Raw genomic sequence first — 56,343 nt, forward strand, 5'->3', positions numbered from 1 at the left:
CGAAATCGTCGACGATCCTGCGAATTCGTCCGACTTGTCGTCCGGTAAGCAACGCCGCATCGCTGGCGCAAACCCCCAGCAGTGCAAACAACTTCCCTGCCCGATCCCTTGAGCTTTCAGCTGCACCTGAAGCGCTGGGGCAAGCAGCATCGAACTGCCGCTTCAGAATATTCGCCTGCTCAAACCAGCCCTCAGGGTATCGGCGACAAGGCCAATCATCCTGGTACGTTAAAAGGAAAAGCGACACCGCCGCGTCGTAGAGCGGTAAACGAGTTTCAACGACATGCTTCTGCACTGCCACGCGCGCCTGTACCGGGCGATTTGAAAGCATGGCTCTGACATCACCGACAGTAAAAACCTGCACTTGAGCTGTTGAAAGCGGCAAACCGTCAGAAGCCATCGGAAAGAATCGTAGCTGTTGAAAGAAAGGGGCTATCGCTTCAACCAGATCCCATGCGTTCTCTGTACGTTGCTGCCCCAGCAACCAGGCCACCGTCAGCAGTGCAGCTTCTTCTGGCACCTCGATTCGATAATCCCCGCTCGCCAGCTTCGTTTGCAGCACCTCGATCCCCTCCTCCGTAAGGTGCCAAGTGTTGAGATCGAGTCGCTCGAAGCCAGGACGGATACCTGGAATCGAAGCAGCCAGCTGTCGCTCGTACTCGGTCAGTGCACCGCCGGCCATGAACTGCCCAGTGGCGATACCTCCAGTGACGACTTCCAGCGTGACCCACTCAGGCACATCCGCGAATGGCGTTCGTGAGCCATACGACGCGGACCCCTGCAATATGTGCTCGATTACATTACGCCAGCGCTCGATGCGCTTGCTCGTCTGTCCGTTATTGTCGAGGCCCGGTGCAGCGAGTGCTCGAGACAGTTGAAAAGCTGCATAGCCGGCACCTATGCCGGCATTAGCATTCGATTCCCTATCGTCCTTGGGCATGAGTCCTTCCGCGCCTGCGATGTTGTGGGTCCGGGGGCTGGATTCGAACCAGCGCCCACCCGGTTAAGAGCCGAGTGTTCTACCGCTGAACTACCCCGGAACAGAGCGCGGATTGTCCATCAGCGCTGAACGATTGTGAAGATCAAAAACGTTGCCGCTTGTGAACCTGAACGTAATCACTGGAACTCGTGTGCTCAGTCGTCAAATGCCGCGATATTTGCTCAAGTACTCGCCGCTCAGCGTCGCGGACCGATGCTGTGAGCGCGTAGACGGCTCACCACCCGATTAATCTCCCCTACCACCCGCCCCGTCGCCTCCTCGATCACTCCCTCATTCCGACACAAAAACCAACCCTGATCGGCAGCGGCCAGCTCAAACGCCTCGGTACAAGCAACATGCTCCTCAAGCCCACGTAGCACAGTACTGCTCAAGCCACGCCGGCGTGCCCCCGCCCTCGCCCACGAAATCTCCGCCGTCGTCACCACGCCAACATGCAGGTCTGGCACCTGTACGTTGCGGTCAATGTTCAACTGCAGGATTTCAGCGAAAGGCACTATCCGGCGAAACGCCGCATCGGACGGGTACCAGCGATCGATCAGGATGATGCTGTCGGCAGGCTGTTTGGTCAGCACGTGCTGGGAAATCCAGCGGCGGCTGTCAGCCAGGCGTTGGCAAACGTCCAGTTCCAGATTCCTGTCAGGATGGCGGACGAGCCGGTTCACCAAGTGCATTGTCTCGCCCCTGAACGGGTCGCTTTTTTTCTCGCAGAGTCGGATGACTTTTTGCTTGTCCGCCCTCAGGACTTCAGTGATGGCCTCCAACAGCGAGGTTTTGCCGACGCCTTTGGGTCCATCCAGAGCGACAAACAGCGGACGAGTCATTTTTCTCACAGGCTTTAACGGGGAGTAGCGAGCACTCTAACGGATTTTCAGGTTGAACCTCTGTTGCTCGGACGGACTCCCAACCTCAAATCCAGGAGAAACCTATGACCCAGACAGCTCTAGTCGTGGGCGCCAGCGGCATTGTCGGCAGCGCCATCACCCAGTTACTCATCGACAACCAGTGGCAAGTCGCCGCGCTGTCGAGGCATCCGTCGCAAGCGCAAGGCGTGATCCCCGTAGCGGCAGACCTTCAGGACCCTGCTTCACTGGAACATGCGCTGAGGGATGTGAAACCCACGCATGTGTTCATTACCACATGGTCGCGGCAAGCCACGGAGGCCGAGAACATTCGCGTCAATGCCGCCATGGTACGCAACGTCCTCGCCGCCATTCGCCCAGCCAAAAGCGTCAACCACGTAGCGCTGGTTACTGGCCTGAAGCACTACCTCGGCCCGTTCGAAGCCTATGGTAAAGGCAGCCTGCCGCAGACACCGTTTCGCGAAGAACAGGGTCGTCTTGATGTCGAGAATTTCTATTACGCTCAGGAAGACGAACTCTTCGCCGCTGCTGAACAGGACGGTTTCAACTGGAGCGTGCATCGCCCGCATACCGTTACTGGGGTAGCCGTGGGCAATGCGATGAACATGGCGACCACCCTCGCCGTCTATGCCTCGATTTGCAAACACACCAATCGCCCATTTGTGTTTCCCGGATCCAGGGTGCAGTGGGACAGCCTCACTGACATGACCGATGCGCGGCAATTGGCGAAACAACAACTGTGGGCGGCCACCACGCCGGCTGCGGCAAATCAGGCATTCAATATCACCAATGGCGATGTATTCCGCTGGAAATGGATGTGGAGCCGAATTGCCGAATACTTCGACCTGCCTGCTGCTGACTACCCTGCGTCACCCTCGCCTCTAGAGAAGCAGATGGCGGACGATCAAGCCGTTTGGACGGAAATAGTCGCCGAGCACGGTTTGAAAGAGTCCGATATTGGACGTCTGATTTCCCCATGGCATACCGATGCCGACCTTGGCCGCCCAATCGAAGTGGTCACGGACATGTCGAAAAGCCGCCTGATGGGCTTCACTGCCTACCAAGCGAGCGATCAGGCATTTTTCGACGTGTTCGACAGGCTGCGGGAGATGCGCTTGATACCTTAGGCGGTTCCAGACAGACAAGGTGGGCACCTGGCGTGCCCCCCCCCCCTCATTCAACAGTACTTTACACGCCCTCGCCCTCCCCTCATCTGCGACGTTCATTCGCCCTGCGAAATCCTCCCGCCATTCACCGGCAGAACGCAGCCGATCGTTTATCCCAACTCCAAGATAGCGCCTTCGACAGGTATCGCTCTGTATCCAAGTGTGTACGGACGCAAACACGTTACACAACATTGATCTTCCCGCCCCCTCAGACACAAGCGAGATACACCAGCACGATGAACTGCGCTCACGGCCAGCGCAGTGCTCCTGTGCCTGACACCTGTCATTGGGAGCACCTGAACGGCTTCCACTTTCTTGACGACAAGTCGGAGGATTAACCCCATGCAAACAAACGCGTTATCGGTCTTGAATCGGCTGCAACTTAATCTCGATCGCGCTGGGGACTGGATCGCCCCTTTAAGCCTGCGCGTTTTTCTGGCCTGGGAGTTTTTTGAAGCGGGATGGGAAAAGTGGAACGGTGAGAACTGGTTCCCCAGCATTCAAGGGGCCTTTCCTTTTCCCTTCAATCAACTGCCGGCTACGTTCAATTGGCAATTATCCATGTGGGCAGAACTGCTCTGTTCCATCGCTTTGCTTGTAGGCCTGGGAACACGTCTTTCGGCACTGATCCTCATAGTGGTCACCGTCGTGGCAACTGCCGCAGTTCACTGGCCAGCAGAGTGGTCGACGTTGAGTGAACTGGCTATGGGGTACTCCATCAGCAACAAAGGCTACGGCAATTTCAAGCTGCCGTTGATCTATCTCGTCGCACTTCTGCCACTGGTATTCACAGGCGCCGGCAAGCTGAGCCTGGATGCATGCATCGGTCGGTATCTCAAGCGTTTGAATGCACGCTGAGTGTTATCGCTTCACCAAGGTTATCGCTCTCAACCCCACTAGTAATCAGGAGTTTCATCATGACCCATATTGATAAAGTGCTGTACACCGGCAAAGTCCATACCTCCTCGGGTGGTCGCAATGGCACCGCCCTCAGTGACGACGGCCGACTGGATATAAAACTGTCATCGCCTGGCACTTCTGGCGCCGGTACCAACCCAGAGCAGTTGTTCGCCGCTGGTTGGTCGGCCTGTTTTATCGGCGCGATGGGGCTTGCGGCGAGCAAGCTGAAAGTCACCCTCCCGGTTGACCTTGCCGTCGACGCCGAAGTGGATCTAGGCACAACCGATGGCGCTTATTTCCTCCAGGCTCGCCTCAACGTCTCCCTTCCCGGCCTGGATCGCAACGTCGCTCAAGAGCTGATCGATACCGCACACCAGACATGCCCGTACTCCAAAGCGACGCGGAACAACATCAACGTGGTGATCAACCTCGTTTGAGCAGAACTGTGGCGGGTTTCAATCACCCGATTCACACCCCCGGCTGCCAGCGGTAACCGTGGGGTGCTGTGGATCGGGGGTTCCAGACGTCGAATCGGAGTATTGAGCTCATGCAAACGAACACTTCATCATCAACGCATTTAGATCCACAGCTCCCCTTTGGGGCGACCGTCGGGCTCGGGTTGCGCCGTGCGCTGCTCAACACGCTTCGCGACGCTCCAGTCGGGGATTTCGATTTTCTAGAGGTTGCTCCAGAGAACTGGATCGGCATCGGCGGCGCTCATGGTGAGGCCTTGCAGTTGCTGGCTGAACGCTATCCGCTGTCATGCCATGGCCTGTCACTGTCGCTGGGTGGCAGTGCGCCGCTGGACGAACCTTTTCTTGAGCAAGTCCGCGGGTTTCTTGATCGCTTTAACGTGCCGTTCTATAGCGAACACCTGAGTTATTGCAGTGACGATGGCCATCTATATGACCTGCTGCCATTGCCATTCACTGAGGAGGCCGTTCATCACGTTGCTGCACGCATCCGTCGTGCACAGGACATTCTCGGTCGTCGTCTTGCTGTAGAAAACGTCTCCTACTACGCCGGTGCTCATCAGGACATGGACGAACTCACTTTTACCAATGCAGTGCTCCGCGAGGCCGATTGCGACCTGTTGCTCGACGTTAACAATGTGTACGTCAACTCGGTGAACCACCGCTTCGATCCAGCGGTTTTCCTCGCCGGCCTGGAACCCGAACGCGTAGTCGCCATGCATGTGGCTGGCCATTATGACGAAGCTGATGACCTGATCATCGACACCCATGGTGCGTCGGTCAAACCGGTAGTCTGGTCATTGCTGGGCCAGGCTTATGACCTTTTCGGCGTGAAGCCAACCCTGCTGGAGCGCGATTTCAACTTTCCGTCCTACGACGAACTGGTGGCTGAGCTGAACACCATCAGGCGCTTGCAACGCGACGCCAATGCTTTGGTGCGGGTGACCGTCGATGGCTGACTCCCCTTCAAGTTTGCACAGTCAGCAGCTCGCGCTGACCCGGTACCTGCGTGACCCGGACAGTTATGCGCCGCCAGCGCAGATGAATCCTGCAAGAGCGCAGGTCTATCTCAACCTGGTGTTGAACAATCTGTTGGGGTTGCTGGGTGGGACGTTTCCGGTGCTGGTTGCCGTGCTGGGTGATGACGGTTGGCGTGCACTGGTACGACGTTTTTTGCGTGATTACCGCGCGCAAACGCCACGCTTCGGAGAAATTGCTCGTGAGTTTGTAGACTTCGTAGCGAGCCTGGAGGACTCGCCTGATCACGAACACCCCTGGTACCCGTTCTTGCCCGAATTGGCTCATTACGAGTGGGTGGAAATGGCGCTGCAACAGTTGGACGCTGCGCCGTTAAAGGCCAGTGATGCGGCGCATATACTCGACCGTCCCCTCAGGCTCTCCCCGCTCGTCTGGCCGCTGGCTTACACCTGGGCCGTACATCGTCTCGGGCCCGGTCATTTGCCTTCTGAACCGCCAGAAAAACCAACGTTGCTGCTGATCAGCCGTGCCCCGAGTGGCCAAGTGCAATTCTCGCAGGTCAGCCCTCTCGCGTTCCGTTTGTTGCAGCGGATCGAGCAGTTCCCTGACATGGATGGTCGAGCGCAGTTGCAAGCTTTGGCTGCGCAGGCTGGTGCAACAGACGTGACCGGCTTCGTTGCTGACGCACTGGTGCTGCTGCGCCAGCTGCATGCGCAAGCTGCCGTCGGCGTAGCCGCGACACCCGTTTTAAAGCTGTTGTCCTGACTGACGAGCAAAGGCTGAGGTCGGTTTTTGTATCTCTATGTACCCAAACGCTAAGTCTTGGGATTGGCTTACAAATGCTCCGCTCGCCGATACATCGCCGATACATGACTCCCGCTCAATAGGCCTACCCGAACAAGGACGCTGTATCGAAGTGGAAGACGCTTGTGCCTTTCGCCTCGAACTTCCTTGAGGGTCTATCCGCCCTGTGGCATGAACCGCGGCCTCGCCGCGCAAAGCATCTGGAGAAGCACTATGTACCGTAAACCAATGTCGAACAAAACCAGTCTTGGCCTGGCCGCAATTGCTTTAGCCGGTGGCATGAGCCTGGCATCGTCCGCCGCTTTTGCTGTTGAGCCATTGCCCCAAGGCTACCAACTGGCATCGGCCGATAAAACCGGCGAAGGCAAGTGTGGCGAAGGCAAATGCGGGGCCAGCGAAGCCAGCGACAAGTCCGCTACTGCCGAAGGCAAGTGCGGTGAAGGCAAATGTGGCGACGACTCTTTCGCTCGCACAGACACCGACCATGATGGCCTCGTCTCTCTTAAAGAACTGCTGGCTGTAGCACCTCAGGGCGGTGAAGAATTCAAAGCGATGGACACCAACCATGATGGTTTTCTTTCAGAAGGTGAGGTCTACAAGTTCAGAACCAACCAGTACATTTCCAACGGCAAGAAAGTACCCACCGAGCTATTTACCCGCATGAGCAAAGCGCAGAACTGATTCCTCCCGCCGTAGCATTCGCCCTCCCCGCGCCTGCAGCCAGGGAGGGCGATTTACCTTCTGCAAAGCCCCCAGTTGTATTGATTACATCGCGTTATAAGTGATGTTCTCCGCCCCTGATTTATCCCCTGAACGCAACACTCTAAAGTCCATCCCACTGCTCCCCTCATCATGTCGATGGGGCGCCTACTGGAGACTTATCCCATGCCTTTCATCAGCGTTCGTATCACTCGCGACGGCGTTACCAAAGAACAGAAATCTCAAGTCATCGCCGAGATCACCAAAACCATGCAAACCGTCCTCAACAAGGACCCGCACCTCACCCACATCGTTATTGAAGAGGTCGACACCGACAACTGGGGCTATGCCGGAATTACCACCACCGAGTACCGCCAACAACTGACGGAGTCGAAGAAATGACTTTCCCCGTCAGTATCGACTTTGTGTCGGATGTCGTGTGCCCCTGGTGCGCACTCGGCGCCACAGCGCTGGAACAAGCCATCGCCAATGTTGCCGGCGAGGTTGCCGTGGAGCTGACCTTCAAGCCGTTCGAACTGAACCCGGACATGCCGGCCGAGGGCGAGCACGCCATCAAGCACATGATGCGCAAATACGGGCGCAGCGCCGAAGAAGTCGCCTCGCGCAATGAAATGATCGTCGCGCGTGGCAAAGCCATCGGTTTTCAGTTCGACTTGGACAAGCGCAGCCATTTCTACAACACCTTCGATGCCCATCGCCTTCTGCTCTGGGCCGTGCAGGAAGGCCGCCAGGTCGCGCTGAAGAAAATCCTGATCGAGGCTTATTTCACCAATGGCGAGAACCCCAGCGACCACGAAACACTGGTGCGTCTAGCCGGTGAGGCGGGACTTTCTACCACCCGCGCCCGCGAGATTTTGGCCAGCGAGGCGTTCGCTCTCGAAGTCCGTGAACTTGAGAGCTTTTACCTTGAACGCGGGATCAACTCGGTCCCGGCCATGGTACTGAACGGTCGCCAGTTGGTGTCCGGATCGCTATCCGTCAAGGAGTACGAACAAATTCTCAGGCAAGTGGCACGAGAGTCCGCCCCGGCTTGACAAAGCGACTTAACTGCAATGCCAGTGATTAACCATTTGGCCGGGGCCTTGGTGAAGTGACCGCCCCACTTCCTTTCATCAACGTCAAGTGAACCGTCATGCCTCACGACTTGAATCAACTGGAAACTGCGCTGGCTGCTTACCCCCGAGTGGCGCTGCTGGAAGGCCCGACACCGATTCAGAAGCTGTCCCGCCTGAGCCGGGCAGCCGAGCTGCATGGCTGCAACCTGTACGTCAAACGCGATGACTTGATGGGCCTTGGCGGTGGTGGTAACAAACTGCGCAAACTTGAATTCCTGCTTGGCGAAGCATTGGCCGAAGGCGCCGACACACTGGTTACCTGGGGCGGTTTTCAATCCAATCACGCCAGGCTGACCGCCGCCGTCGCGGCCCGCCAAGGTTTGGCCTGCGAGCTAATCCTGACCCCGTCTGCGGTGCGCAGCGATGATGATTTTTGTCATAACGGCAACGTATTGCTCGATGACCTGTTTGGCGCAAAGGTTCATCGACTGCCGCGGGGTCTGACGCCGGACAGCTACGCCGGCGAATTGCTCAGCGCGCTCAAAAGCCAAGGCAAAAAAACCTTCCTCATACCATTGGGCGGCTCCAGCCCCAGGGGCAGTCTGGGCTACGTCGCTTGTGCAGGAGAGATCCTCCGCCAGGCAGACGCGCTCGGTGTGCAATTCGAGCGGATCATCATCCCTAATGGCAGCGCCGGAACCCATTCAGGACTGCAAGCAGGTCTGGCACTCGCTCGATCATCAACCGAAGTTATCGGCTACTCGGTGTTGGCCACAGAGGAGCAGGCCACGGCGACGACCTTGGGCAAAACTCGGGAAACCTTGCAGCTCCTGGACCCGTCCGCAACCCTTGCGGAAAGCGCAATCACTGTGGATGGCAGTCAACGTGGCGACGCCTATGGCGCCCCCACCGAATCGATGCTCGAAGCGGTCCGGCTGCTGGCCGGCGTTGAGGGCTTGCTGACGGATCCGGTCTACGGTGGCAAGGCCTTCGCCGGGTTGCTCGCTGCCGTGCGCCAAGGCGACTACCCGGCAGGAAGCAATCTACTGTTTGTGATGACCGGCGGCTTGCCTGGCCTCTTCGCCTACCGCAGCGCCTTCAACTGACTTGAGCTTTTTCGTCGTCATAAAAAACTGATGCCCGGGCGAGCCCACGGCATCGGTCACTCAACTTGCGTGGAGTACATCGTCATGTCGAACGCCCCTTATCCGCTGAACCGCACCGCTTATCTGCTGGTCGATCCGTACAACGATTTTCTCTCGGAAAACGGCAAGGTCTTTCCCTTGATCAAGCCGATTGCCGAACAGGTCGGGCTGCTCGACAACCTGAGAGCCCTCGATCGCGCCGTACGAGCGCAGAACATTCCGGTGGTCATCGTGCCGCACCACCGTTGGGAACATGGCGACTACGAAGGCTGGGATCATCCAACACCGACCCAGTGCAAAATCATGCACATGCACCACTTCGCACGTGGTGAATGGGGCGGCGAATGGCATCCCGATTTCGCGCCGAAGGACGGCGACATTGTCGTGCAGGAACATTGGGGCTCAAGCGGCTTTGCCAATACCGACCTTGATTTTCGCCTGAAGCAGAAAGGCATCACCCACGTGATCATCGTCGGTCTGCTCGCCAACACCTGCATCGAAGCGACCGCCCGCTACGCCTCGGAATTGGGCTACCACGTCACGCTGGTGCGCGATGCGACCGCCGCATTCCGGGCGGAAATGATGCACGCCGCCCACGAGTTGAACGGGCCGACTTTCGCTCACTCAATTGTCACCACCCAGGAACTGATTGGGGCGCTGGCAGCGGAGGAGTAGCGGCGATGAACACCGATTTCGCCAGTTTGCCGAGGTGGTGCGTCAAGGCCGCTTTTTGCAATTGGCGATCGGCCCCCGTCAAAAATGCATCTTGAGCAAGAGACTCAGCGCATTCTGGTCGGTAGAGAATCCGCTCGTGTCTTCAATCCCGTATTTATTCGACCAGTAATCCCACTCAAGTCCCGCATAAAAACGTTTTTGCTGTTGCCCCAGCGCCTTGCCCACGTCGTATTTGACTTGTGGGTTGAAGTGAAAGCTCCTCGCCACATAGTTGGAGGTGCCTTTGTTGCCGACGTCGTTGACGTACCACTCCAGATAACCGTCGAAAAGAATGTCGGAGCGACCCACCGGGAGGGTCATGGACCAGGTCGGGTTGATCTGCCATTGACCTGAGGCCTTACCGGTGATGCCGTCGGGTTTGCGGTAGTAGGTATTCAGGGAAAAGCGATCGAAGCCTGGAAGCGCGAGGTCGACAGCGGGACCCAGCAGGTATTTGCGATTGCGGTTTTCACCGCGCTCGTAGGTGGCGGCGATGAGGACGTCCTTGACGATGCCATAGCTCAGGGAGCGGTCACTGATTTTGCCCAGCGACAGCCGTGGGGAGAATTCACCGTAGTAGGAATGGCCGTCGGCACCCGAGAGTCCGTTGGACCATTTGTTGTCGACGAACATGAAAATATCGCCCCACGTCCAGCCGCTGGCGTGTTCGAAGCTCAGCGTTTGCTGAGTATCGTCGCCAGTGCCGTCGACTTTGAAATGCTCGCCGTAGAGGTAGCTCAAGCTGTTGTCGTTCCACAACAGAGGGCCAGCTTCGGCGCCGGCGCTGGCCAGAGCTAACAGCGGCGCCAGGCTGCGACGCAGCTGTGAAGGTGCAAGTAATGGAGTACGCGATGCGTTCATGGGCTGCCCTTGTCAGGTGATTGGCGGATATCACCGGCAAGGCATGCCCGAGCTGCGGATCAAGCAGCTGCTCTGGCCCTCAAATTAACGAGGGGCGACCCTTGCCGGGTGCGCGGCGTAATGCCGCCAGAGCAATGCCCTGCACCTCGGGTCCTGTTGAGAGCCCTCTGTGCTGACCGCTTCTACTCGATTCCGGACTAAGCAGGGGTTGTGCCAACTGAGCGAATACAATCCTAAACCCTCATTCAGCACAATCGATGCGTAAAACTGAATACTTTGCAGCCATCGGTTGCGCACCAGATTGAGGCGCGCTCATTTGAATTCGCACCGTTGCGAATCGCCTGCCCACCTCCTGCTGATTGCCTCGCCCGCCGGATCCCGTGAGGGCGGGCCTGCGACGGCTTGGCACACTTTTGGCTATTACCACTTTCGAGTAGAAGCGGTCAGTGCCAGCAATGGCACCGGGCATTGCTCTTGCGCCCCTCCCTGTGGGCGTACGTCCGATTGGATGCTTGAACGCGGCGCCAGCGCCCCGGGCAAGAGAGAAGTGTCAGCCGTGTAACTACGCATATACGCCCTCTCTCCTCCCCTTGTTCTCTCCAATCGGTCCCTCGCTGGCGTGCCGATTGGTGCGCGGCGGTTTTCGAATCGTTGTGGAGAACACATCATGAAAATTCGCTTTGCCTTGGGTCAACCGCTTCGCTCGCTACTGGCCATGGCGCTTGTGCCCGCCGCCCTGATCGCGTCTCCACTGGCTTTGGCCAATGACAAGGTGGTGCTGCTTACTTCCTGGTATGCCCAAGCCGAACAGGGTGGTTTCTACCAGGCCCTGGCGGATGGACTGTATGAAAAAGAAGGCCTGGACGTGACCATCCGCATGGGTGGGCCGCAGGTCAATGGCATGCAGCTGCTGCTCAACAAGCAGGCCGATTTCATCGTCAACTACGACTTGCAGATTCTCAAGAGTGTGGAGCAAGGCCTGCCGGTGGTGGCCGTGGCCGCGCCCTTTCAAGGTGATCCTCAGGGTCTGCTGACCCATGCCGATGTGAGCGGCCTGGATGCGTTGCAGAACAAACAGGTGCTGGTGTCCACCTCCGGCCAGCAAACGTGGTGGCCGTGGCTCAAGGAAAAATACCAGCTCAAGGACAGCCAGGCCCGCCCCTACACCTTCAACCTGCAACCCTTCCTCGCGAACGCCAACACCACGCAGCAGGCCTATGCCAGCTCCGAGTTGTTCCAGGCGTTGAAGGCCGGGGAGAAAGCCAACTTCTTCCTGTTTGCCGACGCCGGTTACCCGCCCTACGGCTCGACCCTGGCCACTCGCCAGGACGTGATCGATCAGCATCCGGATCGAGTCCAGCGCTTTGTTCGCGCCTCGATGGAGGGCTGGAAGCGCTACCTCGACAACCCGAGCGCCAACCACCTGATCAAGGCCGACAACCCGAACATGAGCGATGAATTGCTCGCCTGGGGCTTGTCGACGCTTAAGCAATATCGCCTGGTCACCGGCGGCGATGCCGCCACCCAAGGCATCGGCGTGATGAGCGATGCGCGCTGGCAGGCCACCCGAAACTTCATGGTCGACGCCGGCCTGCTCGGTGCCGATGCGCCTTGGCAGAAGGCCTACACCACGCGCTTCGTGCAGGACTTGAAGGTACTGCCTGGCGCCGAACAGTCCGCCAGCCGCTGAGCCTGATTGCAAGACTGCTGAACCCAGAGCCCGAGCCCAAGAGCCGGCTGAACGAATACCGTGAGGACACTTGTTATGTTGGTCACCAAACAACCTGTATTGCGCCGTTTCTGGTACGCCCTGCTGCCCATGACCGCGCTGGATGCCGGCCCGCAGCCCTTCACTTTACTCGGTGAGGCGCTGGTGCTGTGGAAGCGCCCCGACGGCACCCCGGTGGCCATGCGCGACCGTTGCTGCCACCGCACCGCCAAGCTCTCGAAAGGTTTTGTCAGCGAGGACGGCAACATCGCCTGCGGCTATCACGGCTGGGAATACGACTGCACCGGCACCTGCGTGAAGATCCCGCAAAACCCCGCTGGCATGATTCCGCCGGGCGCCTCGGTCCAGGCCTTTCACTGCCAGGAAAAATACGGCTACGCCTGGGTTGCCCTCGACGATCCTCTGCAACCAATCCCTGAGTTTCCCGAGGATGGCGCCCCGGGCTACCGGCGCATCTTCCAGTTTTATGAAGAGTGGAAAACCAGCCCGCTGCGGGTCATGGAAAACTCCTTTGACAACTCGCATTTTTCCTTCGTCCACAAAGCCAACTTCGGCCTTTTCGACCAGCCCGCGCCGGCCGGCTACGAGTTTCGCGAAACCGACTACGGCTTCGAGGCGGAGACCCGGGTACCGATCCGCAATCCTGAGGAAAGCTATCGCATCACCGGCACTCGCGAGCCGATTACCCAGCGCCACCTGATCAACCGCTATTACCTGCCGTTCTCCCGGCGCTTTGGCTGCATGTATCCGGACAGCGGCATCCACCACATCATCTACAACTGCGCGACGCCCATGGAAGACGGGCGACTGATGCTGGTCCAGTGGCTGTACCGCAATGACAGCGAAGAGCAATGCTCGACCCAGGAACTGATCGACTGGGACGCAGCGATCACCGCCGAAGACCGCGACATCCTCGAAGCCACCGATTACGACGCCTGTGTCGATACTCGCCGGCGAGTGGAACTGCACATGCCGTCGGACAAGCCTGGCCTGGTGATTCGCCGGCAACTGCTGGGCCTGCTCGAAGCCCATGGTGAAAGTGAAGTGTTCCTCAGCCATTGAAGTCAGCGCCCCGGTGTGCCGGGGCTTTACCGGACGCTCATGACCCAAGGGGAGAGCGCTATGTTGATGCAAACCATAACTGGGGCCAACGCCCTGCCACAGGCGTTGCCACGGGGCGACAGCGTCGGCGTGCAAACACCGCTGTTCGCCAATCAGGTGGAAAAAACCTACAGCAACGGCACCCAAGCCTTGAGCCGGGTGAAGCTGGCCATTCAGCGCGGCGAGTTCGTTTCATTGCTCGGCCCTTCGGGCTGCGGCAAGAGCACCCTGCTGAAAATGTTCGCCGGCCTCGAAAAGCCCTCCGCCGGCCATGTGCGCTGGTGGGGCAAGGACAGCCCGGCCAGCCCGACCCAAGGGCAAAGCCTGGCGATGGTGTTCCAGGAGGCGACCCTGATGCCTTGGGCGAAGGTCAGCGACAACGTGCGCCTGCCGCTGGACCTGGCCAATGTGCCCAAAACCCAGAGCCAGCCAAAGGTCGACGCCGCCCTTGCCCTTGTCGGCTTGGACCGTTTCAGCCAGGTGTACCCGCGGGAACTGTCCGGCGGCATGCAAATGCGTGCGTCCATCGCCCGGGCCTTGGCCACCGAGCCCAATCTGCTGCTGATGGACGAGCCCTTCGGCGCCCTGGATGAGTTCACCCGCAACAAGCTCGACAGCGACCTGCGTCAGCTGTGGGCTAGCCGCGACCTGACCGTGGTGTTCGTCACTCACAGCATTTTCGAGGCCGTCTACCTGTCATCGCGGGTGGTGGTGATGGGTGCGCGCCCGGGCCGAGTAATCGCCGACATCGAAATCGACGGCCCGTTGGAACGAGACGAGGCCTACCGCACCTCCCCGGCCTTTATCGCGCAGTGCGCACGCCTGTCCCGGCTGCTGGCCGAGGCCAATGGCGATTCTTGCTGACTTTATTGAGAGCCCGCTCATGAACCCGTCCTTTACTCCCTGGTTACGTCACCCCACGGCGTTGCGCATCGTCTCGCCGCTGCTGCTCGGCGCGGTATTGCTGGGTCTGTGGCAATTGGCATGTGTGGCCTGGAAGGTGCCGGTGTATCTGGTGCCCTCCCCGGTCGATATCGGCCGTACGCTGATCAGCGATGGCCCGATGCTGTTCGGTGCATTGTGGATGACCTTGAAGATCACTTTTTTCTCGTTTGCCCTGGCGGTGCTTATCGGCACCCTGGCGGCGTTTGTGTTTGTGCAGAGCCGCGTGCTGGAAGCCAGCCTGTTTCCCTACGCCATCCTGTTGCAGGTGACCCCGGTGGTGGCCGTGGCACCGCTGATCATCATCTGGTGCAGCAACACCACGCTGGCGTTGATTATTTGCGCGACCCTGGTGGCGATTTTCCCGATCATCGCCAACACCGTACTCGGCTTGCGCAGCGTCAACCCCGGCCTGCTCAATCTGTTCCGCCTGAACCGCGCCAGCCGCTGGCAGGTGCTGTTGCGCCTGCGCATTCCCAGCGCCCTGCCGTGTTTTTTTGCCGGGCTGCGCATTGCCAGCGGGCTGGCGTTGATCGGCGCGGTGGTGGCGGAGTTCGTTGCCGGCACCGGGGGCACCGGTGCAGGGCTGGCGTATCAGATCCTCCAGGCCGGCTTTCAACTGAATATTCCAAGGCTGTTCGCTGCTCTGCTGCTGATCGCCTTGACCGGTGTCGCGTTATTCAGCCTGATGGCCGTGCTGGCTCGGTTGAGCCTGCGCAACTGGCATGAAAGCGAACTCGGCTGACCCTTTGAATCCGCCGCAGATGCGGCGTATGGAGCCTCACATGAAGATTCAAAATAGCTGGCTGGTACGTAACGCCAGCGCCATCCTCACCGGTTTGTCCGGCGCGGCGGCGCGCCACGCCGGGCCTGATATCCGTATCGTCGACGGCCACATCAGCGCCATCGGCGCCCTGCAACCCCAGCCCGGCGAGCGAGTGCTGGATGCCACCGATTGCGTGGTCTACCCGGCGTGGGTCAATACCCACCATCACCTGTTTCAGTCGCTGCTCAAAGGCATTCCCGCAGGTATCGACCAGAGTCTGGGAGCCTGGCTGGGTGCCGTGCCCTATCGCTATCGCGGCGCGTTTGACGAGCAAAGCTTTCGCCTCGCCGCGCGCATTGGCCTGGTCGAATTGGCACGATCCGGCTGCGCCACCGTCGCAGACCATCATTACCTGTACTTGCCGGGCATGGACTTTGACAGTGCCGAGGTGCTGTTCGAGGAAGCCGAACGGCTGGGGCTGCGGTTTGTCCTCTGCCGTGGCGGCGCCACGCAAGCACGACAAGCCGAAGGCAAGTCCGTGGCTGGGCCGGAGACCCTGGAGCAATACCTGGACGACGTCGAGCGTCTGGTGCGGCGCTACCACGACCCGGCCGCCGATGCCTGGCGGCGGGTGGTGATGGCGCCCACCAGCCCGCCCTACTCCATGCCTGCCGAACACCTGCGCGAAACCGCCCAAGTCGCCCGCCGACTGGGCATTCGCCTGCACAGCCATCTGAGCGAAACCGTCGAATATCAAAATGAGGTGCAGCAACGCCACGGCATGTCGCCAGTGGCGTTCTGTGCCGAGCACGAGTGGCTGGGGCCGGACGTGTGGTTCGCGCATTTGGTGAAACTCGACGCCGAGGAAATCCGCATGCTCGGGGCCAGCGGTACGGGCATTGCGCATTGCCCGCAAAGCAATGGCCGCCTGGGCAGTGGCATTGCCGATGTGGTGGCCATGGAGGCTGCGGGAATGCCGGTGTCGATTGGCGTGGATGGCGCCGCCTCCAACGAGGCCTGCGACATGATCAGCGAAACCCACGCCGCCTGGCTGATGCAACGGGCCAGACTTGGCGAACGGGCCCGCCCGCGTTATGCCGGCGGTGACGAGGAAGGCGGTGCCAGCGCGGCCACGGTGGAAGACGTGGTGCGCTGGGGTACGTCTGGCGGGGCTCGGGTGCTGGGGCTGGACGCCGTGGGCAGCGTGCAAGTGGGCATGGCGGCCGACCTGGCGATCTACCGGCTGGACCAGCCGCGATACTTCGGCCTGCATGACCCGGCGATCGGGCCGGTGGTGGGCGGAGGACGCCCGACCTTGCGCGCCTTGCTGGTCGGTGGCCGGTTGACCGTACACGACGACCAATTGCCTGACTTCGACCTGGCCGAACTCGGCGCCCAGGCCCGGGACGCGGTGCGGCGGTTGCAGCAGGCCGCAGGCGTACGCTCATGAGCTGATCTCCCCGGCACGTGCTGCCGTGCCAATACTCGGCCGCATCAAATGTCTGGTAGATGGAAAACTACGGCAGTCATCGACTTGGGACTGTCATCAGACGGTTTTAGGGTCCCGGAGAAGAACGCAGCGGACGGCGTATCACAAGGCGCTTCTACAACAATTGCTCGCGTAAAAAATCGATGAACGCCATCGTCCGCGCTGAACGTCGTCGCTCGCGGCTGAGTACGGCGCTGACAGGCAGCGCGCTGGTCTGATAGTTGTCGAGTACGGTACTCACCCTGCCCTGCTCGACGTCAGCTGTGAACAGCCATTGCGGTGAGAGGGAAATACCCAGGCCGGAGAGCACCATTTCGCGGATGGCCTCGCTGCTGTTGCTGGTGACGTTGCCCTGGATACCTACATGGAACGCCTGGCCGAGGTGCGTAAAGGTCCAACGGTCGTAATGCTCCAGCAACGTGAAGCCGATGCAGTTGTGACCTGACAGTTCGCTGGGCTCACGTGGCACGCCGTGCAGAGCCAGATAACCGGGCGCGGCATAGACACGCCGTGGGCTATCGCCCAGTGGCAGTGCCACCAATCCCTCGCTCTTCACCGCGCCAATTCGAATAGCCAGATCGATGTTTTCCTTGAGCAGGTCTTCATTGTGGTCACTCAGCCGCAGGTCAATCCGCACATCAGGATGGCGTTGCAGGAAAGTCCCTATGAGCGGTGCGATGCATAACCTTCCATAACTGACCGGGGCGGCGACTCGTAAAGGGCCGGCGATCTGCTCCTGGCCACTGGTGAAGCTTCGCGTGGCAGTTTCGACGTGGCCAAGAATTTCCTGGCAGTGGTCGTAGAAGCGTTGACCTTGGTCGGTCAGGGCCAAATGCCGAGTGCTGCGTGCGAACAATGGGCCACCCAGATACTGCTCCAGCGCGCGCACTTGTTTACTTACCGCCGGCTGCCCAATGTTCAGTTCACGGGCGACCGCCGAGAAAGACCCGCGCTCCACGACGCGGACAAAGACATGCATGCTGTCGAACAGATCCATCGACGATTGGTTCTCTTTGGGGAATAAGTCTCATTCAATCGTGACCACCCAAGAATTGATTGAGGCGCTGGCAGTGCAGGAGTAATGGCCGATGACCCTCATAGGATAGCTGATCGATCACCGGCCCATTTTTACACGGCCCAACAGGAGCAGCCCAAGGCACCAAAAAAACTTCGAGGGTCCGATACTGGAGCATTGGATCCCCATGCACCGGCATGATCGTGACCGTGCAGGCCGCAAAAGCTTGCGCAGCCGCACGAGGCCGCGACTTGGGCGCGCAGCGGAGCCAGCGAGTTTCTGCCTGCTCCGTCTGGGTCTCCCCAAGCGCCATAACCTTTAAAGGTACGCGTCGGCGACCAGTCAGGCATGGCGGGCGGTAGCGGGTTGTCGTCAAACCTGGCGAATTGGCCGGCCCCGTAAACCACGCGCCCGCCAACCACGGTCATATCGGCGGTAAGAAATGAAATCTCCTCTTCAGGCACAGAGAAGTAGTCCTTACTTGGCACAATCAGGTCAGCAAAGTGACCGGTCTGGATGCGACCACGTTTGCCCTCTTCGTTAGAAAACCAGGCGACATTCTCTGTCCACATCCGCAACGCCGCTTCGCGATCAAGCAGGTTTCGTTGAGGGTACAGATTCAGACCGCCCACCGTTTTACCGGTTACCATCCAGGATAGCGAAACCCAGGGGTTGTAGGAGGCAACCCGGGTGGCATCGGTGCCTGCAGACACTTTCACCCCTTTTTCCAGTATGCGCGCTACCGGCGGGGTCGCTTGCGCCGCACGGGCGCCGTAGCGCTCGACGAAGTACTCCCCCTGATAAGCCATACGATGTTGTACAGCGATGCCACCGCCGAGCGCGGCGATACGGTCGATCGATTTGTCCGAGATGGTTTCGGCATGATCAAAGAACCAATTGATGCCAGCGAGGGGGATGTCCTCGTTGACCTTCTCAAATACATCCAGCGCTCGGGTAATGGTTTCGTCGTAGGTGGCATGCAACCGCCACGGCCATCGGTTCTCTGCGAGGATGCGCACAACTTCCTCCAGTTCTCCCTCCATCTCGGGCTGCAGGTCCGGTCGCGGCTGGCGAAAATCTTCGAAGTCGGCAGCGGAAAACACCAACATTTCGCCCGCGCCGTTGTGACGGAAGTAGTCGTTTCCTTGCTTGTACTTAACGCTGGAGGTCCACTTGAGGAAATCCTCCTTCTCTTCCTTGGGTTTCTGAGTGAACAGGTTGTAAGCCAACCTGACCGTCATTTGCCCATCGTTGTCCAACTTCTGGATCACTGCGTAATCGTCGGGATAGTTTTGGAAACCGCCGCCCGCATCAATAACCCCTGTCACACCCAAGCGATTGAGCTCGCGCATGAAATGGCGAGTGGAGTTGACCTGATAGTCGAAGGGCAACTTCGGTCCCTTGGCCAACGTGGCGTAAAGGATCGTCGCGTTGGGCGTGGCCAACAGCAGGCCCGTAGGCGCACCATTGGCATCGCGGTAAATTTTCCCGCCTGGTGGCTCGGGGGTATCTCGGGTGTAGCCGACCGCGCGCAAGGCCGCACCATTGAGCAAGGCCCGGTCATAGAGATGCAGAAGAAATACAGGTGTATCGGGCGCGATCGCATTGATCTCGGCTATGGTTGGCAAACGCTTTTCAGCGAACTGGTGTTCAGTGAAGCCACCTACCACGCGAACCCACTGCGGTGCTGGAGTGTTAGCCACTTGGCGCTTGAGCATGTCCATGGCGTCAGCGAGTGAACGCACACCGTCCCAGCGCAATTCCAGATTGTAGTTAAGGCCGCCGCGGACCATGTGGGTATGGTTATCGACTAAGCCAGGGAGCACACAACGGCGCTTGAGGTCGACAACTTTTGTGGCTGAGCCAGCCAGCGCCATGACTTCCTGGTCTGACCCTACAGCCAGAAACTTGCCGTCTTTGATTGCAACGGCGTGGGCGACTGGGTTGGCGCGATCCAGTGTAGTGATCTCGCCATTGTGGAAAATGATGTCCGGAATTGAATCGGTCATATTGGGCCCTTCCCTACTTAGCGTTTCGGAAAAAGCGCTGCGTCCAAAGACACCCCCTAACGCTAAGGTGGAGGCGGCCTGGAGAAGTTTTCGGCGCGATGTCATAGGTAGAGGCCTCACAGATATAAAGCCCGTTTCCAGGGCCTTCAGGGAATAGCGAACCTTGCAAACCGGTTACTCACGTCTGACTGGACTTTTAAACTGCATACATCCTCATGCTCCACCTCGTGTTTTGGACAATAACGCCGATGGGTGGAGCTATCGCGTCAGCCCTGCGCGACAGCTCTTGCATAACGGATTTATTTAGCAGGGTTTGGACCGATGTGCTCGCCATGTTGCACCCGCTCAGGCGCCTTATGCACCATGGTGTAGGCATAATCCACACCCATCCCGTAGGCGCCGGAATGTTCCTGCACGATCCCCATCACGGCTTCATAGGTCTCCTTGCGCGCCCAATCCCGCTGCCATTCGAGCAGCACCTGTTGCCAGGTAACCGGTACGATACCGGCCTGAATCATGCGGTCCATGGCGTAGTTGTGCGCGTCGACCGAGGTGCCTCCCGAGGCGTCGGCAACCATATAGATTTCATAGTCTGTATCGCGCAGGCAGGACAGTGCGAAGGTCGTGTTGCAGACCTCGGTCCACAGGCCGGATACGACGATCTTCTTACGGCCGGCAATGGCGGACTCTGCCAAGGCATCACGAACGTTTTGGTCATCCCAGGAGTTCATTGAAGTACGTTCGAGGATTTTGTTCTGCGGATATACCGCTAGCAACTCAGGGTATGTATTGCCAGAGAAACCCTCGGTTTCCACAGTCGTGATGGTGGTAGGTATGCCGAACGCTTTGGCAGCCTTGGCCAACCCCACGACATTATTTTTCAGCACCTGCCGATCTATCGACTGCACACCAAAGGCCATTTGGGGCTGGTGGTCGATGAAAATCACTTGGCTGTTTTGCGGGGTCAGTATTTCTAAGTACTTGTTGGACATGGCGGATTTCCTTTGGTAAGTAGAGCAATACGAAAGCGGCGTTATGCGTGGCTGCGCAAGCAGAACGCTACCCGTCCTGGTAGTGCTAAAAGCCACTTTCCGGACGAGTTCAGGGGTGCCGAAAAGCCCCTTGAATTTACGAATGCAGCATTGTTCAGCCGCGTTCGCGGGGTTCAGTTAAATGCCCGAAAAACGCTTGCCAGGCTGCTTTTGCAAGTGCACATCATCTGCGGCTAATTCGCTCCCACCTTGAAGGGAAGTGCATCTTTGGATGTCTTCACGGTCCATGAACCGGACTGCCGGAACGAACTGGCAGACGCGTAGGTATCTTCCATGAACTGGAAATAGGTCATCTTTCCATCCTGAACTTTCGCATGGATGGAAAACGGTGATGTGAACAGATGTCCGACCGCCACGGAGCGGTAGGTGAACTTACCGAAAATCGCGACATCTTCGCCGGAAGCGATTTTGGTAGTAATCGTAAAGTCTTCGATTTTCCAGTAGTTTGAGACCTGCAAAAACAAAGAGCTAAAGGCTTTGGGACCTTTGTTTGTGCCGGTCCACGGCATGATTTTTCTGAGTTCTGGATTGTCAAAGTTTAGAGAAACATAGGTGGCGTCTGGAGCTGCCAACCTCATTGCCGCGGCTTCGACTTTATCGGGTGCGGTATTGGCCAGGAATTCCACGACAACCGCTAGTGAAGCAGCAGATTGCGCTTCAGTAGCTGACTGCGCCGACGCTGGAGTGATTGTTACTAACCATGAGGCGAGCGCCATTGCTGCAGTGATCAATTTGATGCTTCGAGTATTCATGAACTCTCCATTTATGAGTACGATTTTGCGATTCGCGGTCATCCAACCCATGTTGCAAATTGCTACGTGTCGAAAAGCGACAATTGGTACTGGAGCAAGGGCTATGCCAATTTTATAAAACTTATATAAATCGATATTTATCAATGACATATAACTTAATGTGATGTCGCGAGTATCGGGCTCGGAGTTTATCGAAGGGCTTGTTTGATCATTTGATGAAGTCTCGGCGAGGTTTTGTTGATTTGATCAATCCAGCTCAAGCGTGGTCCACGGTGAACCGCCAGGCGGCCACGCAAAGTCACTCAAGACTCTCGTCATGCAACAAGCCGCTTTTCTTCAGGCGATAGGCCAGTGCCGGCCGGGTCAAGCCGAGCATGCGAGCGGCTTGCGAGACGTTTTGGTGTGAAAGCTCCATGGCGCGGCGCATCAGCCGTTCTTCCACAGCATCCAGGCTGATGTTTTTATCAAAGATCTGCGTAACCCAATCGGGACAAGGTTCTTCACCGCCAGCCTGAACTAACGCGCCATCAGAGTTGAGACGATCACCGTGCGAATCGTCTGTTTTTGGGAAGACTGCAAAGAGTGCATCCTGGCCTATGGTCTCGTTGCTGTCGGTCAGGATGACGCCACGCTCAATCGTATTTTCCAATTCGCGAATATTCCCCGGCCAGGCGTAGCGGCGACACAATTCAAGAGCTTTGTCTGATAAACCCAGCGTTCGCTTGTGATATTGCAAGTGAAATTTGCTTATAAAGTGCTCGGCCAGCAGTGGCAGATCTTCAAGTCGCTCGCGCAGTGGGGGAATCTGCACCGGAAACACATTCAAGCGGTAATAAAGATCGGCGCGAAACCGGCCCGCTTCGACGGCGTCGGCGAGGCTTTCATTGGTAGCAGCGATGACTCGCACGTTGATCTTGCGGGTTCGGGAATCGCCTACCCGTTCCAGTTCACCCTCTTGCAGTACCCGAAGTAATGTCGCCTGCGCTCTGGGCGTCAGCTCCACCACCTCGTCTAGAAAAATCGTCCCTCCGTTGGCCCGTTCAAAGCGTCCTGGGCGGGTTTGATTGGCGCCGGTAAAAGCGCCTTTTTCAACACCAAACAATTCGGCTTCAATCAGGTCCTGAGGAATGGCAGCGCAGTTCACTGCGACAAACGCTTGCTCGGCGCGATCACTGCGCAGATGCACGCTCCGTGCGATGACCTCCTTGCCGACGCCAGTTTCTCCGAGCAGCAGGACGGAAATTTTTCCTTTGGCAGCCTTGTCGATCATCTTGCATACCTTCAAATAGGCAGGCGAGCGCCCTACTCCATAGAATTGAGCTTCCTGCTTCTCCAGGCTTCTACGCAGAGAGCTGATCTGTGATTGCAGTTCATACAGCTCCTCGATGATTGGGTCGGCTTGAAAGTACTGTCTGAATTCTGCGGCGTTCTCCCATTCCTCGGCAGGTTTACCAATAATGATGCAGCGCTCATCCCCGCATCCGCGACAGGTCGTTTCTTGGATGATGATTTCGCGTTTCATGAATGAAGAACTGTACGCACAGGCGTAGCCCAACAAAGACCAACAGACTGGTTCCTCCATCAGGCCGACTTCAGTCAGGCAAGTCTCGACCTCAAAGGAGTCAATCCATTCGAGCTCGCAATAAAAATGGCCGCTCTCCTGATCCAGCTCTAACTGAATGGGTTTCGCATTGACCATACCTTTGAGGGAATGCAGTTGCGGGCCGACCAGAAACATCTGCAACTGCGGACTGTCTGGTCTGAGCTTGCGGGCCATTTCCGCATCCTTGAGTCCAGACTGGTAGCCAAGGCGCAAGAAGAACCCCTTGGCGCGGTCGACGCCGAGGCTATTGATGAGTTCACGGCGAAAATTAGCCATCGCCGATACCTGCATCAACAACATGCGCTGCTCGCCAAACCAGATCTTGCCTTCCGTGCTTTGAAAACGAACCTGGTCGCTCAGGTCGTGAAAGCCGGAATAGTGGAGCTCAGGGTTGTAACTGACAGCCATTGAGAGAGACCTCGATTATTGTTTTGAGCGGTCTTGATCAAGCTGTGGCGCCGAGTGAAAGCACCGAAACAATCGATCGCGATATGAAGGGATTTTAGTGCATTGCTACGCAGAGCCAGCGGGCCTCCCGATGCAAAGACATGACGGTGCACGGGCTTCGCGGGCAGATGAAGGCAGTTACCAAGCGCCAAAGTCAGCCAGGCTTAATGTTGGTGATCTGGCCCGAGCCGGCCATGTGCTGTGTTGGACTAGGTATTGGTCATTCGCAATATCCCGGCAGATTGCGAATGCACGCCTTCAGTATCGGCCGTCGATGAACGCGGGAATGGGGCGCCTCCCTGGCAAAGCGGTACTTCACTGGCCCCTCACTCCCGTGCTGATCAACCTTCAGCGGGTACCGGCGTGTCGAGCAATTGCTGCTCCCACAGATAAGCAATGCCGCTACCTGCAGCATGCTGGAGAAGCACATCGGTTACAGCGCCTGCCGTATCGAGGCGTGCCCAGTCGCGTTGCCATTCAGCCATGACTGCCAACCAGGTCATGACATTTGCCCCGGCGCCGACCATGCGTTGGATGGCGACTTGATGGGCTTCGACCGAAACGCCACCGCACGCGTCGGTGACCACGGTAACGTCCCAGCCCTCGCCTAGTGCTTGAATCGCTGGCATGGCGACGCAGACCTCAGTCCACAGGCCAGCCAGGACCAATTGCTTGCGGCCTGTTGCCTTGACCGCGTCCACTACTTTCTTGTCTTCCCAAGTATTGATGAGCGTTCGGTCAATCACCTCCTGACCGGGGAAAACGTCGGTGATTTGCGGAAAGATCCAACCGCCACGCTCGGCAATCACACTGGTCAGAATGGTCGGGACGTTAAACGCCTTCGCAGCCTTCGCCAATGCTGTCGCACAGTTGACCGCTGCGTGCGGATCGTGGCTATTGAGATTGGTGAGTTGAAAAGGCTGGTGGTCGATCAACACAAGTACGGAGTCTTCTGGACGAAGAAGCGAAGCAAGACCGTTACGAAAAGCCATTAATCCATCCTCTTGTTGCCGTGGGTTGGCACGTTTATTTGCGGGATCAGTTTCCGTGCAGCGCGCCTTATGAGCGGCGATGCCTCATGCACTGTGCAGCGCCCTCAAACCTTCGGGTAGTAGCAGCGAATGACTAACTGTGTCGCGCAATGAGGAACGCCACGGTTTTTGCTGCCATTCTCTGGCGATGGCTTCACGGCTTCATGACGACGCGCCCCAGCGGTTTGCTTCGCTCCGCGAAGTCATGCGCAGCAGCCTGCGATAGGGTAAAGGCCCGTTCAATGACAACCCGTATACGCTCCCGCAATACATCCTGTAGCAGCTTGTCGACACTCGCACGCACTGCCGGCCGCTCGAAAAGCGGCCCCATGTACGCACAGATCAGGACGTCCCCGGGAACCGCTATTGGCGCCAAGGCGCGAACTCCGTAATGTGCAGTTCAGATGTACGTTCTGGTAGTCGCATTCCGTGCGTAGCTGCGTGACAAAAAAAGGAACGTGGAAATGGATATAGAAGAGCTTGAAACCTTTGTAGAAGTGGCCGATGCCGGCGGCATTTCCCGTGCGGCAACGCGCCTGGGCACGTCGAAATCTATCGTCAGTCGCCGGCTTGCCCGCCTGGAAGCAGAGCTGGGCGTGCAACTGATGGCGCGTACCACCCGCGGTGCGGCCCTTACCGAAGCTGGGGCGACCTTCCGCGACTACGCCGCCAGAATATGCGCTGAGGCCGAGTCGGCACGCGATGCGATCTTGCCTTCCGGCGAGCTTTGTGGCCGCCTGCGGATCGCCGCGCCCCTGACTTTGGGGCCAATACATTTCGCGCCGATCCTCGCGGAAATGGCCAGGCGTCACCCACAGCTTCATGTGCAAACGAACTACACCGATCGTTTCGTTGACCTCATCGCCGAGGGGTATGACTGCGCGATACGGGTGGGCTACCTGCCCGATTCCAACATGATCGCCCGGTGTATCGGACCGATCTTTGGCCAATTGGTGGCAAGCCCCGTCTATATCAAGGCGCATGGAGCGCCCGAAACACCCGACGAAGTCGTCAGCCACCAAGCACTGATGCAAGGCAATGAATCGTGGTCATTCATGGATGGTGACACGATGGTTACGGTGCGCCCGCAGGGAACGTTCAAAGCCGACAATGGCACCGCATTGCTGGCCGCAGCTTTGGCCGGCATCGGCATTGCCTGGTTACCTGACTGGGTCACGCATGAGCATTTGGCGAGCGGCGCACTTGTAGCGATCATGACGGATTATCCGCCGCCTCCAGCAGGCGCTTATGTAGTTCGACCGCCAGGCCAGCACCCTGCGCGAAAGATAAGGGTGCTCACCGAATTGCTGCTTGAATACTGCGACCAGGCGGCACATATTCCTGAGTCGCCACAGAGCTGAAAGACCCGATTGCAAGCTCCCTTAGAGTGAGTCCTGAAAGCAAAGTATGGATACCAAGCTTACTTATTGATCCATCAGAGCTATCGCGGCTAATACGTCCAGTCCTGATCAGCGCACCCGAATATTTCTCCAAAGTTTCATTCCTCACTCGCGAATAACGCCAACACCCGGTTGGATGTTCCGATTTGTGCGACACAGTAATACAACCCACGAGACTACAAACCAAGGAACTGGATCCCTAATATCCGCCCCCGTATCGGCACGCTTGCACCATCCCTGGTGAATGCGCGCGGCCAAATAACTGCATGCCAGACAGGTGAGTAATGATCGATTTGGAAGGAAAACGTGCGTTGGTGACGGGAGGAGCTCGCGGGATCGGCGCCGCTATCGCAGTGGCACTGGCAGAGAATGGCGCCGATGTTGCGTTCACCTACCAGCAGTCGACGGAAAAAGCTGAGGCAGTGGCCAAATTCATCGCTGATAAAGGGCGTCGTGCTATCGCGATTCAAGCCGACAGTGCCAACCCGCAAGCCATTGAATGCGCAGTCGCGCAGGCCATCTCGACGCTGGGCGGCCTCGATATTCTCGTCAATAGCGCGGCTATCGGCTTGAACGGAATGATCGCCGACATTGATGTAGACGACTATCAAGCACTGATGGATATCAACGTGCGAGGCCCCGTCCTGTTCGCAAAGGCGGTCATCCCGCATCTGCCCGCTGGCGGAAGAATCATCACAATTGGCTCGGGACTGGCAGAGCGGGTGCCCTTTGCGGGTGTAACAGCCTATGCAATGTCCAAGTCGGCGTTGCTCGCATTCACCCGGGGTTTGTCACGTGAACTCGGCCCCACCGGCATAACCGTTAATCTTGTTCAGCCGGGATCGGTCGACACCGACGCAAATCCAGCCTTCGGCCCCGCCGGCGACTTTCAGCGGAGCCTGTCGTCCTTGGGACGTTTTGGCGAGCCTCGCGAGGTTGCGAGTGCGGTGGTCTATCTGGCCAGTCCTGCCGCGAGCCTGATCACTGGCGCCATCCTGACCGTGGACGGCGGTGCGATCGCTTGACTAACGCTCAGGCAGCTGTCCGCAGTGGACGGCAGCCATGGACTGTTGGTCAGGGGTTGAAACGCACTAATGGCCATTTGCAGAGGCAGGAAGCATTGGATATTGATGATCTTCGAACCTTCGTCGAGGTAGCCGACGCGGGCGGTGTTTCGTCGGCGGCCCGGCGACTGGGTGTTGCGAAATCGATAATAAGCCGCAGGCTTCTGAAGCTGGAAACCCAACTGGGTGTGCAGCTATTGGCCAGGACAACCCGTGGTGCTGCTGTCACCGAAGCGGGAGCCGCCTTGCGAGAGTATGCGGCGCGGATCGTCGCTGAGTTTGACGCGGCCAGGGACGCCATTGTTCCAGATGGAGACCTTCGAGGTCGCTTCCGGATCGCAGCACCGATCTCGTACGGCCCGACACATATTGCCCCCGTGCTTGCTGAAATGGGGCGACGCCACCCTCTCCTGCACATTCATGCAAGTTACAGCGATCGTATCGTCGATCTGATTGGCGAGGGCTTCGATTGTGCTATTCGGGTCGGCCATTTACAGAGCTCCAATTTCATCGCAAAGCGTGTGGGCAGCATTCACGGCAAACTCGTGGCAAGCCCAGGCTATGTGAGTACACATGGAGCGCCAGAGGCTCCCCACGAGATTCTTGCGCATGAATCTCTTATGCAAGGTGCGGAAACCTGGCGGTTTATGGATGGCCAAAAGTCCATCATGGTTAATCCCCAAGGGCGCTTCAAGGCTGACAATCCTGTCGCGCTCGCCGCGGCAGCCGTTGCAGGTCTGGGTCTAGGGTACCTTTCTGACAGCGTCATCGACGAGCACATCAAATCTGGCGCATTGGTGTCCGTCATGCACAGATATCCCCCTGTTCCGGCGGGTATTTACATTGTTCGCCCCCAAAGCCAGCACCCTGCGCGAAAGATACGGGTGCTGACGGACATGCTGGTCGATTGGTTCGCAGATGTGAGCCCGGGCAACGTCCTCTCCCTTTAGAAGGCAAGCCACTCGGGACGGCGAGCGTTCAATCTATCCAATTGCCGGACGCATCTTCCACTCGTAGTTCCTGCACAACCATGCCATTCGCCTGCATGCAGGCGCTGAGCTGCGCATGTTTGCCTAAGATCAATCGCCTGAGTAGAATGCGATTCATTATCAATCATGTATGTCCCGGGATGCCGATGCGTAGCGACGAAACACTAGGTACTGCAGATCCAGGGCTGCTCTATCGCACCCACTTCTCGTGGTTACAGGGCTGGCTGATTCGGCGCATCGGCTGTCGCGACAACGCCGCAGATCTGGCGCAGGACACCTTTGTGCGAGTGCTCAAGCACCGCCATCAGTCCGGCGCCCTGCGCGAGCCACGCGCCTATTTGAGCAGCATTGCCCGCGGGTTGATGATTGATCAGTATCGTCGTCGCGAACTCGAACGTGCCTACCTGGAAAGCATCACCTTGCTGCCGCAACACGAGGTTCCCTCGGAAGAAAGCCGGTTGATGATTCTTGATGCCCTCGAGCGCATAGACCGTCTGCTCGACTCGCTTAAACCAAGAGTTCGCCAGGCGTTTTTATTTGCCCGACTCGACGGTTTGACCTGCGCGCAAATCGCCGAAAAGCTCGGTGTTTCCCGCGCGACGGTGGAGCGCGATCTGGCCACGGCCCTGCAACACTGCTATCGCTTGCGTTATGTCGAGGCCTGAGCCCGAGGCGCTGGATCCGGCCATTGTCGAGCAGGCGATCCAATGGCTGGTGCGCCTTCGCTTCAATCAAGCCGATGAACAGACACAGCGCACGTTCGAGCACTGGCTGCAGCAGCGCCCGGAGCATGGATTGGCGTGGCAGCGTGTGGAAACGCTTGGCGATGAATTTGAAGGCGTACCAGCTCAGCTGGCTCGACAAACCCTTAAGGGCGCCCAACATGGAATGCGCCGGCGGGAGAGCCTGAAGCTACTGGGCATATTGGCGACCGTTGGCACGGCAGCCTGGCTCGGCCGCGACTACACCCCCCTGCCCTCCATGCTTGCACAGCAGCGCAGCAGCACCGGCGAGCAACGACGTTTCCAACTCGATGATGGCAGCCTTATCCAGCTCAATAGCGATAGCGCCCTCGACAGCGATTTCGACGCCCAGCGGCGCCTGATCATCCTGCGCCGTGGTGAAATCATCGTGAATGTCGGTGCGGATCAACACTCGCCGCAAGCGCGACCGTTGTGGGTGCAATCACGCGACGGGATCATGCGAGCCCACAGCTCGCGCTTTCTGGTCCGCGAGCGTGACGACGGCACTCTGGTCGCAGCTCAGGAAGGATCAGTCACGGTTTTCCCCGGTTCCGGCCAAGCGTCTGCGAGCCGCAACGTCCTGGCAGGAAACCAACTGCTGTTCACCTCAAGTGACACCCGAACGTTCAGGGACATCGGCCTTGATCTATGGGCTTGGGGTGACGGTGTGATCAGTGCGAACCATATGCGCCTTGGTGACTTCATCGCAGAGTTGTCGCGTTATCGCCCAGGAGTCCTGCGCTGCGCCGAAGAGGTCGCTGATCGACGCGTTTCCGGCACCTTCCAGCTCGCCGACAACGATCGGGTCCTGGCATTGATCGCGCAGTCACTGCGCCTGCACATTGATTACCGAACCCGTTACTGGGTCACCGTAACCGCTGCCACCTGACTCCACCCGAATATTTTTTCGCTACCTGAAAAATAATGAGGTGGTTTCTCATTCTCGTTCGACCTGTAAGGAAGGCCGGAATACAGGCCAGTCTGCCGATGTCCTTTCTTGGAGCGAGAAAATGAGTTCGTCCCCGGTTTCACAGCGCCATCCATTAAGTCGTGCCATGCACGGTGCGATCCTGGGTTTGATCGTGAGCAGCTACGCATTGCCATCGCTGGCGCAAACCTCGGGCGCTGACCAGAGCAGTCAGGTCAAACAGTGGAATATCGCCCCCGGGCCACTGGCGCCAGCGCTTGACCGCTTTGCGCGCGAGGCTGGCATCAGTCTTTCCTTCGACGCCTCGAGTGTGGCGAACCGCACCACGGCTGGCGTGAATGGCACGCTCGATACATCGGCAGCGCTGTCATCCTTGCTCCAGGGCAGCGAATTGCAGATCGAACAGCAAGGTCCGAATGCTTACCTGCTGACCCCTCAAGCAAAAACCGCCGGCCCGCTGGAACTCGACGCAACGGCTGTTGAGGACTACCGCCTCGCCCCGCTCATCATCAATGCCAAGGTTCGGGTCAGTGCCGACGACGACGCCAACTCGGTGGTTGCCAAGGAGCTCTGGGTGGGCGGCAAGGTGGCCACCAGCATTCTCAATACACCGGCATCAGTGTCGGTGGTGACCAACAAGGAAATGCAGCAGCGCAGCGTCAGCACCACGGAAGAAGCGCTGCAATACACGCCGGGCGTGGTCAGTGACTTTTATGGTACGGATGATCGCAACGACTATTTCCAGATCCGCGGCTTCCAGGCCACCACCTACCGTGACGGCTTGACCCTCAGCTCGATGCGCGGCGTACGCGAAGACCCGTTCGCCTATGAGCGCATCGAGATTCTGCGTGGCGCCAACTCCACCCTGTTTGGCCCTGCGGACCCGGGCGGTTCGGTAAATTTCGTGACCAAACAGCCGCGCTTCGAGAAGTTTGGCCAAGGCTATGTGACCTACGGTTCGTTTGACCATGTCGAGACAGGCATCGATGTCGGCGATGCGCTGAACGACGAGAAAACCCTGGCCGGCCGCTTTACTGCCAAAGGCCAGAACAGCGACCGCGAGTACGATCACTCGCAGGACGACAACCAGTTGTTTATGGGTGGCCTCACCTGGGCACCGACGGATTACACGTCGGCCACGATGATTCTGGACTACCTGAAAACCGAGAGTTCGCCCAACAGCGGCGGCTATCCACTGGATCGGGAATACGACCGCAGCAAGTTTTATGGCGAGCCCAGCTACAACTTCCACGATGTCGAGCGCACCAGCCTCAGCGGTAACGTCACCCATGATTTCGACAACGGTTTTGTGCTGCGCAGCAATCTGCGTTACAGCAAGTTGACCGATGATTTCGGCTACGTGTACCTCAGCGACAGCGCCGCACGTGTCGGTACCACCGTCGATCGATACCTGTTTGGCACGGACACTGAAGCCGATCAGTTCAACGGCAATCTGATGCTGCAATACGATGCCCGCTTCGAGAACATCGACAGCAGCAGCCTGGTGGGCGTGGAGTACCTCGATTCGACCACCAAGGAAAGCTCGGTCTACGCCCTGACGACCCCGATCGACATTGCCAACCCGGTGTTTACTGGCGTTCCACGCTCAATCGCGCCGTATGCCGTCAACAAGCGAGACGCGACCACCAAGGCCGTCTTCCTTCAGCAGAACCTGTCGTTCTACGAGCGTTTCATCGTCACCGGGGGCGTGCGCAACGACTCGATGGACCTGACCAGCAAAGGCTTGCAATCCACTGAGAAAGACACCTTCTCCGAAACCTCCTACCGAGGTGCGTTGACCTATATCGTCAACGATGAGGTGTCCACCTACGTGAGCATGGTCGAATCCGTCTCGCCGCCGCAGGTTGGCGTGACACCGCAGACAGGCAGGCAGTACGAAGTGGGCGTGAAGTATGCGCCGATGGGAATGGATGCACTGTTCTCCGCCGCCGTGTATGACCTGACCCAGGAAAACGTCACCATCGCCGTGGTGCTGCCGAGCGGCATCATCGAGCAGCAGACGGTAGGCGAATCGCGCGCGCGTGGCCTCGACCTGGAGGCCAAAGCGCAGGTGACGCAGAACCTCAGCCTGATCGGTGGCTATTCCTACATGGAGTCCGAAGTATTGCGCGGTTCGTTGTACGACGGCAGCTCGCTGAAGGGTAACGAGTTCGCCACGGCACCCAAACATTCAGCTTCGCTGTGGAGTTACTACGACGTACCCGCCACTGATGTCAGCGTGGGCCTGGGTGCCCGCTACGTCGGCGCTTATTACTTCGATGCAGCCAACTCCGGCAAAAGCGATGGCACCACGCTGTTCGACGCTGCCTTCAACTACAAAATTGCCAAGGGCACCGACCTGGCGGTGAACGTCAGCAACCTGCTGGACGAGCAGCACGTGGTCGGCTCCGGCACCGCGAACTTCTACAACCCGGGCCGCGAGATTACCGCCAAGCTGAGCTACAACTGGTAAGCAGGCGGGTCAGCGTTTTTCCCCACACAGAAAACGGTGCCCGCGTTACCGCGGGCACCTTCGACTTGGTTGTTAGCCGCCGACCTCACGCAAAATTCTCTCAAGCTCAGGACGGGTCCACCTCTCCCAAGGGAATACCTCCCGGTCATCGCCGCTGTGCCAATACTCGCCCGCATCAAATGCCTGATAGATCGAAAATGCCGGCTCGGGCATCTCTGCGTACAAGGACAGATCGACGATATCGCTGATGACAATATTCATCACCTCATCACAGTAGTGAAAATCGCGGCCGCCGGTGATAAACAGCCTTGCCACTGAGATCGCCAACTGATTGAGAAGATCGCGGCTGTCGATCTGCAGGTGCTCACACATAACATTTAATTCGGTGTTAGGGGCTTTCTCAATCATCCCCAGTACGTAATCAAGCTCGGCATCACTAAGACCTGTGGCCATATGATCAAAGTACTCGTGAGTTCGGTTTTGCGATGAATTCAGGACAAGCCTGTTAGAAAGCATTTTGGCAGATTTGCTGTTTAGCGACAGCTATGGTTCGAAAGCAGCTTCTGATTGGGTGGTCCCGTTTTCCCCCGGGGCTTATTCGGCAGAGGTCGACTTGGACTGTCATCAGATAAAGGTGACAAAGCGGGTATCGAGACCCGCGCTCACTGGCGCTAGCGAATTGAGATAGTACACAAACACAAGGGTGGCCGCTTTTGGGTATTTGGCGATCCGTGACAAGAAGATCGGTCAGAAGCGGCCAGTCAGTATCGATGAAATACGTTAGATGATTCCAGTTTCAAATGAGCCGCGGGCAATACCCAGGTTGATCTACGCTTGAATGAAATCACGCGGAGAAACAGATCATGTCACTCGCTCCCGGAAGTCTATTTGCCCTGGCTGTGGGTGTCTTCTTTTGCACATCCGTGCTCGGACAAGGGGCAGCAGACAGCGATTCTCCGCCGGCGATACTGCCCTTGGCATCCGAGAGTGCGCCGAGACTCATTGCCTACCCGCCGCTTGCCGAGCCGCTCGCCCGTGGAGTGGTCATCATCCAGTTTCGAACAGAGCACGCCAGGATCATGCCGGTTTTTGGCAAAGTGGCTGCTGAGGTATCACCACGCTTAGGTCACCTTCACGTGACCGTCGATGACTGGAAAGGTACGTGGGCGCACACCAGTGAAGACCCGATTATCCTGGTCGGGCTAACGCCCGGTCCTCACAAGGTTCTCATGGAAGTGGCCGACCCGACGCACCAGATCATCACCAGTACGACAGTGAGTTTTACAGTACCGGAGAAGAAACCGATGGACGCTCCCCGTACTGACGATCATCACGCGGTAAAACCATGACTGCTGTGCTATTCACCGAAACAGGCAATGATCGGCGTCTCTGCCAGCGATTGACTGGCTCAATATCTCCAGAAGACCGGGGTCACGAGCACCAACACCGTCAGGATTTCCAACCTGCCTAGCAGCATGCCAACGGTGAGTAGCCATTTGGCTGCATCCGGCAGTGACGAGAAATTACCTGCCGGGCCGATGATTGTGCCCAGGCCGGGGCCGACGTTACACACCGCCGTAGCGGCACCGCTCAGAGCGGTAATCCAATCAAGCCCGATCAGTGCCAGGCCCAAAGCGATGGCGGCAATCGTGATGGTGAAAAAAAACGAGAAGGTCAGCAGCGAACGGACGATCTCCTCGTCGATGGGATGGCCGTTGTATTTTTTCTGAATCACGGCCCGAGGGTGAATCAACTGCTTCAAGCTGCTGACCAGAAGCGCGGCAGCCACCTGAAAACGGAAGATTTTCAGCCCGCCTGCCGTTGAGCCGGAGCAGCCACCGACGAAGGTCAGATAGAAAAACAGCAACACAGCGAAGCTGCCCCACAAGGTGTAGTCGCCAACCGCAATTCCGGTGGTCGTGACGACCGAGGTCACATTGACCGCCACGATACGAAACGCGTCCCACCATCCGTAGTCGCTGTGAAAATACAGCCAGGTACCTACTGCCAACGATGTGACGAGCAGGAATCCAATAAACCCGCGTACCTGGTGGTCCCTGATCAGCGCACGCCGATTGCCCCGACAGGTTGCGACGTACAAGGTGAATGGCAGGCTGCCCAGGATCATGATGACTACCGCCACCCAGTGAATTGCTGGCTGCTCCCAGTGCCCGAGGGAGGAGTCCGACGTCGAGAACCCGCCGGTGGAGATCAACGACATTGCGTGGTTGATCGCTTCGAATGGGGTCATTCCTGCGAGCCAGAGCGCCAAAGTGCCGACACCCGTCAGGCCCAGATAGAGCAAAAGGATGTACTTGGCTGCAACATGAGAACGTGGTGTCACTTTCTCCGACCAGTCCGAGGACTCTGTCTGGAAAAGACGCATGCCGCCGACTCGCAAGAGCGGAAGAATCGCGACAGCCATGCCGATAAAACCGATGCCGCCTAGCCAGTGCAGCATGGAACGCCAGATCAACAAGCCGGGAGAGGCGCTATCCAGACCGGTGAGTACCGTCGAGCCAGTGGTTGTGATGCCCGACATCGTTTCAAAGAACGCATCGGTGTAGCTGATATCGCTGATGAAAACCATGGGTAACGCTGCGAAGGCGCACACAACAACCCAGCTAGCGGTAGTCAACAGGTACATGTCCCTGGGCCGAAGATTGCCAGTCTCCGGACGCCCTCGCATGATCAACAGCAGACCACAGATGAAGGTAATCAGACTCGACCAGAGAAAGGCCGACAGATCGTCGCTACGCTCATGGACCACCAGCGTGACCATGGGTATAGCCATGCTTACCGCCAGGGTGATCAGAAAAATACCCAAGATAAAGCCGATAAGCCGAATTGCTGCGAGGGACATCACGATAGCGTTCCAAATTAGCGCCGCGCAGTATCGGATGCCCTCAATAAAGACTGCGTAAATTCTCCGTAAAATTTTGACCTGCAATCAGTTAGGCTGCGGGAGTCAAAGCGTGGCTATGAGTCGATTACAGGCCTTCGCAACAGGCCGGAAACGGCAGAAGCCGCCAGTGCCAGCCCTCTTCGCATCAAACGAGTCCCGGCCTGACGCTGCATGCTGCGCGTTAAATCTGGCTGCAGCATGCAGCGCCGTGCAAACGGAAGTTGATCTGCGCTGATCGCTCATCAGGAGGAAACGAGTTTCTCGTAATCAGAGAAGGGCTTGAGCGCGCAGTACTGCACGTGTAGCAGATTCCCTTTGACGTAAGGCAGCGCCTCGATGTAATCACGCGCCTCTTCGAAGGTGACGGACTCCAGTTCAAACGCGGCACCGGGACCATCGGCCAGCCCATGAACTGCGCGCACGATACCGCCAGCGAAGCCTTGCCAAACGTGCACTACCTCCGGTTTCGCCAGCCGCTTGAAGTCTTCTGCCGCTCCATCAGCACGGCGAGTCAGAATCACGAAGGTTTTCATGACACCTCCTCCGTTTTCAGCTGCTTGCGCTGGGTTGTTTCAGCATACGCGACGTGCGCCATTATGCCGCTCTGGCCCACGGCCACATGCGGTTTAAGCTCATTGCGGGGAGTGTAGTCCCCACCGTTTTGGGGCCGGAAAGGTATTGGCGCATCTGTGAACAAATCCTCGAGTCGGGTGCGCCAAGCCTCTTTGGCTGCGACGGCATCTGCGGCGGTCAAGTTGCCAGTGCCGTATATGGCGAACGTCGGCAGCACATCGAACCCAGGAAAGTAGAGCGAGCCGTGCGTGATCGGAAACAGCAATTGCTCGAGTGGTCCGTTGATGCCGCGCAGCGAGTAGTCTTCTGCGGGGCCGCCGACAGCGACTGACAACATGGCCCGCTTGCCTTTGAAAGCGCCGTCACCATAGCGGTAGGCGTTGCCAGCGTCCTTGTAGCCGTGGGCGAGTCCGGCTGCCCAGACGCGATCTATCCATCCCTTCATGATGGCAGGCATGCCGTACCACCAGAGCGGAAACTGGAAGATGACTACGTCTGCCGCTAGAACCTTGTCTTGCTCCGCCGCCACGTCAGGGCTTTGGCTGCGATGACGATAGGCGTGGGCGGACTCTGCTCCGAACGAGAGCCGCTGAGGGTTGGCCCGCTGAGGAAAGTCGTGCTCGTCAAATATCGCTTTCCAGCCCATGGCGTATAGATCGGATTGCAGGACCTCGTGTCCTTGCGCAGTCAAGCATTCAACAGACACATCCACCAGTTGCCGCGTTAGCGACGAAGGCTCGGGATGGGCATAGATGATCAGTACTTTTTTCGACATGAAGGACGGCTCCGCTGTGATTTCGAAGGAGTGTCGCGGGGCTCGGGCCATCTGTGAAATCTCAAAATTTTGCTGCTAACATAAGATCGATGGATACCAGACGCCTTGATCTAAATCTGCTTGTGACGTTGGAGGCCCTTCTCATTGAGCAGAACGTGACCCGGGCTGCCGCCCGTCTGTATTTGAGCCAGCCAGCAGTCAGCGCTCAGTTGAGCCGTCTGCGCGACGTCTTCAACGACCCTCTTCTGATCCCCGCGCAGCGTGGAATGACGCCCACCGTCAAAGCCTTGGAGCTGCTCGTGCCGCTTCGCCAGGCACTTGACCAGGTAAGGGCGACCGTCACTACTCATCTGAATTTCGAGCCCGCGACGGCGAGCCTGACGGTATCAATCGCCTGCACGGATTACGTGCAGGCGGTTTTGATCAAACATCTCGTTGTCGCCATGCGACGCGAAGCGCCGGGTGTTCGCATCGCACTGCGCATCCTGGACGTACCACAGCTGGAGCTGCAGATGACCCGCGGCGAGGTGGACCTGGCCGTGATAAACATGAACGGGGTTCCGCCCGCACTGCACTCGCAACACCTCTATGATGAGAGTTACGTGCTGATCGGGCGTCGTGGGCATCCAAGCCTGCGCGCGGACCTGACCGTGGATGAGTTCGCGCAGCTGGAACATGTCGTGGTGTCACTGCGCGGCGGAGGCTTCTCTACCTCGGTGGATCACGCCTTGGTAGCGCGTGGGCTGCGGCGTAACGTCGTTCATTCAGCGTCGTCATTCCTTCCAGTACCGGAGTTGGTCGCGCAGTCGGATTGTGTGGCCCTGGTTCCAAGTCGTCTTGTAGACGGTCGCAGCGAGCAACTGCTGTGCGTAGCCCCTCCCTTGCCGGTGGAAGGTTTTGCGATTGGCTTGTTCTGGCATGAGCGGTCGGATGGGCACGCCGGCTTCAAATGGGTACGTGAGTTCATCACTCGCGTGGCCGATTCTCGTGCATCCGATTATGGCAACCCAAGATCTCTGACGACCTTAAAACCCGTCCAGACAAGCTAGCGTGTCGAGTACTCGATAGGTCAAAGGCTCGCTGGTTGGCTCGCTCTTGCAAGCCCGCTGAGGCAATAAATCTACATCCATCTACTTATGGCCGATTATGGGTTTTTATCGGCATACCTGAATGACTGCTTTTGGCCGAAAGCAGGCGGGTATTACCTTGTTTCAGCTTCGTCAGGAGGCCAGCTCTCATAGAAAGAGCCGCCTACAGGGATCGGGTTGCCATCCATATGGTATGCGGCCCATGCCAGTACTTGTGCCATGCGCTCGGCAGCAACTGGCGACAGTCCGCAAGATTCTCTGACTTCGTCTAGCCGTACTCGGCAAACATCGAGGTGGCGTCGAACCCCGGAAAATCCACCAAGATAGAGAAAGAACTCGTCGAGAAGGATACCCACGCCTGGAACACCATAGGTGCCGGCCACACCTGGTGCCTCCTCATATAAAGCCTTCACATCATGGCCTTCCAAGGCCGCGACAGCGGTGAGTACCTCGCAAAAAGTATCTTTCATGCTGTTGCTGACCCAGAGGTCATAGCTGTTGCCGATAATGATGGGCGCGCCCATGAGTCTTACTCTGATGTCGATAATGGAATGCTGAAGAAGAGGCGTATTCAGCCATGTAGCCAATTTTCAATAGGCCGTCTCCGCTCCGATTATTATCTTTTGGGGCTGGAAAAGGCCATGCGTGGACGGCTGCTTTTGGCCGGAAGCTGCCTCCCAGGCAGCGAACCGTGAATGGTCACTCGTCAAACAAGGTCCAGCCATGGCAAATGCCGGCAAAGTCTTTTGCCGTGAAAAATAATGTCAGTTCCTTTGGGTCAAATTCTTTGTAGAGCCAATGCCCAGGAATGGGGCCTCTCGTTATCGCGTATTCCAAGCGGTATTTTTGAACAGGTCCAAAACCGATGGAGCGTGAGTTCAACTCAAACCTGTCACCTCTGTTGAGCGCCCATAGCTTTTCAACAAGGCAGTCATCAAGCACCACCTCTCCCGCTACCTCAATGAGATACTTTGAATGAAGTTTCTGTTGAAGCCTAATGCTTCTGGCCATGCATCAACCTACCTATGAATAGTCCGAGCATCGACGCAATAATACTTGAACATGATGACGAGCGCTTTGGGTTGAAAAAAGTTCGCTGGGCGTACGCTCTGGCCGATAGCTGCCATCCGCCACCGGCAGCTATGAGCTGAGACGCCCGCACATCGGCGCCACGCAAGCCGCTCACCAAACCTGACCCCAGGTTTGTCCTGCCTGAAATCCCAAACCCGCACAAAAAAATCACCGATTCATTGTCAGTTGATTTTTTTCGGCCTATCTTGAATAAAACCTATACAGCCAACCTGTATGCGTACAACCTTTTCACCCGACTGTGTCCCTAACCCGCACCGCCACGAGTAACCCGAATGAGCCCACTACTAGCCAGCCATTACCGTGAAATCCTCGTTGGCGTCGGTGAAAACCCGGAACGCGAGGGTTTGCTGGATACGCCCCAGCGCGCCGCCAAGGCGATGCAATACCTGTGCAACGGATATGCGATGAGCCTGGAAGACGTCACCAACGGTGCGCTGTTCGAGTCGCAGAGCGATGAGATGGTGATCGTCAGCGACATCGAGCTCTATTCGCTGTGTGAGCACCATATGCTGCCGTTTATCGGCAAGGCGCATGTGGCGTATATCCCCACTGGCCGGGTGTTGGGGCTGTCGAAGGTGGCGCGGGTGGTCGACATGTTCGCGCGGCGCTTGCAGATCCAGGAAAACCTTACTCGGCAGATTGCTCAGGCGATCCAGCAGATCACCGATGCTGCCGGTGTCGCGGTGGTTATTGAAGCCAGGCACATGTGCATGATGATGCGCGGTGTCGAGAAGCAGAATTCGATCATGACCTCCTCGGTCATGCTCGGTGCCTTCCGCGACAGCTCGACGACGCGGCAGGAATTTCTCCAGCTCATCGGCCGACGCTAGGCCTATACACAGCCTGTTAACTGTACAAGCACAAGGAGTAGGAAGATGACCCGATTTCTGCTGCTGTTAGGACTGGCGCTCAGCATTGCAAGCTGCGGCAGTGTCGATGTTGCTCGTTATGCGGATCAGCAACCGGCATTGAGTCTGGAGCAGTTCTTCAGCCAGCCCGTCAAAGCCTGGGGAATGTTCCAGAAGCGCAACGGCGAAGTGGTCAAGCGTTTCGAGGTCGATATCGCCAGCCGTCGTGAAGGTGAAAACCTGATCCTCGACGAGCGTTTTCTTTACAGCGACGGCACCCGTGAACGCCGAGTCTGGACCCTCACTCCCGGGGGCAATGGTCAGTGGAGCGGTCGCGCGCATGATGTGGTCGGTGTCGCACAGGGCCAGATCGCAGGCAACACCTTCCACTGGCGTTATCGCCTGAACCTGCCAGTCGACGACTCGACCTACGAAATGAGCATGGACGACTGGATGTACCTGGTCGACGAGGACACGCTGATCAACCGCACCCGTATGTCCAAGTGGGGTATTGAGGTCGGCCAGGTGACGGTGTTCTTCCGGCGCCAGAACGCTGGGGCGAACCCATGAGCAGTGGGTTGACCCTGGCCTCGTTCGGCGACGGTTATCGCGCTCTGGTGATCGGCGCCAGTGGCGCCCTCGGCACGGCGTTTTGCCAACATTTGAACCAGGATCCACGCTGCGCCAGCGTCCGTACGCTGGGACGCGATACCGTGCCGAAGCTCGACCTCGAGCAGCCCGAAACGATCGCCAGCGCCGCCGCCGAACTGGCAGGCCAAGCGCCCTTTCACCTGATCATTCACGCGGCCGGCCTCCTCCATCGCGACCAAGTCAAGCCGGAAAAAAGCTACAGCGCGATCGAAGCCGAGTCGCTGCAGGCCGTGTTCCAGGTCAACACGCTGGGGCCGGCGTTGCTGCTGCGCGACTTTTTGCCATTGCTTGCGCCTCAAGGCGCGATGGCAATGCTGTCGGCGAAAGTCGGCAGCATCGGCGACAACCGTTTGGGCGGCTGGTACGCCTATCGCGCCTCCAAGGCTGCGCTGAACATGCTGATCAAGACCGCCGCCATCGAGCTTTCGCGCACGCGCCCGCAGAGTCGCTTGCTCAGCCTGCACCCGGGCACGGTGGTCTCGCCGTTGTCGCAACCTTTTCGCGGAGCCTCAAGCGCCCGCCCGGCAGACATTGCCGCCGGGCAATTACTGAGTCTGATTGACACGCTGACGCCGGCCGATAGCGGCCATTTCTTCGCCTACGATGGAGAACGCCTGCCCTGGTAGGCAAGGAGTGAAGCATGAATCTGCAAACCCTCACCGAACGTGCGGCCAACAGTGAAGTTCGCGAACTGGAGCTGCTGTCACTCGAAGGTGGATTTTATCTGGCGAGAATTCGCGTAGATCAGGGCCAGTTCACCTTGCTCGATGACGCGGCCAAGCCAATGCACCTGCGTTCAATCACCCACCTTCGCGACTTGCTGCAAACCGTGCCGGCGTTTCCCTGCGTACTGGTGCAGCAATGCGTGCACGACGAAATGTGCGGCCGGGATTCAGGGCCGGTTGAAGAGCTGCGCATTCCATTTTCGCTGACCACGCCGTTATGACGCTGAAGCGAGGCGAGCGCTGAATGGCAGGCTGATAAAGCGCGCGTCGCCCACCGGCGACGCATTTATCGAACCCCTGCCTCGTCCACGGGTCTGCTTCACATCGATTCCCTGGAAGCAAATCCCATGTCCACTCAACACACACTTGTCCTGCTTGCCCGAGGCGGATACGCCGCGCGCGGCGTTCTGTATCTGATCATCGGCATCTTCGCGCTGCTGGCGGCGCACGACTCCACCAAACCGAAAGACAGTCACAAAAGCCTTGAAGCATTGCTCAGCCAGCCCTTCGGCTACGTGCTGATCGGTGTTGTGGTCGCCGGCCTGCTGGCCTTCGCCGCCTGGCGTGCGCTGCAAGCGATCCGCGATGTCGACCACCACGGCACCGAGTTCAAAGGCCTGGTCATTCGCGCAGGTCTGCTCGCCGGCGGGCTGGTCAACGCGGCGCTGGCCTTCTTCGCCCTGGGCCTGTTGGTGAGTGGCCTCAGGAGTTCGGGCGGCTCCGGCGATGGCAAGACCAAGGATCTGCTCGCGCAGCTGCTGTCATTCGAGCACTCGAACCTGTTGATCTACCTGATCGCGCTGATCCCGCTGGGTGTCGGTATCGCCCACATCATCAAAGGCTGGAAGGCCACGTTCGAGAAATACTTCGAAGCGGATGACGAAGTGATGCGTTACGTGCGCCCGGTGTCGCGCTTTGGCTTGATCGCCCGCGGCGTGGTGTTTATCGAGATTGCAGTGTTGATGGCGGTCAGCGGCTCGGTTTACCAGGCGACCAATCCACCCGGCATGAAGGAAGCGCTGGATGCTTTGCAGAATCTGCCGGCAGGCGGCGTGCTGTTGATGCTGATGGCGTTGGGGCTGATAGCATTTTCGGTGTACAGCTTTTCCGAAGCGGCCTGGCGCCGGATCGAAATGGATGTGCCGTTGTAAGCGGCGATTCGAGGGGGCGTTTGCCCCCTCGATTGCTTCCCGTCAAGTAAACAGATCAACGCCCAACTGGAACGCTACCCATAGCGCCAGACCTGTAGCAAACATCAGCGCGATGTTTTCAAACAGGTTGTTGCGGTACTGCTTGTCCAGCAGCGATTTCTGGTTGGACATGATCAGCAAGCCCAGGGAAATCACTGGCAAACCAATGATGTTCAATGCGCTGACACCAATGGTCAGGGTGACGAAATCCGGCATGCCCGGCATCGACCAGATCAGCGGCGTGACCAGGATGAACAGCATGAACCACTTGTGCATCGGGTCGTGATGGAACTCTTTACCGTACTTCTCGCGGCGCTCAGGACGAACATGCTGGAAGGCATCGGTGATCAGCATCGGAAACGCTGTGGTCTTGCCTGAAATACTGGCAAACAAGGTCGCGAATACGCCGATGAAGAACACGTACCAGCCGATCGGGCCGAAGAAGATTTCCAGCGCCTTGCCCAGATCGCCCAGGGTTTTCACCTCGATGCCGTTGGGCCGCAGGATTTCCGCACCGACGATCCAGATCGCCAGGTTGATGATGATCCCGACGAACACCGCAAACAGCAGATCGTTACGCTGAATGCGCTTGTGCTGCGGCCCGGTCCAGCCTTTCTGGCGCATGACATAGGGGTGCACGAAGTTGGCGATCGAGCCGGCAACCGCGCCGATCACTGAAACCGCCACCAGCAACGCGCCATGCACGCCTTCGTCCGGCGGAATGCTGAAACCGATGGTGCCTTTGATGATGCCGCTGACATCCGGGCCGGACATCACCGCCAATGCGATGAACGCCAGGGTCATGATCGCCAGCAGCAGCTTCATCACGCCTTCGATCATCGTGTAGATGTTGCGCCCGACCAGCATCCACACCGCCAGCACCACCGCCACCGAGCACAGCAATGGCTGATCGATCTTGAACAGCATCGCCAGCGACTCCCCTGCCCCCTTGATCATGTAGGCGTTCATCAAGTGCCCCATCAACAAGGCATAAACCAGCATGAACCAGGCAAACACCGGGTTGAGCTGGGCGTAGCCCTGCAGAATGGTCATGCCCTGGTTATTGCACAGCTGGAAACGGGCAATGATGTTGACGATCAAGTATCTCAACAGCAAAGAGACCGCCAGCACCCACATCATCGCGTAGCCGTAATTCGCACCGGCCACTGAAGACGTGATGAGATCGCCCGCACCGAGCCACGACAGCACGGCGATAATGCCGGGGCCGAGCAGTTTCAGCGTACGCAGGAACAGGTTTTGCGGTTTTGCAGCGGCCTGATGATCGAGTGGAGCCATGCTCGTCATAGGGGTATCTCCGTTATTGTTTTTGTGAGAGTTGTTGCACTGCGCACATTAGGTAGGATGTCGTACAACAACGCTAACGGGAGAGTATGTAGAAATGTGTCAAACCTCAATGACGACGGCCCTCTCCGATCATTTCCGCTGATCAAAATCATCTGGAACAAGCATGTGAAATAAACGTAGCGACGTTACAGGCCTACGAAATAGCCATTGATGGCCCAGCCAATCACTCATAGGATGACTGATCACAACAACAATAAGGCTGAAAATGATGAAAAGAACCCTCTTGATCGCTGCGCTCGCTTCAGCTCTGAGCGGGACGGCCAACGCCGCTACCTACGCTTACATCTCCAGCCCCGGCGACGGTCTGATCTCGCAATACCGCCTTGATCAGAGCAACGGCGCGCTCACCCTCATTGAACAAATCCAGGCCGGCGACCAGGTCAATCCCATGGCGCTCACCCCGGACGGCAAAGTGCTGTTTGCAGCGTTGCGGGTCAAGCCTTTCCAGGTTTTGGGCTATCAGATCGACTCCAAAAGCGGGCACCTGACAAAATTCACCCAAGCGCCCCTGGCAGAGAGCATGGCTTATCTGTCGACCGATCGAAAAGGTCGCTACCTGCTCGCCGCGTCCTACGGCGCCGATGCACTCAGCGTTCAAAAGATCGGCGAGGATCATCAGCCTTCCGCCAACATCCTGCGTTACCCGACCGGCCTGCACGCGCATTCGATTCGCACCGAGCCGAGCAATCGTTTTGCCTACGCCGGCAACCTGGGCACCGACAAGGTGCTGCAATATCGACTGGACGCCAAGACTGGCGAACTCAGCCCGATCGGCAGCGGCGCGGTCAGTGTTCCGGAGAAAACCGGGCCTCGGCACCTGGCGTTCTCGCCCAACGGCAAATTCCTTTACGTCGTCGGTGAAATGAGCGGCACCGTGACTGCGTTTTCAATCGACGAGGCCAGCGGCGCGTTGACCCGAATCGCTGAAGCCAATGGCATTCCCGAGCGATTGAAACTGGCCCACGGCGAAGTCCGTGATGCGCGCAACAACGACCTGAAAGACGATCCGACCCCACGCATCTGGGCTGCCGACCTGCGCATGTCGCCGGATGGAAAACTGCTGCTGATGAGTGAGCGCACCAGCAGCAGCGTTTCGGCATTTGCCGTGGATCCGGCAACCGGAGGACTCAAGTTCCTCGATAACTACCCGGTGCAAGAACAGCAACCGCGAAATATCGCCTTCTCCCCCGATGGCCACTGGCTGCTGGTGACGGGCGAGAAAAGCGCCAAGGTCGGTACGTACGCGGTGAGCAAGGATGGCGCGCTGAAGCGTGTCGGTGAAGCGGCCTCCGGCAAAGGCGCATTATGGATAGAAATACTGCAAACGCCTGACGCTTGAATACCTGCGGAGCAGCAACTGCTCCGCCGTTCTGCAACTAATCCCCCGCCGCTTCGGTCATTAGGTTTGCCGAGGTTGATACATTTACGCAGACCTCACTTTCAAGAGACTGCCCCCCCCGTGATCAGCCATCTCGATCGCCGCAACAACCGCTCGCTGGACAGTCTGAATTTCTTTCTCGCCGATGTCCGCGACGGCCTCGGGCCGTACCTCGCCATCTACTTGCTCGCCGTGCACCACTGGGACCCGGCCAGCATCGGTGTGGTCATGACCCTCGCCGGCATTGCCGCGCTGGTCACGCAGACGCCCGCTGGTGCGCTGGTTGACAGCAGCCGGGCGAAACGTGCGCTGATCATCATCGCCGCGCTGTTGGTGACGGTGAGTTGTCTGCTCCTGCCGTTCATTTCGTCATTCAGTCTGGTGGCGTTGACTCAGGCTTTGAGCGCTGCGGCAGCATCTATTTTTGCCCCGGCGATTTCCGCGATCACCCTGGGCATCACCGGCCCGCGAGCATTCACCCGGCGTACCGGTCGCAACGAGACGTTCAACCACGCCGGCAACGCGTGCGCGGCGTTATTGGCCGGTTTGTTTGCGTATCTGTTCGGTCCGGTGGCGGTGTTTTATCTGATGGCGGTCATGGCGCTGGCCAGCGTGATTGCCGTGCTGTTCGTCTCGGCCGAGGCGATTGATCACGATGTCGCGCGCGGCCTCCAGCCTGGCGATCAAAGCCATCAGCCGTCCGGATTCAAGGTACTGCTGAGCAATCGCCCGTTGCTGATGTTTGCCCTGTGCTGCGCGCTGTTCCACTTGGCCAACGCGGCGATGCTGCCGCTGGTGAGCCAGAAACTCGCCCAAGCCAACTTGCACATGGCCACGCCGCTGACGTCGGCGTGCATCGTCGCCGCGCAACTGGTGATGGTGCCGATGGCGCTGCTGGCCGGTGCGAAAGCCGATGTCTGGGGGCGCAAACCGTTATTGCTGGCGGGTTTTCTGATCCTGCCGCTGCGTGGCTTGCTCTACACCTTCTCGGATGATCCGTACTGGCTGGTCGCCGTGCAGTTGCTCGACGGCGTCGGCGCTGGGCTGTTCGGCGCGCTGTTCCCGGTGATGGTCAAGGATCTCACCCTCGGCTCCGGGCATTTCAATGTCAGCCTCGGCGCGCTGACTACAGCATTTGGCCTTGGCGCAGCGCTGAGCAATGGGCTGGCCGGATTTGTCGTCGAGGCCGCCGGTTACAGCGCGGCATTTCTGACTCTCGCCGGGGTTGCAGCGGCAGCATTCCTGCTGCTGTTGATCGCTGTTCCGGAAACGCTGCAGCGGACTGAGCAATTCGAGTCCGCTGCAGTTATGGGCCAAACCTGAGCTAATCGCCACCGCAGCCATTGCCGAGCACGTTGTACGTGGCGACATGCCGCTGGCCGTGGCTGTCTTCATAGACGACCTCCACCGGAACAATTCCGCAGGCGGCGCTGGTGTCGGTGATGCTGATGGTTTTGGCGATATCCAGTGGCACGCCGGTCTGCGCAGGTTCGGTGGCGGCGAAGACGTTGCCGGCGAGGATGGCCAGGGTCAAAGCAATAAACGTTTTCATCGTGTGATCTCTCTATAAATGATGAGGAATTCAGACCTGACGTTCAGTCAGCAATTGGCGCGCGGAATCGGCCATGACCGGCAGCGCTCCGGCGAGCATCAGGACGTCTTTGAGCACCAGGCGTCCGGCGCCGGACAGATAGGGAAAGCCATGCTGACCATCGCCCAGCGCAGCGACCCAGGCTTCAGGCGTGGTGACCAGAAAGCTCAGGGTCACCAGCGGCGTAGCGAACGCCAGCGCGCCACCGAGCAGGCCGGTGCGGCGGGAAAGCGGGTTGGACAGGACCAGTAGACCGATGAGGATTTCCACCACGCCAAGCCCGGTGGAAAAGCCGTAGGTGTTGTTCGCGGTCTGCCAGGCGCGCTTGTCGGCGTTCAGCTCGCCCTCATGGGTCAGGTGCGCCTTGTAGTCCTGCGGGTGTTCGTAGAAGAACGACATCACCGGGCTGTTGGCGACGAAGGGCGTGATGCTGTCGGCTTCGTACGGGACGAATTTCAGCGCGCCGATCCACAGGAAGACGATGGCGATGGCCACGCGCATCAGCGGGATACCGAGGCGATCGAGTTTGCCGAGCTGTTGTAGTCCGGCGTTGATTGAGGTGAACATGCGACTTCTCCAGATCAATGAAAGTGGAGTCAGTCTGCGGTGCTACCGAATCGCGCTTTTGTCGGTCATGCTCAACGTCTTGCTCAATCGTCTCAACTTTGCGGATTTCCATCGTGATGGGTGCCAATGAACTCGCTCGATAAGCTCATCAGCCTGGCCAACGTGCGCGGCAGCCTCGATCTGCGTTGCCAGTTTCAAGGCGACTGGGCGCGTGATCATCAACAGGAAGCCTTGGGCAAGGCGCCCTATCACATCGTGCTTAAAGGTGAATGCCGGGTTGAACTGGCCAGCGGACAACGCCTGGCAATGCGCGCCGGCGATATTCTGCTGTTGCCACGGGGGACGCCACATGTGCTGCACAGTGACGGCAAAACCGTAGCGCCGATGTCGCCAACGCTGATTCCCGGCGGGGTGTTGCCGATCTATCGGCTGGGTGGCGCGAGCGCCGATCTGGACATGCTCTGCGGTGGCTTTCATTACAACCGCGCGTCGATGCTGTTCGCCGCCCTCCCCGATTACCTGTTGATTGCCAACGACGGCTTGCCGGTGGATGCGCCGCTGACCGGCCTGATTGCGCTGTTGCGCAGCGAAGCCGACAGCGAACAGCCGGGCGCGCGGTTCCTCCTCGATTCACTGTCCCAAGCCTTGTTCACCTTGATTCTGCGTGCGCACCTGGCCCGTGCGGAGCAGGACAAGAGCACCCTGGCGCTGCTCGGCGACCAGCGCCTCGGCCGAACCTGTCAGGCGATACTGGCCGACCCGGCGCACGAATGGACTATCGAAGCCATGGCCGACACCGCGAACATGTCCCGTGCAACGTTCATGCGCACCTTCGCCCGGGTCGCTGGCGTGTCGCCGTGGGTGCTGCTGACCCAGTTGCGCATGGAGCTGGCGTTCAGTCTGCTGAGCCATTCGCATCTGGGCCTGAACGACATTGCCGTACAGGTCGGCTATCAGTCGCAGGCTGCCTTCAGCAAGAAATTCAAGGAAATCTACGGCGAGGCCCCGGGCAAAGTCCGCCGCGCGATCTGATTGAATGGATCGCTTTGTATCAGCGTGTAGCTTTCACCGACACAGATACATACGCATGCGAAGTTCGGCCGTGCGCACACACAACTGACACATTTAGCGCGCTAAATACCACTGTCGCTTCCATTCCCACCTTAACCAATCGACAGGACATCACCATGAACAAAGTCTTCGCAACCCTCGCCCTTACCGCCGCCATGTTCGGCGCCACCGCTGCGTTCGCCGCGCCGGTCAAACCTACCGTGGTGCTGGTACACGGCGCATTCGCCGATTCGAGCAGCTGGAACGGCGTGGTCAAGATTCTCGAGAAGGATGGCTACCCGGTGATCGCCGCCGCCAACCCGCTGCGCTCGGTCAAGGGTGATGCGCAATCGGTGGCGGATGTGCTGGCCAGCGTGAAAACCCCGGTGGTGCTGGTCGGCCACTCTTACGGTGGCCCGGTGATCAGCGAAGCCGCTTACGGCAATGCCAATGTCAAAGCGCTGGTGTACGTCGCTGCGTTCGCTCCGGAAAAGGGTGAAACCGCAGCCGAATTGTCCGGCCGCTTCCCTGGCAGCACTCTTGGCCCGACCCTGTCGGCCCCGGTTGAGCTGGCCGATGGTGGCAAGGATTTGTACATCCAGCAGGACAAATTCCATGAGCAGTTCGCAGCCGATGTTTCCCCGGCAGATGCGAAGTTGATGGCCGCGACCCAGCGCCCGGTGACCGTCGCCGCGCTCAACGAAGCCGCCACCGAGCCCGCATGGAAAACCGTGCCGTCGTACTTCGTCTACGGTGACCAGGACAAGAACATCCCGGCGCAAGCCCTGGCGTTCATGGCCGAGCGCGCGCACTCCAAGCAGACCGTCGTGGTCAAAGGCGCTTCGCACGTGGTGATGGTGTCCAACCCGAAAGCCGTTGCCAGCCTGATCGAAACCGCTGCGGCCGCAAACTGATCCAGCGCTGAGTTGAACCTTGAAGCCTTAGCCGTGAACCCTGTTCACGGCTTTCAACGCTGGGTGGTGTTGCAGCCGCTCGCTGAGAAAATCCACAAACGTGCGCACCTTCGCCGGTACGCGCGGATGTTTCAGATAGACCAGTTGCACCGGTAACGCCGGCGGCTCAAAGGCCTGCAACACCAATTCCAGTTCACCGGCCGCAACCTGGCTGGCGACTTGATAAGACAGCACCCGGGTAATGCCCCAACCGGAACTGGCGATGTTGATCGCCGCCTGATTCGCGGTGACCACCAGACGCGGTTCGAAGCGAAAGCTCAACGGGCCATCGGCATGGGCGAATTGCCAATCGCTGAGCAAATGACTGGCGGACGACATGACGATATTGGCGCGGCTCAGCTCGTTCGGATGTTGCGGTCGGCCATAGCGGGCGAAGTAATCCGGCGTGCCGCAAATCACTTGGCGGACCTCGCCGACCTTGATTGCATGCTGATTGTTTTCGTGCAGATGGCCGATGCGTACGGCGACATCGATACCCTCTTCCGCCATGTTCACCACGCGATCGACCAGCAACGCCTTCAGATGCACTGAAGGAAACGCATCGACGTATTGCGCCAGCAACGGCGCGATGAACAGCTCGCCAAACAACACCGACGCGGTCACGCTCAAGTGCCCGCACGGCACCCGATAACTGCCGGCGGCCGCCTCTTCGGCTTCGTCGACGTCGCACAGAATTCTTCGGCAATCGTCCAGATAACGATGCCCGGCTTCGGTCAGGTGCAGGCTGCGCGTGGTGCGCGACAACAGGCGCGTGCCGATGCGTTGCTCCAGCGCGGCAATGGCGCGGGTGACGCTGGGGGGCGAGGTGTTCAAACGCCGGGCCGCCGCCGCAAAGCCACCCTCCTCGGCCACGGCCAGGAACATGCGCATTTCCTGAAAACGATCCATAGACGGGATCCTGTAAAAAACTTCGAAAACACAGTGAAATCATGTGGGAGCGAGCCTGCTCGCGAAGGCATTCTGTCAGTCAACATCACCGTTGAATGACACACCGCTTTCGCGAGCAGGCTCGCTCCCACAGGATATGTGCATCGTTGTGAATCAAGCTGTTTGCAGGCCCACCGCTGTACGCTGCATGCCGACGAATTTCGGCAGCGCCTCGACCCGCGCCAGCCACGCCCGCACATTCGGGTAATCCTCCAGCGAGACATTGCCTTCCGGTGCGTGGGCGACGTAAGTGTAGGCGGCCACATCGGCAACGGTTGCCTTATCGCCGGCAAGGAATGCGCTGTTGGCCAACTCGTCTTCCATCACCTGCAACAACGCATGGGAACGCTTGATCGCATCAGCTGCGTCGTAACCGGCGCCGAAAACCGTGATCAAGCGCGCCGTGGCCGGGCCGGAGCTGATCTGCCCGGCAGCCACCGATAACCAGCGCTGCACCTTGGCTTGTTCGACCGGATCGCTCGGCAGCCACTGGCCGTTGCCGTATTTGCTCGCCAGATAAACCAGAATGCCGTTGGAATCAGCGAGCACCGTACCGTTGTCGTCAATCACCGGCACCTGGCCGAAACGGTTGAGGGCGAGGAATTCAGGGGTTTTGTGTGCGCCCTTCATCAGGTCGACGAACAGCAGTTCGGTCGGCACATCCAGCAGGGACAACATCAACTCGACGCGATGCGAGTGGCCGGACAACGGATGGCGGTACAGTTTGACGGCTGACTGAGACATGACGTGCTCCTGGATTATTTGAGGTCGACCCGCTGATCGTGTCGATGGGTCTCATCCTGCTCCCCTGCCGCAAATCGCGGAATCCTCAGCAAATACAATCGAGCATTTCAGCCAGTGAAATAATCACCCGCCTCCTTAGGCGCGCGCAGGGATCATTTCACCGAGTGAAACAGTGGATTGCAGTTTCTGGCCATTCCCTCGCAACCAGCCGGGGGCGAACATGAGCCCAACTTGAGCTTCAGCCCCTGGCGGCTCACCGGCCCGTTTGCACCCGAGGAGAATCGAAATGGACACAGCGTCGAAACCGCAGCCCTCGCCCTGGCACGAAGGTGAGCTGACCCTGCAACGTGCCGTCGGTGCGGTGGAAATGATGGTCGGTGTCGGCCAGCGGCAACTGGCCCGCGACTGGATGCCGGACCAGCACCGCGAGTTCTATGCGCAACTGCCCTTCGTCGTGCTCGGCGCCGTTGATGGCCAGGGCGATCCGTGGGCGACGCTGCGCACCGGTCAACCGGGTTTCATGGATTCGCCGTCACCACAGGTGCTCAAGATCAAACTCGACGCGCAGCCCAACGACCCGGCCAATCAAGGCCTGCAGCCCGGCGATGCGATCGGCATGCTCGGCATCGAGCTGCACACCCGTCGGCGCAATCGCATGAACGGCAACATCAGTCGCCGCGATGACAACAGCCTCGAGATCGGCGTGACCCAGGCTTACGGCAACTGCCCGCGCTACATCAATCTGCGCCACTACGCGTTCGTCGACGAAACCACCGACACTGCGCTCGACTTGCCGGTCAGCGAACCCTTGGTGCGCGACATGATCACCGCCGCCGATTCGTTCTACGTGGCCACTTATGTGGTGCGCGACGGTGAGCGCCAAGTCGACGTGTCCCATCGCGGCGGCAAATCCGGCTTCGTGCACATGGACGAAGACGGCACCCTGACCATCCCGGATTTCTCCGGCAATCTGTTCTTCAACACCTTGGGCAACATCCTGCTCAACCCGCGCGCCGGGCTGACCTTCATCGATTTCGAAAGCGGCGATCTGTTGCAGATGACCGGCAGCGCAGAAGTGCTGCTCGACGATCCGCAAATCGCCGCGTTCCAGGGCGCCGAGCGCCTGTGGCGCTTCAAGCCGCAGCGCATCGTTTACCGTCAGGCCGCGCTGCCACTGCGCTGGGCCGAGCAACCGGAAGGCGATTCGCCCAATTCGCAAATGACCGGCAGCTGGGAGCAGACCCGCGAGCGTTTGCAGGCCGAGGCGCTGCGCAATCACTGGCGCGCGCTGCACGTCACGCGGGTGGTCGATGAGAGTCCGCAGATCCGCTCCTTTTACCTGCAAGCCAACGACGGCTTCGGCCTGCCGCGCTTTGAACCGGGCCAGCACTTGCCGATCAAGGTCTTGCTCGACGGTCAGGATGCCGCGTCGATCCGCACCTACAGCGTGTCCAGCGCGCCGTCGGACGAGTTTCTGCGCATCAGCGTTAAACGCGATGGCTTGGTCTCCTCGCATCTGCATGATCGCGTTCAGGCATTGGACTTGATCGAAGCCCGCGCGCCGCAAGGCGATTTCACCGTCGACGCCACCGAACGCCGGCCACTGGTGCTGTTGGCCGCTGGCGTTGGGGTGACGCCGTTGCTGTCGATGCTGCGCGAGGTGGTCTATCAGGGCAAACGCATCAGCCGCATGCGCCCGACCTGGGTGGTGCAAAGCAGTCGCACCGTCGAGGATCTGGCCTTTCGCGAAGAAATCGACGCCTTGGCTGCGCGCGCCGGTGACAAGGTCAAGGTGCTGCGCGTGGTCAGCCAGCCGCCGCTGGACGCAACAGCGCAGGGTTACGATCATGCCGGGCGCATCGACGTCGCCCTGCTGAAGAGCCTGCTGCCGCTGGATGACTACGATTTCTACCTGTGCGGCCCGGGCAGCTTCACTCAGGCGCTGTACGACGGCTTGCGCAAAATGCGCATTCCCGATGATCGCATCCACGCCGAAACCTTCGGCCCGTCGACACTGATCCGCGATGTCGAAATCAGCACCCCGGCGCCGCCGCAGGTGCCGGTCGCGGAAGAGCCGGTCAAGGTATTGTTTGCGACGTCCGGCAAGGAAGCACGCTGGGAACCGGGCAGCGGCACCTTGCTGGAACTGGCCGAGGCACGTGGCTTGAATCCGGAGTTCAGCTGTCGCGGCGGCTCGTGCGGCACCTGCAAAACCCGCCTTACCAGCGGCCAGGTGCATTACCTCACCCCGCCGGCCATGCGCCTGGCGGACGACGAAGTGCTGATCTGCTGCGCCGCCCCGGCGCAGGGCAGCGAAACCCTGGTGCTGGACGTTTGAATCATGAGGAGGTGCGCCATGAAGCCGTATGCAGAAACCAACGTCGTTTGGCCGCAAGAGAAAACCGGACTGTCCGCCAGTGAATGCGAACGCAGTTTTTTACTGCCGCAACTGATGGGTTCACTCGCCGGTGAAACCTGCGCGTTGACGGGCTCATTCAATCAACGTGAGCATCTGCCTTCAAGCCCGAACGGCTGGTTTTCCCGTGGGCTCAAGGCGTTGTTGGCTTAGGCTTTGCTCACCGCAACCACTCTGCCCGTCGGCCGGTGCTGGCGGCTGGTGACCAGGCCAATCAACGAGATCAGCAGCGCCAGGCCAATGGTCGAAGTCACTTCCAGGCGATGTTCAGGGGTGATCATCATCACTGCCAACGCCGCGCAGATGAAGGCGATGACCAGCCAGGTGAGCCAGGGAAACAGCCACATGCGCAAGGTCATTTCGACCTTCTCCCGTTCCAGTCGGCGGCGCATGCGCAACTGCGAAATGGCGATCACCAGATACACCAGCAAGGCAATTGCGCCGGAGCTGGCGAGCAGGAACTGGAACAGCCCGGCCGGCATGAAATAGCTGAGTAACGTCACGCCTGCGCCGATCACCGTGCTGGCAATGACCGCCGCGCGTGGCACGCCGGCCGCCGAAGTCACCTTCAGTGCCGGCGGCGCATCGCCGCGTCGGCCCAGCGAATAGAGCATGCGCGAGGAAATGTAGATCGACGAGTTCATGCAACTGGCCACCGCGATCAATACGACCACGTCGACGAGGAATTTGGCGTTGGGGATGTTCATCAGTTCCAGTGCGCGCTGGTATGAACCGACCGAGGCAAGTTGCGGGTCGTTCCACGGCACCACGGAAATCACCACGAAGATCGACAGCAGATAGAAAATGCCGATGCGCCAGATCACCGAGCGCGTGGCCTTGGCGATGTTCTGCGCCGGATTGTTCGATTCCGCAGCGGCGATGGTCACCGCTTCGGTGCCGATGAAACTGAACATGATGGTGATGAACGCGCCGACCACCGCCGACATGCCGTTGGGCGCAAAGCCGCCGTGCTCGGCCATCAGCGTGCTCAAGCCGCTGGCTTCGCGCTCGGGAATCCAGCCCATCAGCACCGCAAAACCCAGACCGATGAAACCGATGATTGCGATGACCTTGGCCATGGCGAACCAGAATTCGAACTCGCCGTATTTCGACACGCTGAACAGGTTGGTGATCACCAGCAGCACGATCGACAGCAAGGCGAACAACCACGCATCGACCTGGGGAAACCACTGATTGAGCACATGCCCGGCGGCCAGCGCTTCGATGGGAATCACCAGCACCCAGAACCACCAGTAGAGCCAGCCAATGGTGAACCCGGCCCAGCGGCCAATGGCTTGATCGGCGTAGGTGGAAAACGAGCCGGTGTCGGGATGCGCCACGGCCATTTCGCCGAGCATGCGCATGACCAGCACGACCAGCAGACCGGAGAACAGATAAGCGAGCAGCACCGCAGGTCCTGCGGCGGCGATGGCGTGGCCTGAGCCAACGAAAAGTCCTGCGCCGATGATGCCGGCAATGGAAAGCATGGTGACGTGACGCGGTTTGAAACCTTGCGCCAACTGACCGTTGGAGTCCTTGGGGTTCAGGCTAGTCATGGGTTCTTATTGTTCTCATGATCGACGTTTGGGCCACTGACTGAGCGTCAGGCGATCATCATTTCCGGTGTCGGCATCAGGCGAAAGCTGCGACGCAGACGCTTTGCCGACGAAATGATGCTTCACCTTACGTGGCCCGGCCGCCGCGCAACTAGCCTGAGTGCGGCATGCCGATGTCTGATTTCGACATGCCACTCTCAGGCCAGCATGGGTCGGCGGCAACCGCTGCGGCGATTTACAGCGTGTAGGAAATCCCCACCTGCACGGTTCGTGGCGCCCCCGGGTAGGCGTAAACGTTGCCGAAGGCGCCTTCTTCGTAGTCGCGATCGAAGATGTTTTTCACATCGAGATTGAGCCGCACCTTGTCGTTGATCTTGTAGAAGCTCAGCAGGTCGACCACGGTGTAACTGCCCATGGAAAACGCGGTGTTGGCGGTCTGCCCGGCGCGCTCGTCGACGTATTTCAGGCCGGTGCCAAGGCCAAGGCCTTTGAGCGTGCCGTCCTGGAACTCGTACATGTTGAGCAGGCTGAAGCTGTTCTTCGGGATGTTCAGCAGACGCGTGCCTGAGCGCAGCGTGTTGTCCTTGGTCACCTCGGCGTCGACGTAAGCGTAACCGCCGACCACTCGCCACTCCGGGGTGAGGTTGCCGGTGACGTTGACGTCGAAACCACGGCTGCGTACTTCACCAGCGGCGACGCTGAAGGTCGAATCCACCGGGTCGGTGGTCAGCACGTTGCGTTTTTCGATCTGGTAGATCGCCGCGTCGACGCTCAACTGCTGATCCAGCGCTTCCCACTTCACGCCCATCTCGTAGGATTTACCCTTCTCCGGGGCGAAACCGCCGCCTTCGCGGCTGGCGCCGGTGTTGGGCTTGAACGAGCGCGCGGTGTTGGCGTACACCGCCAGGGTTTCGGTCAAATCGTAGGTGACGCCGATACGCGGGGTGACGGCGTTGTCGCTGGCCTGCCAGCTCTTGCCGCCCGGCACGTAGGTTTCGTAATCGTGCTCGAAGCGCTCGAAACGTGCGCCGGCCAGCACTTTCAGTTTTTCGGTCAGGGCTACCTGATCCTGCACGAACGCGGCGTAGGTCTTGAGGTTCTCTTTGTCGTGGGTCGGTGTGCGGGTCAGCGCCGGGCGTGGCTGGCCGTAGACCGGGTTGAAGATGTCGATCGGGTAGGCACTGACCGCGCCGCTGGAGCGCTGGATGATCGACTTGTAGTCGTAATCTTCGTACTCGATGCCGGTGAGCAAGGTGTGCTGCAGGCCGCCAGTATCAAAATGCCCGGTGAGGTTGAGCTGGGTGTCCTTGTCGGTCCATTCCAGCTTGCGGTAGTTGAAGTTGCGCCCCAGCGTGCGGCCGTCAGCGGCAATGCCGTTGGCCTCGATCGCATTGCCCTTGAGCGAGCCGTCGAGCCACTGGAAACCGCCGCCCAGGGTCCAGTCGTCGTTGAGCATGTGCTCGAAACGCAGTTGCGCCATGTTGTTGTCGTTGTGCAGCTTGCCGACGTCCTTCTCGCCAAAGAAGGTATCGCGCGAGGCAGTGCCGATCTGCGCCGGGTAGCGCGTCACGCCGCGATCGAGCGGCGCGTTGTTGCGCATGAAATCGCCTTCGAAAATCAGCTTGGTCGCGTCGGTGGCCTGCCAGGTCAGCACCGGCGTGATGCCGTAGCGCTCGGTCTCGACATGATCGCGGAAGGTGTCACCGCCCTCGCCCACCA

Annotated in this window: 56 protein-coding genes, 1 tRNA gene and 1 pseudogene (2 of these 58 only partly in view); 35 read left to right on the top strand and 23 right to left on the bottom strand. The window is 58.8% G+C overall.

Features of this window, described 5'->3' with window-relative positions; genetic code table 11:
• The 3 genes from D8U61_RS15835 to D8U61_RS15845 form a co-directional block, all read right to left on the bottom strand.
• Positions 1–940, bottom strand: partial view of a hypothetical protein gene (locus tag D8U61_RS15835; protein WP_130927262.1) — the 5' end (the start) only. Its footprint begins 1,382 nt before the window's first position; only the first 940 of its 2,322 coding nucleotides appear in the window; the start codon lies at positions 938–940; its stop codon lies beyond the left edge, outside the window.
• Positions 941–965: 25 nt separating this feature from the next.
• A tRNA-Lys gene (locus tag D8U61_RS15840) sits at positions 966–1,040 on the bottom strand.
• Between the two features lie 136 nt (positions 1,041–1,176).
• Positions 1,177–1,821 (bottom strand): dTMP kinase, encoded by a 645-nt coding sequence (locus tag D8U61_RS15845; RefSeq protein WP_130927263.1) that lies wholly within the window; start codon positions 1,819–1,821, stop codon positions 1,177–1,179.
• Between the two features lie 104 nt (positions 1,822–1,925).
• Here D8U61_RS15845 and D8U61_RS15850 point away from each other — a divergent pair, with 104 nt between their 5' ends.
• The 10 genes from D8U61_RS15850 (at position 1,926) to D8U61_RS15895 (ending at position 9,776) form a co-directional block, all read left to right on the top strand.
• Complete coding sequence (locus tag D8U61_RS15850; RefSeq protein ID WP_130927264.1) at positions 1,926–2,987, top strand: SDR family oxidoreductase; 1,062 nt, start codon at positions 1,926–1,928, stop codon at positions 2,985–2,987.
• Positions 2,988–3,368: 381 nt separating this feature from the next.
• Entirely contained in the window at positions 3,369–3,884 is a 516-nt protein-coding gene (locus D8U61_RS15855; RefSeq protein WP_130927265.1) for a DoxX family protein, read from the top strand.
• A 59-nt stretch (positions 3,885–3,943) separates the two neighbouring features.
• A complete protein-coding gene (locus D8U61_RS15860; protein WP_016774739.1) occupies positions 3,944–4,363 on the top strand; it encodes an organic hydroperoxide resistance protein in 420 nt (139 codons plus the stop codon).
• A 110-nt stretch (positions 4,364–4,473) separates the two neighbouring features.
• Entirely contained in the window at positions 4,474–5,358 is an 885-nt protein-coding gene (locus D8U61_RS15865) for a DUF692 domain-containing protein (protein WP_130927266.1), read from the top strand.
• Positions 5,351–6,142, top strand: a complete 792-nt coding sequence (locus D8U61_RS15870) for a putative DNA-binding domain-containing protein (protein ID WP_130927267.1) — start codon at positions 5,351–5,353, stop codon at positions 6,140–6,142. The genes D8U61_RS15865 and D8U61_RS15870 overlap by 8 nt, the downstream gene beginning before the upstream one ends.
• Before the next feature lie 252 nt (positions 6,143–6,394).
• Positions 6,395–6,862, top strand: coding sequence for a hypothetical protein (locus tag D8U61_RS15875; RefSeq protein ID WP_041480354.1), 468 nt, complete (start codon positions 6,395–6,397; stop codon positions 6,860–6,862).
• A gap of 204 nt (positions 6,863–7,066) precedes the next feature.
• Positions 7,067–7,282 (top strand): 4-oxalocrotonate tautomerase family protein, encoded by a 216-nt coding sequence (locus D8U61_RS15880; RefSeq protein WP_016774741.1) that lies wholly within the window; start codon positions 7,067–7,069, stop codon positions 7,280–7,282.
• Positions 7,279–7,935, top strand: a complete 657-nt coding sequence (locus D8U61_RS15885; protein ID WP_125927048.1) for a DsbA family oxidoreductase — start codon at positions 7,279–7,281, stop codon at positions 7,933–7,935. Before D8U61_RS15880 ends, D8U61_RS15885 begins: the two co-directional genes overlap by 4 nt.
• A 98-nt stretch (positions 7,936–8,033) precedes the next feature.
• Complete coding sequence (locus D8U61_RS15890) at positions 8,034–9,062, top strand: D-cysteine desulfhydrase family protein (protein ID WP_125927049.1); 1,029 nt, start codon at positions 8,034–8,036, stop codon at positions 9,060–9,062.
• Between the two features lie 84 nt (positions 9,063–9,146).
• The gene (locus D8U61_RS15895) at positions 9,147–9,776 is read left to right on the top strand and encodes an isochorismatase family cysteine hydrolase (protein ID WP_125927050.1); all 630 of its coding nucleotides are present in this window, start codon (positions 9,147–9,149) and stop codon (positions 9,774–9,776) included.
• Between the two features lie 78 nt (positions 9,777–9,854).
• Here D8U61_RS15895 and D8U61_RS15900 read toward each other — a convergent pair whose 3' ends face one another.
• Positions 9,855–10,676, bottom strand: a complete 822-nt coding sequence (locus D8U61_RS15900) for an outer membrane protein OmpK (RefSeq protein ID WP_125927051.1) — start codon at positions 10,674–10,676, stop codon at positions 9,855–9,857.
• Between the two features lie 667 nt (positions 10,677–11,343).
• Here D8U61_RS15900 and D8U61_RS15905 point away from each other — a divergent pair.
• The 5 genes from D8U61_RS15905 (at position 11,344) to D8U61_RS15925 (ending at position 16,664) form a co-directional block, all read left to right on the top strand.
• Complete coding sequence (locus tag D8U61_RS15905; protein ID WP_125927052.1) at positions 11,344–12,366, top strand: ABC transporter substrate-binding protein; 1,023 nt, start codon at positions 11,344–11,346, stop codon at positions 12,364–12,366.
• Between the two features lie 75 nt (positions 12,367–12,441).
• Positions 12,442–13,467 carry an aromatic ring-hydroxylating dioxygenase subunit alpha gene (locus D8U61_RS15910; protein WP_016774747.1) on the top strand — a complete coding sequence of 342 codons (1,026 nt, stop codon included), beginning with the start codon at positions 12,442–12,444 and terminating at the stop codon, positions 13,465–13,467.
• A gap of 60 nt (positions 13,468–13,527) precedes the next feature.
• On the top strand, positions 13,528–14,370 hold the full coding sequence (locus D8U61_RS15915) for an ABC transporter ATP-binding protein (RefSeq protein ID WP_125927054.1): 843 nt from the start codon (positions 13,528–13,530) through the stop codon (positions 14,368–14,370).
• 19 nt (positions 14,371–14,389) lie between these two features.
• On the top strand, positions 14,390–15,193 hold the full coding sequence (locus tag D8U61_RS15920; protein WP_125927055.1) for an ABC transporter permease: 804 nt from the start codon (positions 14,390–14,392) through the stop codon (positions 15,191–15,193).
• A 40-nt stretch (positions 15,194–15,233) separates the two neighbouring features.
• Positions 15,234–16,664, top strand: coding sequence for an amidohydrolase family protein (locus D8U61_RS15925; protein ID WP_125927056.1), 1,431 nt, complete (start codon positions 15,234–15,236; stop codon positions 16,662–16,664).
• 154 nt (positions 16,665–16,818) lie between these two features.
• On the opposite strand, the gene D8U61_RS15930 is transcribed toward D8U61_RS15925, so the two are convergent.
• The 6 genes from D8U61_RS15930 to D8U61_RS15955 form a co-directional block, all read right to left on the bottom strand.
• On the bottom strand, positions 16,819–17,700 hold the full coding sequence (locus D8U61_RS15930; RefSeq protein WP_130927268.1) for a LysR family transcriptional regulator: 882 nt from the start codon (positions 17,698–17,700) through the stop codon (positions 16,819–16,821).
• Between the two features lie 131 nt (positions 17,701–17,831).
• Positions 17,832–19,727 carry an amidohydrolase gene (locus D8U61_RS15935; RefSeq protein ID WP_225926642.1) on the bottom strand — a complete coding sequence of 632 codons (1,896 nt, stop codon included), beginning with the start codon at positions 19,725–19,727 and terminating at the stop codon, positions 17,832–17,834.
• A 299-nt stretch (positions 19,728–20,026) separates the two neighbouring features.
• A complete protein-coding gene (locus tag D8U61_RS15940; protein WP_122507374.1) occupies positions 20,027–20,719 on the bottom strand; it encodes a hydrolase in 693 nt (230 codons plus the stop codon).
• Between the two features lie 233 nt (positions 20,720–20,952).
• Positions 20,953–21,531: a nuclear transport factor 2 family protein gene (locus D8U61_RS15945; RefSeq protein ID WP_016774755.1), complete on the bottom strand. Its 579-nt coding sequence runs from the start codon at positions 21,529–21,531 to the stop codon at positions 20,953–20,955.
• 298 nt (positions 21,532–21,829) lie between these two features.
• A complete protein-coding gene (locus tag D8U61_RS15950; RefSeq protein WP_071172470.1) occupies positions 21,830–23,542 on the bottom strand; it encodes a sigma-54-dependent Fis family transcriptional regulator in 1,713 nt (570 codons plus the stop codon).
• Positions 23,543–23,922: 380 nt separating this feature from the next.
• Complete coding sequence (locus D8U61_RS15955) at positions 23,923–24,573, bottom strand: hydrolase (protein WP_071172471.1); 651 nt, start codon at positions 24,571–24,573, stop codon at positions 23,923–23,925.
• 503 nt (positions 24,574–25,076) lie between these two features.
• Between D8U61_RS15955 and D8U61_RS15960 the strand changes: the two genes are divergently transcribed.
• From D8U61_RS15960 to D8U61_RS15985, 6 genes are all read left to right on the top strand, one after another.
• Positions 25,077–25,973: a LysR family transcriptional regulator gene (locus tag D8U61_RS15960; RefSeq protein WP_016774759.1), complete on the top strand. Its 897-nt coding sequence runs from the start codon at positions 25,077–25,079 to the stop codon at positions 25,971–25,973.
• A 323-nt stretch (positions 25,974–26,296) separates the two neighbouring features.
• Entirely contained in the window at positions 26,297–27,037 is a 741-nt protein-coding gene (locus tag D8U61_RS15965; RefSeq protein ID WP_122706224.1) for an SDR family oxidoreductase, read from the top strand.
• Between the two features lie 95 nt (positions 27,038–27,132).
• Positions 27,133–28,026 carry a LysR family transcriptional regulator gene (locus tag D8U61_RS15970; protein ID WP_122706226.1) on the top strand — a complete coding sequence of 298 codons (894 nt, stop codon included), beginning with the start codon at positions 27,133–27,135 and terminating at the stop codon, positions 28,024–28,026.
• A 185-nt stretch (positions 28,027–28,211) separates the two neighbouring features.
• Positions 28,212–28,730, top strand: coding sequence for a sigma-70 family RNA polymerase sigma factor (locus D8U61_RS15975; RefSeq protein ID WP_051600722.1), 519 nt, complete (start codon positions 28,212–28,214; stop codon positions 28,728–28,730).
• The gene (locus D8U61_RS15980) at positions 28,717–29,697 is read left to right on the top strand and encodes a FecR domain-containing protein (RefSeq protein ID WP_130927269.1); all 981 of its coding nucleotides are present in this window, start codon (positions 28,717–28,719) and stop codon (positions 29,695–29,697) included. Before D8U61_RS15975 ends, D8U61_RS15980 begins: the two co-directional genes overlap by 14 nt.
• Positions 29,698–29,818: 121 nt before the next feature.
• On the top strand, positions 29,819–32,209 hold the full coding sequence (locus tag D8U61_RS15985) for a TonB-dependent siderophore receptor (RefSeq protein ID WP_130927270.1): 2,391 nt from the start codon (positions 29,819–29,821) through the stop codon (positions 32,207–32,209).
• A 72-nt stretch (positions 32,210–32,281) separates the two neighbouring features.
• Here D8U61_RS15985 and D8U61_RS15990 read toward each other — a convergent pair whose 3' ends face one another.
• Positions 32,282–32,662 (bottom strand): hypothetical protein, encoded by a 381-nt coding sequence (locus D8U61_RS15990; RefSeq protein WP_122507382.1) that lies wholly within the window; start codon positions 32,660–32,662, stop codon positions 32,282–32,284.
• A gap of 410 nt (positions 32,663–33,072) precedes the next feature.
• Between D8U61_RS15990 and D8U61_RS15995 the strand changes: the two genes are divergently transcribed.
• Positions 33,073–33,558 (top strand): DUF6130 family protein, encoded by a 486-nt coding sequence (locus tag D8U61_RS15995; RefSeq protein WP_130927271.1) that lies wholly within the window; start codon positions 33,073–33,075, stop codon positions 33,556–33,558.
• A 59-nt stretch (positions 33,559–33,617) separates the two neighbouring features.
• Here the strand turns inward: D8U61_RS15995 and D8U61_RS16000 are convergent, their stop codons facing one another.
• The 3 genes from D8U61_RS16000 to D8U61_RS16010 all read right to left on the bottom strand — a co-directional run bounded on the left by D8U61_RS16000 (position 33,618) and on the right by D8U61_RS16010 (position 36,462).
• Complete coding sequence (locus tag D8U61_RS16000) at positions 33,618–35,072, bottom strand: TrkH family potassium uptake protein (RefSeq protein ID WP_125927065.1); 1,455 nt, start codon at positions 35,070–35,072, stop codon at positions 33,618–33,620.
• A gap of 284 nt (positions 35,073–35,356) precedes the next feature.
• Complete coding sequence (locus tag D8U61_RS16005; protein WP_122706234.1) at positions 35,357–35,647, bottom strand: hypothetical protein; 291 nt, start codon at positions 35,645–35,647, stop codon at positions 35,357–35,359.
• Positions 35,644–36,462: an NAD(P)H-dependent oxidoreductase gene (locus tag D8U61_RS16010; RefSeq protein WP_130927272.1), complete on the bottom strand. Its 819-nt coding sequence runs from the start codon at positions 36,460–36,462 to the stop codon at positions 35,644–35,646. Before D8U61_RS16010 ends, D8U61_RS16005 begins: the two co-directional genes overlap by 4 nt.
• A gap of 89 nt (positions 36,463–36,551) precedes the next feature.
• Here D8U61_RS16010 and D8U61_RS16015 point away from each other — a divergent pair, with 89 nt between their 5' ends.
• Positions 36,552–37,511 (top strand): LysR family transcriptional regulator, encoded by a 960-nt coding sequence (locus D8U61_RS16015; RefSeq protein ID WP_130927273.1) that lies wholly within the window; start codon positions 36,552–36,554, stop codon positions 37,509–37,511.
• Between the two features lie 152 nt (positions 37,512–37,663).
• On the opposite strand, the gene D8U61_RS16020 is transcribed toward D8U61_RS16015, so the two are convergent.
• Complete coding sequence (locus tag D8U61_RS16020) at positions 37,664–38,074, bottom strand: hypothetical protein (protein ID WP_130927274.1); 411 nt, start codon at positions 38,072–38,074, stop codon at positions 37,664–37,666.
• 175 nt (positions 38,075–38,249) lie between these two features.
• Positions 38,250–38,561 carry a hypothetical protein gene (locus tag D8U61_RS16025; RefSeq protein ID WP_130927275.1) on the bottom strand — a complete coding sequence of 104 codons (312 nt, stop codon included), beginning with the start codon at positions 38,559–38,561 and terminating at the stop codon, positions 38,250–38,252.
• A gap of 353 nt (positions 38,562–38,914) precedes the next feature.
• On the opposite strand from D8U61_RS16025, the gene folE reads away from it, so the two are divergent.
• The 5 genes from folE (at position 38,915) to D8U61_RS16050 (ending at position 42,017) form a co-directional block, all read left to right on the top strand.
• Positions 38,915–39,472 carry a GTP cyclohydrolase I FolE gene (folE, locus tag D8U61_RS16030; protein WP_016774771.1) on the top strand — a complete coding sequence of 186 codons (558 nt, stop codon included), beginning with the start codon at positions 38,915–38,917 and terminating at the stop codon, positions 39,470–39,472.
• A gap of 45 nt (positions 39,473–39,517) precedes the next feature.
• Complete coding sequence (locus tag D8U61_RS16035) at positions 39,518–40,060, top strand: DUF3833 domain-containing protein (protein WP_130927276.1); 543 nt, start codon at positions 39,518–39,520, stop codon at positions 40,058–40,060.
• Entirely contained in the window at positions 40,057–40,767 is a 711-nt protein-coding gene (locus D8U61_RS16040; RefSeq protein ID WP_130927277.1) for an SDR family oxidoreductase, read from the top strand. The genes D8U61_RS16035 and D8U61_RS16040 overlap by 4 nt, the downstream gene beginning before the upstream one ends.
• A 14-nt stretch (positions 40,768–40,781) precedes the next feature.
• Complete coding sequence (locus D8U61_RS16045) at positions 40,782–41,087, top strand: DUF6482 family protein (RefSeq protein WP_016774774.1); 306 nt, start codon at positions 40,782–40,784, stop codon at positions 41,085–41,087.
• Positions 41,088–41,213: 126 nt separating this feature from the next.
• On the top strand, positions 41,214–42,017 hold the full coding sequence (locus tag D8U61_RS16050) for a DUF1206 domain-containing protein (RefSeq protein ID WP_110600551.1): 804 nt from the start codon (positions 41,214–41,216) through the stop codon (positions 42,015–42,017).
• Between the two features lie 42 nt (positions 42,018–42,059).
• Here the strand turns inward: D8U61_RS16050 and D8U61_RS16055 are convergent, their stop codons facing one another.
• On the bottom strand, positions 42,060–43,361 hold the full coding sequence (locus D8U61_RS16055; RefSeq protein WP_024013001.1) for an Nramp family divalent metal transporter: 1,302 nt from the start codon (positions 43,359–43,361) through the stop codon (positions 42,060–42,062).
• A gap of 265 nt (positions 43,362–43,626) precedes the next feature.
• Between D8U61_RS16055 and D8U61_RS16060 the strand changes: the two genes are divergently transcribed.
• Together D8U61_RS16060 and D8U61_RS16065 are read left to right on the top strand one after the other, a co-directional pair.
• Positions 43,627–44,760, top strand: a complete 1,134-nt coding sequence (locus tag D8U61_RS16060; RefSeq protein ID WP_130927278.1) for a lactonase family protein — start codon at positions 43,627–43,629, stop codon at positions 44,758–44,760.
• A 120-nt stretch (positions 44,761–44,880) separates the two neighbouring features.
• The gene (locus tag D8U61_RS16065) at positions 44,881–46,122 is read left to right on the top strand and encodes an MFS transporter (protein ID WP_123442447.1); all 1,242 of its coding nucleotides are present in this window, start codon (positions 44,881–44,883) and stop codon (positions 46,120–46,122) included.
• A gap of 1 nt (position 46,123) precedes the next feature.
• Here the strand turns inward: D8U61_RS16065 and D8U61_RS16070 are convergent, their stop codons facing one another.
• Together D8U61_RS16070 and rclC are read right to left on the bottom strand one after the other, a co-directional pair.
• Positions 46,124–46,351 (bottom strand): DUF2790 domain-containing protein, encoded by a 228-nt coding sequence (locus D8U61_RS16070; protein ID WP_024013004.1) that lies wholly within the window; start codon positions 46,349–46,351, stop codon positions 46,124–46,126.
• Positions 46,352–46,381: 30 nt separating this feature from the next.
• On the bottom strand, positions 46,382–46,957 hold the full coding sequence (rclC, locus tag D8U61_RS16075; protein WP_130927279.1) for a reactive chlorine resistance membrane protein RclC: 576 nt from the start codon (positions 46,955–46,957) through the stop codon (positions 46,382–46,384).
• A gap of 126 nt (positions 46,958–47,083) precedes the next feature.
• On the opposite strand from rclC, the gene D8U61_RS16080 reads away from it, so the two are divergent.
• Positions 47,084–47,989, top strand: coding sequence for an AraC family transcriptional regulator (locus tag D8U61_RS16080; protein ID WP_130927280.1), 906 nt, complete (start codon positions 47,084–47,086; stop codon positions 47,987–47,989).
• 155 nt (positions 47,990–48,144) lie between these two features.
• Positions 48,145–48,921, top strand: a complete 777-nt coding sequence (locus D8U61_RS16085; protein ID WP_125927074.1) for an alpha/beta hydrolase — start codon at positions 48,145–48,147, stop codon at positions 48,919–48,921.
• 27 nt (positions 48,922–48,948) lie between these two features.
• On the opposite strand, the gene D8U61_RS16090 is transcribed toward D8U61_RS16085, so the two are convergent.
• Entirely contained in the window at positions 48,949–49,869 is a 921-nt protein-coding gene (locus D8U61_RS16090) for a LysR family transcriptional regulator (RefSeq protein WP_016774781.1), read from the bottom strand.
• Between the two features lie 43 nt (positions 49,870–49,912).
• On the opposite strand from D8U61_RS16090, the pseudogene D8U61_RS28265 reads away from it, so the two are divergent.
• Positions 49,913–50,002, top strand: a pseudogene (locus D8U61_RS28265) (metal ABC transporter ATP-binding protein); the annotation flags it as partial.
• Between the two features lie 20 nt (positions 50,003–50,022).
• Here the strand turns inward: D8U61_RS28265 and D8U61_RS16100 are convergent.
• On the bottom strand, positions 50,023–50,652 hold the full coding sequence (locus D8U61_RS16100; protein WP_125927075.1) for a glutathione S-transferase: 630 nt from the start codon (positions 50,650–50,652) through the stop codon (positions 50,023–50,025).
• A gap of 286 nt (positions 50,653–50,938) precedes the next feature.
• Between D8U61_RS16100 and D8U61_RS16105 the strand changes: the two genes are divergently transcribed.
• Positions 50,939–52,990: a pyridoxamine 5'-phosphate oxidase family protein gene (locus tag D8U61_RS16105; RefSeq protein ID WP_125927076.1), complete on the top strand. Its 2,052-nt coding sequence runs from the start codon at positions 50,939–50,941 to the stop codon at positions 52,988–52,990.
• 18 nt (positions 52,991–53,008) lie between these two features.
• On the top strand, positions 53,009–53,221 hold the full coding sequence (locus D8U61_RS16110; protein ID WP_125927077.1) for a hypothetical protein: 213 nt from the start codon (positions 53,009–53,011) through the stop codon (positions 53,219–53,221).
• On the opposite strand, the gene gabP is transcribed toward D8U61_RS16110, so the two are convergent.
• Positions 53,218–54,624, bottom strand: a complete 1,407-nt coding sequence (gabP, locus tag D8U61_RS16115) for a GABA permease (protein WP_125927078.1) — start codon at positions 54,622–54,624, stop codon at positions 53,218–53,220. The genes D8U61_RS16110 and gabP overlap by 4 nt on opposite strands.
• 235 nt (positions 54,625–54,859) lie before the next feature.
• On the bottom strand, positions 54,860–56,343 hold the 3' portion of the coding sequence (locus tag D8U61_RS16120) for a TonB-dependent siderophore receptor (protein ID WP_125927079.1). It continues 643 nt past the right edge of the window; the window shows 1,484 of its 2,127 coding nt (coding positions 644–2,127); the start codon falls outside the window, past its right edge — the gene reads right to left on this strand; it ends in the stop codon at positions 54,860–54,862.

It is taken from the genome of Pseudomonas sp. Sample_14, from assembly GCF_004307515.1.
In the GTDB taxonomy this organism is placed as follows: Bacteria; Pseudomonadota; Gammaproteobacteria; order Pseudomonadales; family Pseudomonadaceae; genus Aquipseudomonas; species Aquipseudomonas atacamensis.

Coding starts and splice junctions, on each gene's coding strand:
- D8U61_RS15845 (WP_130927263.1), bottom strand. CDS start 1,821: ATGACTCGTCCGCTGTTTGTCGCTCTGGATGGACCCAAAGGCGTCGGC.
- D8U61_RS15850 (WP_130927264.1), top strand. CDS start 1,926: ATGACCCAGACAGCTCTAGTCGTGGGCGCCAGCGGCATTGTCGGCAGC.
- D8U61_RS15855 (WP_130927265.1), top strand. CDS start 3,369: ATGCAAACAAACGCGTTATCGGTCTTGAATCGGCTGCAACTTAATCTC.
- D8U61_RS15860 (WP_016774739.1), top strand. CDS start 3,944: ATGACCCATATTGATAAAGTGCTGTACACCGGCAAAGTCCATACCTCC.
- D8U61_RS15865 (WP_130927266.1), top strand. CDS start 4,474: ATGCAAACGAACACTTCATCATCAACGCATTTAGATCCACAGCTCCCC.
- D8U61_RS15870 (WP_130927267.1), top strand. CDS start 5,351: ATGGCTGACTCCCCTTCAAGTTTGCACAGTCAGCAGCTCGCGCTGACC.
- D8U61_RS15875 (WP_041480354.1), top strand. CDS start 6,395: ATGTACCGTAAACCAATGTCGAACAAAACCAGTCTTGGCCTGGCCGCA.
- D8U61_RS15880 (WP_016774741.1), top strand. CDS start 7,067: ATGCCTTTCATCAGCGTTCGTATCACTCGCGACGGCGTTACCAAAGAA.
- D8U61_RS15885 (WP_125927048.1), top strand. CDS start 7,279: ATGACTTTCCCCGTCAGTATCGACTTTGTGTCGGATGTCGTGTGCCCC.
- D8U61_RS15890 (WP_125927049.1), top strand. CDS start 8,034: ATGCCTCACGACTTGAATCAACTGGAAACTGCGCTGGCTGCTTACCCC.
- D8U61_RS15895 (WP_125927050.1), top strand. CDS start 9,147: ATGTCGAACGCCCCTTATCCGCTGAACCGCACCGCTTATCTGCTGGTC.
- D8U61_RS15900 (WP_125927051.1), bottom strand. CDS start 10,676: ATGAACGCATCGCGTACTCCATTACTTGCACCTTCACAGCTGCGTCGC.
- D8U61_RS15905 (WP_125927052.1), top strand. CDS start 11,344: ATGAAAATTCGCTTTGCCTTGGGTCAACCGCTTCGCTCGCTACTGGCC.
- D8U61_RS15910 (WP_016774747.1), top strand. CDS start 12,442: ATGTTGGTCACCAAACAACCTGTATTGCGCCGTTTCTGGTACGCCCTG.
- D8U61_RS15915 (WP_125927054.1), top strand. CDS start 13,528: ATGTTGATGCAAACCATAACTGGGGCCAACGCCCTGCCACAGGCGTTG.
- D8U61_RS15920 (WP_125927055.1), top strand. CDS start 14,390: ATGAACCCGTCCTTTACTCCCTGGTTACGTCACCCCACGGCGTTGCGC.
- D8U61_RS15925 (WP_125927056.1), top strand. CDS start 15,234: ATGAAGATTCAAAATAGCTGGCTGGTACGTAACGCCAGCGCCATCCTC.
- D8U61_RS15930 (WP_130927268.1), bottom strand. CDS start 17,700: ATGGATCTGTTCGACAGCATGCATGTCTTTGTCCGCGTCGTGGAGCGC.
- D8U61_RS15935 (WP_225926642.1), bottom strand. CDS start 19,727: ATGACCGATTCAATTCCGGACATCATTTTCCACAATGGCGAGATCACT.
- D8U61_RS15940 (WP_122507374.1), bottom strand. CDS start 20,719: ATGTCCAACAAGTACTTAGAAATACTGACCCCGCAAAACAGCCAAGTG.
- D8U61_RS15945 (WP_016774755.1), bottom strand. CDS start 21,531: ATGAATACTCGAAGCATCAAATTGATCACTGCAGCAATGGCGCTCGCC.
- D8U61_RS15950 (WP_071172470.1), bottom strand. CDS start 23,542: ATGGCTGTCAGTTACAACCCTGAGCTCCACTATTCCGGCTTTCACGAC.
- D8U61_RS15955 (WP_071172471.1), bottom strand. CDS start 24,573: ATGGCTTTTCGTAACGGTCTTGCTTCGCTTCTTCGTCCAGAAGACTCC.
- D8U61_RS15960 (WP_016774759.1), top strand. CDS start 25,077: ATGGATATAGAAGAGCTTGAAACCTTTGTAGAAGTGGCCGATGCCGGC.
- D8U61_RS15965 (WP_122706224.1), top strand. CDS start 26,297: ATGATCGATTTGGAAGGAAAACGTGCGTTGGTGACGGGAGGAGCTCGC.
- D8U61_RS15975 (WP_051600722.1), top strand. CDS start 28,212: ATGCGTAGCGACGAAACACTAGGTACTGCAGATCCAGGGCTGCTCTAT.
- D8U61_RS15980 (WP_130927269.1), top strand. CDS start 28,717: ATGTCGAGGCCTGAGCCCGAGGCGCTGGATCCGGCCATTGTCGAGCAG.
- D8U61_RS15985 (WP_130927270.1), top strand. CDS start 29,819: ATGAGTTCGTCCCCGGTTTCACAGCGCCATCCATTAAGTCGTGCCATG.
- D8U61_RS15990 (WP_122507382.1), bottom strand. CDS start 32,662: ATGGCCACAGGTCTTAGTGATGCCGAGCTTGATTACGTACTGGGGATG.
- D8U61_RS15995 (WP_130927271.1), top strand. CDS start 33,073: ATGTCACTCGCTCCCGGAAGTCTATTTGCCCTGGCTGTGGGTGTCTTC.
- D8U61_RS16000 (WP_125927065.1), bottom strand. CDS start 35,072: ATGTCCCTCGCAGCAATTCGGCTTATCGGCTTTATCTTGGGTATTTTT.
- D8U61_RS16005 (WP_122706234.1), bottom strand. CDS start 35,647: ATGAAAACCTTCGTGATTCTGACTCGCCGTGCTGATGGAGCGGCAGAA.
- D8U61_RS16010 (WP_130927272.1), bottom strand. CDS start 36,462: ATGTCGAAAAAAGTACTGATCATCTATGCCCATCCCGAGCCTTCGTCG.
- D8U61_RS16015 (WP_130927273.1), top strand. CDS start 36,552: ATGGATACCAGACGCCTTGATCTAAATCTGCTTGTGACGTTGGAGGCC.
- D8U61_RS16020 (WP_130927274.1), bottom strand. CDS start 38,074: ATGGGCGCGCCCATCATTATCGGCAACAGCTATGACCTCTGGGTCAGC.
- D8U61_RS16025 (WP_130927275.1), bottom strand. CDS start 38,561: ATGGCCAGAAGCATTAGGCTTCAACAGAAACTTCATTCAAAGTATCTC.
- folE (WP_016774771.1), top strand. CDS start 38,915: ATGAGCCCACTACTAGCCAGCCATTACCGTGAAATCCTCGTTGGCGTC.
- D8U61_RS16035 (WP_130927276.1), top strand. CDS start 39,518: ATGACCCGATTTCTGCTGCTGTTAGGACTGGCGCTCAGCATTGCAAGC.
- D8U61_RS16040 (WP_130927277.1), top strand. CDS start 40,057: ATGAGCAGTGGGTTGACCCTGGCCTCGTTCGGCGACGGTTATCGCGCT.
- D8U61_RS16045 (WP_016774774.1), top strand. CDS start 40,782: ATGAATCTGCAAACCCTCACCGAACGTGCGGCCAACAGTGAAGTTCGC.
- D8U61_RS16050 (WP_110600551.1), top strand. CDS start 41,214: ATGTCCACTCAACACACACTTGTCCTGCTTGCCCGAGGCGGATACGCC.
- D8U61_RS16055 (WP_024013001.1), bottom strand. CDS start 43,361: ATGACGAGCATGGCTCCACTCGATCATCAGGCCGCTGCAAAACCGCAA.
- D8U61_RS16060 (WP_130927278.1), top strand. CDS start 43,627: ATGATGAAAAGAACCCTCTTGATCGCTGCGCTCGCTTCAGCTCTGAGC.
- D8U61_RS16070 (WP_024013004.1), bottom strand. CDS start 46,351: ATGAAAACGTTTATTGCTTTGACCCTGGCCATCCTCGCCGGCAACGTC.
- rclC (WP_130927279.1), bottom strand. CDS start 46,957: ATGTTCACCTCAATCAACGCCGGACTACAACAGCTCGGCAAACTCGAT.
- D8U61_RS16080 (WP_130927280.1), top strand. CDS start 47,084: ATGAACTCGCTCGATAAGCTCATCAGCCTGGCCAACGTGCGCGGCAGC.
- D8U61_RS16085 (WP_125927074.1), top strand. CDS start 48,145: ATGAACAAAGTCTTCGCAACCCTCGCCCTTACCGCCGCCATGTTCGGC.
- D8U61_RS16090 (WP_016774781.1), bottom strand. CDS start 49,869: ATGGATCGTTTTCAGGAAATGCGCATGTTCCTGGCCGTGGCCGAGGAG.
- D8U61_RS16100 (WP_125927075.1), bottom strand. CDS start 50,652: ATGTCTCAGTCAGCCGTCAAACTGTACCGCCATCCGTTGTCCGGCCAC.
- D8U61_RS16105 (WP_125927076.1), top strand. CDS start 50,939: ATGGACACAGCGTCGAAACCGCAGCCCTCGCCCTGGCACGAAGGTGAG.
- D8U61_RS16110 (WP_125927077.1), top strand. CDS start 53,009: ATGAAGCCGTATGCAGAAACCAACGTCGTTTGGCCGCAAGAGAAAACC.
- gabP (WP_125927078.1), bottom strand. CDS start 54,624: ATGACTAGCCTGAACCCCAAGGACTCCAACGGTCAGTTGGCGCAAGGT.